53 protein-coding genes, 1 tRNA gene and 1 pseudogene (1 of these 55 cut by a window edge) are annotated in these 56464 nt (G+C 63.7%); 39 read left to right on the top strand and 16 right to left on the bottom strand.

Features of this window, described 5'->3' with window-relative positions; genetic code table 11:
- Positions 1 to 1456: the 5' portion of an acetate--CoA ligase gene (acs, locus tag NKI39_RS20805; RefSeq protein ID WP_352817506.1), read on the bottom strand. Its footprint begins 500 nt before the window's first position; only the first 1456 of its 1956 coding nucleotides appear in the window; its start codon is at positions 1454 to 1456; its stop codon lies off the left edge, out of view.
- 306 nt (positions 1457 to 1762) lie between these two features.
- Here acs and NKI39_RS20800 point away from each other — a divergent pair, with 306 nt between their 5' ends.
- The gene (locus tag NKI39_RS20800; protein ID WP_023678111.1) at positions 1763 to 2035 is read left to right on the top strand and encodes an usg protein; all 273 of its coding nucleotides are present in this window, start codon (positions 1763 to 1765) and stop codon (positions 2033 to 2035) included.
- A 45-nt stretch (positions 2036 to 2080) separates the two neighbouring features.
- Here the strand turns inward: NKI39_RS20800 and NKI39_RS20795 are convergent, their stop codons facing one another.
- Both NKI39_RS20795 and NKI39_RS20790 read right to left on the bottom strand, forming a co-directional pair.
- On the bottom strand, positions 2081 to 3115 hold the full coding sequence (locus NKI39_RS20795; protein WP_352683663.1) for an aldo/keto reductase: 1035 nt from the start codon (positions 3113 to 3115) through the stop codon (positions 2081 to 2083).
- Between the two features lie 55 nt (positions 3116 to 3170).
- The gene (locus tag NKI39_RS20790; RefSeq protein WP_352471291.1) at positions 3171 to 4352 is read right to left on the bottom strand and encodes an MFS transporter; all 1182 of its coding nucleotides are present in this window, start codon (positions 4350 to 4352) and stop codon (positions 3171 to 3173) included.
- Between the two features lie 137 nt (positions 4353 to 4489).
- Between NKI39_RS20790 and NKI39_RS20785 the strand changes: the two genes are divergently transcribed.
- Positions 4490 to 5398 carry a LysR family transcriptional regulator gene (locus NKI39_RS20785; RefSeq protein WP_352767523.1) on the top strand — a complete coding sequence of 303 codons (909 nt, stop codon included), beginning with the start codon at positions 4490 to 4492 and terminating at the stop codon, positions 5396 to 5398.
- A 60-nt stretch (positions 5399 to 5458) separates the two neighbouring features.
- Here the strand turns inward: NKI39_RS20785 and NKI39_RS20780 are convergent, their stop codons facing one another.
- Together NKI39_RS20780 and NKI39_RS20775 are read right to left on the bottom strand one after the other, a co-directional pair.
- Positions 5459 to 6508: an aldo/keto reductase gene (locus NKI39_RS20780; protein WP_352834054.1), complete on the bottom strand. Its 1050-nt coding sequence runs from the start codon at positions 6506 to 6508 to the stop codon at positions 5459 to 5461.
- A gap of 109 nt (positions 6509 to 6617) precedes the next feature.
- Entirely contained in the window at positions 6618 to 7280 is a 663-nt protein-coding gene (locus tag NKI39_RS20775; protein WP_352834051.1) for a YggS family pyridoxal phosphate-dependent enzyme, read from the bottom strand.
- A gap of 146 nt (positions 7281 to 7426) precedes the next feature.
- Between NKI39_RS20775 and leuS the strand changes: the two genes are divergently transcribed.
- Together leuS and NKI39_RS20765 are read left to right on the top strand one after the other, a co-directional pair.
- Positions 7427 to 10051: a leucine--tRNA ligase gene (gene leuS / locus NKI39_RS20770; RefSeq protein ID WP_352834048.1), complete on the top strand. Its 2625-nt coding sequence runs from the start codon at positions 7427 to 7429 to the stop codon at positions 10049 to 10051.
- On the top strand, positions 10038 to 10619 hold the full coding sequence (locus NKI39_RS20765) for an LPS assembly lipoprotein LptE (protein ID WP_352613270.1): 582 nt from the start codon (positions 10038 to 10040) through the stop codon (positions 10617 to 10619). Before leuS ends, NKI39_RS20765 begins: the two co-directional genes overlap by 14 nt.
- Positions 10620 to 10690: 71 nt before the next feature.
- Here the strand turns inward: NKI39_RS20765 and fsa are convergent, their stop codons facing one another.
- Positions 10691 to 11344 (bottom strand): fructose-6-phosphate aldolase, encoded by a 654-nt coding sequence (gene fsa / locus NKI39_RS20760; protein WP_023678103.1) that lies wholly within the window; start codon positions 11342 to 11344, stop codon positions 10691 to 10693.
- 90 nt (positions 11345 to 11434) lie between these two features.
- On the opposite strand from fsa, the gene NKI39_RS20755 reads away from it, so the two are divergent.
- On the top strand, positions 11435 to 13618 hold the full coding sequence (locus NKI39_RS20755; RefSeq protein WP_352834045.1) for a primosomal protein N': 2184 nt from the start codon (positions 11435 to 11437) through the stop codon (positions 13616 to 13618).
- A gap of 9 nt (positions 13619 to 13627) precedes the next feature.
- Here NKI39_RS20755 and NKI39_RS20750 read toward each other — a convergent pair whose 3' ends face one another.
- Both NKI39_RS20750 and NKI39_RS20745 read right to left on the bottom strand, forming a co-directional pair.
- On the bottom strand, positions 13628 to 14083 hold the full coding sequence (locus NKI39_RS20750) for a type II toxin-antitoxin system VapC family toxin (protein ID WP_352834042.1): 456 nt from the start codon (positions 14081 to 14083) through the stop codon (positions 13628 to 13630).
- Positions 14080 to 14325: a type II toxin-antitoxin system Phd/YefM family antitoxin gene (locus tag NKI39_RS20745; protein WP_352834039.1), complete on the bottom strand. Its 246-nt coding sequence runs from the start codon at positions 14323 to 14325 to the stop codon at positions 14080 to 14082. Before NKI39_RS20745 ends, NKI39_RS20750 begins: the two co-directional genes overlap by 4 nt.
- A gap of 211 nt (positions 14326 to 14536) precedes the next feature.
- Between NKI39_RS20745 and NKI39_RS20740 the strand changes: the two genes are divergently transcribed.
- From NKI39_RS20740 to lepB, 7 genes are all read left to right on the top strand, one after another.
- Positions 14537 to 14932, top strand: a complete 396-nt coding sequence (locus NKI39_RS20740) for an AGROH133_08824 family phage infection protein (RefSeq protein WP_352500793.1) — start codon at positions 14537 to 14539, stop codon at positions 14930 to 14932.
- A gap of 246 nt (positions 14933 to 15178) precedes the next feature.
- On the top strand, positions 15179 to 15739 hold the full coding sequence (locus NKI39_RS20735) for a F0F1 ATP synthase subunit delta (RefSeq protein ID WP_352504886.1): 561 nt from the start codon (positions 15179 to 15181) through the stop codon (positions 15737 to 15739).
- Positions 15739 to 17268 (top strand): F0F1 ATP synthase subunit alpha, encoded by a 1530-nt coding sequence (gene atpA / locus NKI39_RS20730; RefSeq protein ID WP_352471281.1) that lies wholly within the window; start codon positions 15739 to 15741, stop codon positions 17266 to 17268. The genes NKI39_RS20735 and atpA overlap by 1 nt, the downstream gene beginning before the upstream one ends.
- Positions 17269 to 17296: 28 nt before the next feature.
- Positions 17297 to 18181 (top strand): F0F1 ATP synthase subunit gamma, encoded by an 885-nt coding sequence (locus NKI39_RS20725; RefSeq protein WP_352471280.1) that lies wholly within the window; start codon positions 17297 to 17299, stop codon positions 18179 to 18181.
- Between the two features lie 67 nt (positions 18182 to 18248).
- Positions 18249 to 19814 carry a F0F1 ATP synthase subunit beta gene (atpD, locus tag NKI39_RS20720; protein ID WP_352834035.1) on the top strand — a complete coding sequence of 522 codons (1566 nt, stop codon included), beginning with the start codon at positions 18249 to 18251 and terminating at the stop codon, positions 19812 to 19814.
- 118 nt (positions 19815 to 19932) lie between these two features.
- Positions 19933 to 20340, top strand: coding sequence for a F0F1 ATP synthase subunit epsilon (locus NKI39_RS20715; RefSeq protein ID WP_352489184.1), 408 nt, complete (start codon positions 19933 to 19935; stop codon positions 20338 to 20340).
- A 90-nt stretch (positions 20341 to 20430) separates the two neighbouring features.
- Positions 20431 to 21411, top strand: coding sequence for a signal peptidase I (gene lepB / locus NKI39_RS20710; RefSeq protein ID WP_502896518.1), 981 nt, complete (start codon positions 20431 to 20433; stop codon positions 21409 to 21411).
- 1 nt (position 21412) lies between these two features.
- On the opposite strand, the gene uxuA is transcribed toward lepB, so the two are convergent.
- Complete coding sequence (gene uxuA, locus NKI39_RS20705; RefSeq protein ID WP_352834032.1) at positions 21413 to 22591, bottom strand: mannonate dehydratase; 1179 nt, start codon at positions 22589 to 22591, stop codon at positions 21413 to 21415.
- On the bottom strand, positions 22588 to 24090 hold the full coding sequence (locus NKI39_RS20700) for a mannitol dehydrogenase family protein (RefSeq protein ID WP_352834030.1): 1503 nt from the start codon (positions 24088 to 24090) through the stop codon (positions 22588 to 22590). Before NKI39_RS20700 ends, uxuA begins: the two co-directional genes overlap by 4 nt.
- Positions 24091 to 24265: 175 nt before the next feature.
- Between NKI39_RS20700 and uxaC the strand changes: the two genes are divergently transcribed.
- The 9 genes from uxaC (at position 24266) to recQ (ending at position 33603) form a co-directional block, all read left to right on the top strand.
- Entirely contained in the window at positions 24266 to 25675 is a 1410-nt protein-coding gene (gene uxaC / locus NKI39_RS20695; RefSeq protein ID WP_352834029.1) for a glucuronate isomerase, read from the top strand.
- A gap of 37 nt (positions 25676 to 25712) precedes the next feature.
- Positions 25713 to 26690, top strand: coding sequence for a TRAP transporter substrate-binding protein (locus NKI39_RS20690; RefSeq protein WP_352834027.1), 978 nt, complete (start codon positions 25713 to 25715; stop codon positions 26688 to 26690).
- A gap of 103 nt (positions 26691 to 26793) precedes the next feature.
- Positions 26794 to 27321 (top strand): TRAP transporter small permease, encoded by a 528-nt coding sequence (locus NKI39_RS20685; protein WP_023719697.1) that lies wholly within the window; start codon positions 26794 to 26796, stop codon positions 27319 to 27321.
- Between the two features lie 4 nt (positions 27322 to 27325).
- Positions 27326 to 28606, top strand: coding sequence for a TRAP transporter large permease (locus NKI39_RS20680; protein ID WP_292656436.1), 1281 nt, complete (start codon positions 27326 to 27328; stop codon positions 28604 to 28606).
- A gap of 9 nt (positions 28607 to 28615) precedes the next feature.
- Entirely contained in the window at positions 28616 to 29392 is a 777-nt protein-coding gene (locus NKI39_RS20675; RefSeq protein WP_352621452.1) for a FadR/GntR family transcriptional regulator, read from the top strand.
- Positions 29393 to 29420: 28 nt separating this feature from the next.
- Positions 29421 to 30278 (top strand): 5-dehydro-4-deoxy-D-glucuronate isomerase, encoded by an 858-nt coding sequence (kduI, locus tag NKI39_RS20670; RefSeq protein WP_352834024.1) that lies wholly within the window; start codon positions 29421 to 29423, stop codon positions 30276 to 30278.
- Positions 30275 to 31042 carry a 2-dehydro-3-deoxy-D-gluconate 5-dehydrogenase KduD gene (gene kduD / locus NKI39_RS20665; RefSeq protein ID WP_352834021.1) on the top strand — a complete coding sequence of 256 codons (768 nt, stop codon included), beginning with the start codon at positions 30275 to 30277 and terminating at the stop codon, positions 31040 to 31042. The genes kduI and kduD overlap by 4 nt, the downstream gene beginning before the upstream one ends.
- A 23-nt stretch (positions 31043 to 31065) precedes the next feature.
- Positions 31066 to 31404: a cupin domain-containing protein gene (locus NKI39_RS20660; RefSeq protein ID WP_352540932.1), complete on the top strand. Its 339-nt coding sequence runs from the start codon at positions 31066 to 31068 to the stop codon at positions 31402 to 31404.
- 363 nt (positions 31405 to 31767) lie between these two features.
- Positions 31768 to 33603, top strand: a complete 1836-nt coding sequence (recQ, locus tag NKI39_RS20655) for a DNA helicase RecQ (protein WP_352834018.1) — start codon at positions 31768 to 31770, stop codon at positions 33601 to 33603.
- A 21-nt stretch (positions 33604 to 33624) separates the two neighbouring features.
- Here the strand turns inward: recQ and NKI39_RS20650 are convergent, their stop codons facing one another.
- Positions 33625 to 33843 (bottom strand): hypothetical protein, encoded by a 219-nt coding sequence (locus tag NKI39_RS20650; protein WP_245274746.1) that lies wholly within the window; start codon positions 33841 to 33843, stop codon positions 33625 to 33627.
- Between the two features lie 210 nt (positions 33844 to 34053).
- Positions 34054 to 34971, bottom strand: coding sequence for an alpha/beta fold hydrolase (locus NKI39_RS20645; protein WP_352834015.1), 918 nt, complete (start codon positions 34969 to 34971; stop codon positions 34054 to 34056).
- Between the two features lie 721 nt (positions 34972 to 35692).
- Between NKI39_RS20645 and NKI39_RS20640 the strand changes: the two genes are divergently transcribed.
- Both NKI39_RS20640 and NKI39_RS20635 read left to right on the top strand, forming a co-directional pair.
- Positions 35693 to 36289: a TetR/AcrR family transcriptional regulator gene (locus NKI39_RS20640; protein WP_352834012.1), complete on the top strand. Its 597-nt coding sequence runs from the start codon at positions 35693 to 35695 to the stop codon at positions 36287 to 36289.
- Positions 36290 to 36366: 77 nt separating this feature from the next.
- Entirely contained in the window at positions 36367 to 36942 is a 576-nt protein-coding gene (locus tag NKI39_RS20635; RefSeq protein WP_352834009.1) for a DUF308 domain-containing protein, read from the top strand.
- A gap of 74 nt (positions 36943 to 37016) precedes the next feature.
- Here NKI39_RS20635 and NKI39_RS20630 read toward each other — a convergent pair.
- Positions 37017 to 37106, bottom strand: a tRNA-Ser gene (locus NKI39_RS20630).
- Between the two features lie 337 nt (positions 37107 to 37443).
- Here NKI39_RS20630 and NKI39_RS20625 point away from each other — a divergent pair.
- The 3 genes from NKI39_RS20625 (at position 37444) to NKI39_RS20615 (ending at position 39226) form a co-directional block, all read left to right on the top strand.
- Positions 37444 to 38151, top strand: coding sequence for a 50S ribosomal protein L21 (locus NKI39_RS20625; RefSeq protein ID WP_352834007.1), 708 nt, complete (start codon positions 37444 to 37446; stop codon positions 38149 to 38151).
- Positions 38152 to 38249: 98 nt separating this feature from the next.
- Entirely contained in the window at positions 38250 to 38519 is a 270-nt protein-coding gene (rpmA, locus tag NKI39_RS20620) for a 50S ribosomal protein L27 (protein ID WP_023678077.1), read from the top strand.
- Between the two features lie 119 nt (positions 38520 to 38638).
- On the top strand, positions 38639 to 39226 hold the full coding sequence (locus NKI39_RS20615; RefSeq protein WP_352834005.1) for a GNAT family N-acetyltransferase: 588 nt from the start codon (positions 38639 to 38641) through the stop codon (positions 39224 to 39226).
- A gap of 10 nt (positions 39227 to 39236) precedes the next feature.
- Here NKI39_RS20615 and NKI39_RS20610 read toward each other — a convergent pair whose 3' ends face one another.
- Positions 39237 to 40106, bottom strand: coding sequence for an endonuclease/exonuclease/phosphatase family protein (locus NKI39_RS20610; protein WP_352834002.1), 870 nt, complete (start codon positions 40104 to 40106; stop codon positions 39237 to 39239).
- Between the two features lie 171 nt (positions 40107 to 40277).
- Here NKI39_RS20610 and obgE point away from each other — a divergent pair, with 171 nt between their 5' ends.
- The 5 genes from obgE (at position 40278) to NKI39_RS20585 (ending at position 46060) form a co-directional block, all read left to right on the top strand.
- Entirely contained in the window at positions 40278 to 41309 is a 1032-nt protein-coding gene (gene obgE, locus NKI39_RS20605; protein ID WP_352450880.1) for a GTPase ObgE, read from the top strand.
- A 2-nt stretch (positions 41310 to 41311) separates the two neighbouring features.
- Positions 41312 to 42466, top strand: coding sequence for a glutamate 5-kinase (gene proB, locus NKI39_RS20600; RefSeq protein WP_352834000.1), 1155 nt, complete (start codon positions 41312 to 41314; stop codon positions 42464 to 42466).
- 13 nt (positions 42467 to 42479) lie between these two features.
- Positions 42480 to 43766 carry a glutamate-5-semialdehyde dehydrogenase gene (locus NKI39_RS20595; protein ID WP_023678072.1) on the top strand — a complete coding sequence of 429 codons (1287 nt, stop codon included), beginning with the start codon at positions 42480 to 42482 and terminating at the stop codon, positions 43764 to 43766.
- Between the two features lie 163 nt (positions 43767 to 43929).
- Complete coding sequence (locus tag NKI39_RS20590) at positions 43930 to 44517, top strand: nicotinate-nucleotide adenylyltransferase (protein ID WP_031212055.1); 588 nt, start codon at positions 43930 to 43932, stop codon at positions 44515 to 44517.
- A 253-nt stretch (positions 44518 to 44770) separates the two neighbouring features.
- Positions 44771 to 46060: an MFS transporter gene (locus NKI39_RS20585; RefSeq protein ID WP_352833997.1), complete on the top strand. Its 1290-nt coding sequence runs from the start codon at positions 44771 to 44773 to the stop codon at positions 46058 to 46060.
- A gap of 29 nt (positions 46061 to 46089) precedes the next feature.
- Here the strand turns inward: NKI39_RS20585 and NKI39_RS20580 are convergent, their stop codons facing one another.
- A complete protein-coding gene (locus tag NKI39_RS20580) occupies positions 46090 to 46947 on the bottom strand; it encodes a mechanosensitive ion channel family protein (RefSeq protein ID WP_352471253.1) in 858 nt (285 codons plus the stop codon).
- Between the two features lie 239 nt (positions 46948 to 47186).
- On the opposite strand from NKI39_RS20580, the gene rsfS reads away from it, so the two are divergent.
- From rsfS to NKI39_RS20540, 8 genes and pseudogenes are all read left to right on the top strand, one after another.
- Complete coding sequence (rsfS, locus tag NKI39_RS20575; RefSeq protein WP_023678068.1) at positions 47187 to 47564, top strand: ribosome silencing factor; 378 nt, start codon at positions 47187 to 47189, stop codon at positions 47562 to 47564.
- Positions 47565 to 47625: 61 nt separating this feature from the next.
- Complete coding sequence (gene rlmH / locus NKI39_RS20570; protein WP_352833994.1) at positions 47626 to 48108, top strand: 23S rRNA (pseudouridine(1915)-N(3))-methyltransferase RlmH; 483 nt, start codon at positions 47626 to 47628, stop codon at positions 48106 to 48108.
- Positions 48109 to 48259: 151 nt separating this feature from the next.
- On the top strand, positions 48260 to 49603 hold the full coding sequence (locus NKI39_RS20565; protein ID WP_352817575.1) for a murein hydrolase activator EnvC family protein: 1344 nt from the start codon (positions 48260 to 48262) through the stop codon (positions 49601 to 49603).
- The gene (locus NKI39_RS20560) at positions 49604 to 50929 is read left to right on the top strand and encodes a S41 family peptidase (RefSeq protein WP_023678065.1); all 1326 of its coding nucleotides are present in this window, start codon (positions 49604 to 49606) and stop codon (positions 50927 to 50929) included.
- A gap of 203 nt (positions 50930 to 51132) precedes the next feature.
- Positions 51133 to 52329: a divergent polysaccharide deacetylase family protein gene (locus NKI39_RS20555; protein WP_352833992.1), complete on the top strand. Its 1197-nt coding sequence runs from the start codon at positions 51133 to 51135 to the stop codon at positions 52327 to 52329.
- A gap of 1 nt (position 52330) precedes the next feature.
- A complete protein-coding gene (locus NKI39_RS20550) occupies positions 52331 to 52852 on the top strand; it encodes an RNA pyrophosphohydrolase (RefSeq protein ID WP_352833990.1) in 522 nt (173 codons plus the stop codon).
- A 29-nt stretch (positions 52853 to 52881) separates the two neighbouring features.
- On the top strand, positions 52882 to 54033 hold the full coding sequence (gene alr / locus NKI39_RS20545; RefSeq protein WP_352833988.1) for an alanine racemase: 1152 nt from the start codon (positions 52882 to 52884) through the stop codon (positions 54031 to 54033).
- Between the two features lie 117 nt (positions 54034 to 54150).
- Positions 54151 to 55428 (top strand): annotated as a pseudogene (locus NKI39_RS20540) (D-amino acid dehydrogenase); the annotation flags it as partial.
- Between the two features lie 37 nt (positions 55429 to 55465).
- Here NKI39_RS20540 and NKI39_RS20535 read toward each other — a convergent pair.
- Positions 55466 to 56347 (bottom strand): LysR family transcriptional regulator, encoded by an 882-nt coding sequence (locus tag NKI39_RS20535; protein ID WP_352613322.1) that lies wholly within the window; start codon positions 56345 to 56347, stop codon positions 55466 to 55468.
- Positions 56348 to 56464: the final 117 nt, after the last annotated feature.

Genomic DNA, 56464 nt, shown 5'->3' with positions numbered 1-56464 from the left:
CGAAGCGGTCGTGATCGCCATAGACGGTGCGCATCTGGCCCGGCCATGAGTCGGCAATGCAAAGGTTGCCGCTGGCTTCGCCTTCCAGTACCTTGCCGTCGGCGTCGACCAGCTGCGGCTTGACGCCAAAGAAGGGCCGCGTCGCCGAACCCGCCTTGAGGTGGGTGGCGCCCGGAACCGGCGTGATCATGATGCCGCCGGTCTCGGTCTGCCACCAGGTGTCGACGATCGGCACCTTGCCGTTGCCGACGACGTTGAAATACCACTCCCAGGCTTCCGGATTGATCGGCTCGCCGACGGTGCCGAGCACGCGCAGCGACTTGCGCGACGTTTTGGTGACATGGGCATCGCCGGCGCCCATCAGCGCGCGCAGCGCCGTCGGCGCCGTGTAGAAGATGTTGACCTTGTGCTTGTCGATCACGTCCCAGAAACGCGACTGCGACGGGTAGTTCGGCACGCCTTCGAACATCAGCGTGGTGGCGCCGTTGGCGAGCGGCCCGTAGACGATATAGCTGTGGCCGGTGACCCAGCCGACATCGGCGGTGCACCAGTAGATATCGCCCTCATGATAGTCGAAGACATATTGGTGGGTCATCGAGACATAGACGAGATAGCCGGCGGTGGTATGCAGCACGCCCTTCGGCTTGCCGGTCGAGCCGGATGTGTAGAGGATGAACAGCGGGTCCTCGGCGTTCATCTTCTCGGGCTTGCATTCGGCCTTAACCGTGGCGACCTCGTCATGGTACCAGACGTCGCGCCCGGCGGCCCAGCCGGTTTTGCCGCCGGTGCGGCGCACGACCAAGACCTTTTCGACTTTCGTTCCGGCCTTGGCGGCGATCTCGATCGCCTTGTCGGTGTTCTCCTTCAGCGGGATAGTCTTGCCGCCGCGCAGGCCTTCGTCGGCGGTGATGACGAAGGTCGACTTGCAGTCGTCGATGCGTCCGGCCAGCGCATCCGGCGAAAAGCCGCCGAAGACAACCGAATGAATGGCGCCGATGCGCGTGCAGGCGAGCATCGCATAAGCGGCCTCCGGGATCATCGGCATGTAGATGGTGACGCGGTCGCCCTTCTTGACGCCGTGCTTCTTCATCACATTGGCGAGGCGGCAGACATGTGCGTGAAGTTCGTTATAGGTGATCTTCCTGTCGTCGTAGGGATTGTCGCCTTCCCAGATGATGGCGGTCTGTTCGCCGCGCTTCTTCAGATGCCGGTCGATGCAGTTCCACGAAACGTTTGTCTGGCCATCCTCGAACCATTTGATCGAAACCTTGCCGTCGAAGGACGTGTTCTTGACCTTGCTGTAGGGCTTGAACCAGTCGATGCGCTTGCCGTGCTTGCCCCAGAACTTGTCCGGGTTGTTGACGCTGTCGGCGTACCATTTCAGGTAGGCGTCATTGTCAATCAGCGCGTTCTTCTTCCACGCCGGCTGGACGCGATGGACATGAACATCGGACATTTCTTCGCCTTCCTCCCCAAAACCAAACCGCCGGCTTGACCGCCTGCAGGATCGCGGCGATGCGGCCGCGAATTCGCGCGCATTATTAACAGTTCGGCGGTGACGGCAACATTAGACGTTGGATTCGCGCGGCGGGATGCCGCAGGTGCCTTGCCCGGCGGTGTCAGCACTCTCGTGAGGCGGCTGCTAAGCGCATGTTTTTGCGGGAGGAATCTGATTTGATCGTAGAAATATCAATAGACGAATAAGCAAATGGGGTGCACAATTTCAGGCTGGGAGGAAGGAGAATCAACCAGGGGACCGGCAATGCGCGACCATTCAGAAATGGACCTGATGCTCAAGGGCTATGGCTTGACCACGGCCAAGATTCTTTATCACTTCCCAGATCATCCGCATCTGCTGCAGAGCTTCATCTGGCAGGATTACGACATCGCCCCGAAATTTCCCGTGCTGATCCGCTTCATCGAGTTCTGGAAGGCCAAGCTCGAAGGCCCGCTGCATTCGGTCAGCTACACGCACCAGAAGCTGATCGCGCCGAACGAATGGCGCAAGGTCGACGGCGAGTTCGTTCTGCATTAGCCGGGCGGGCGGCAGTCTGGGAGCCGCCGCCCAGCTTTTGGAGCGTCAGACTGCGGGCGGGTTCAGCCGGGCAAAACCCTCCTGCCGGCGATAGGGAAAATACGGATAGGGTGCGGTGACCTCACTTGCCGTGTCGAGCTTCTTCATCTGCTCGGCTGTCAAGGACCAGCCGACGGCGCCGAGATTCTGGCGCAACTGCTCCTCATTGCGCGCGCCAATGATGACGGAGGCGACGGTCGGCCGCTGCAGCAGCCAATTGATGGCGATCTGCGGTATGGTCTTGCCGGTTTCCTCGGCGACAACATCAAGCGCGTCGACGACCCGATAGAGATGCTCATCCTCGACGGGCGGTCCGAAGCTTGCCGTGTCGTGCAGCCGGCTTTTCTCAGGCAGCTTCTGGCCACGGCGGATCTTGCCGGTCAGGCGGCCCCAGCCGAGTGGGCTCCACACCAGCGCACCGACGCCCTGGTCGAGGCCGAGCGGCATCAACTCCCATTCATAATCGCGTCCGACCAGCGAGTAATAGACTTGATGGGCGACGTATCGGGGATAGCCATGTCTATCCGCCAGGCCGAGCGACTTCATCACTTGCCAGCCGGAAAAATTGGAGACGCCGACATAACGCAGCTTGCCGGCGCGCACGAGACTGTCCAACGTCGACAGCACCTCCTCGATCGGTGTTGCGGCGTCGAAGGCGTGCAGTTGCAGCAGGTCGATGTAATCGGTGCCAAGACGCTTCAGCGCGTCTTCGACGGCCTTGATCAGGCGTGAACGTGACGAGCCGGCATCGTTGGGACCGTCGCCCATCGGCAGCGAGGTCTTGGTCGAGATCAGCACGGCGTCGCGGCGGCCCTTGATGGCAGCGCCGAGCACTTGTTCGGAAGCGCCATTCGAATAGACATCGGCGGTGTCGAACAGGTTGACGCCGGCCTCAAGGCAGATGTCGACCAGCCGCCGTGCTTCCGCCGCATCGCTGTTGCCCCAGGCACCGAACAGCGGGCCTGAACCGCCGAAGGTTCCAGCGCCGAACGAGAGCACCGGAACCTTCAGGCCTGATGCGCCAAGATTTCGATAATCCATGGGTTTGCTCCTTGTGGAAGGATGGCTGTTTCAAAGATTGGCTCAGGTTTGCGTTCTATGACCGCGCGATTTCCGGTGTAGCGAGGACAGGATCTCGGTCGAGACGCAGCGCAAACGCCGCTACGGCAAGCGCTGAAAGTGGCAACAGCGCCGCGACCCAGGTGACGGCACCGAGGCCGGGACCATGGGCGATGACCACGCCGCCGAGCCAGGCGCCGGCCGCATTGCCGAGGTTGAAGGCGGCGATGTTGAAGGATGAAGCTAGGCTCTGGCCGGCGCCTTGCGCCTTCTGCAACACCCATAACTGTAGCGGCGCGACGGTGGCGAAGGCGGCGGCGCCGAGCAGGCCGACATAGATAACGGCCATGACCTGGCTGTGCAGGGCGAAGGTCATGGTGCCGAGCACCAGCGCCAGCACGACGAGACTGCCGAGAACGGACGGTACCAGCCAGCGATCGGCGAACTTGCCGCCGGCGAGGTTGCCGGCGATGAGGCCGCCGCCGAAGACCAGCAGGATCGGCGACACCGCTGTCTCGTCAAAACCGGTGATCTCGGTCAGCAACGGGGCGATGTAGGTGAAGACGGCGAAGACGCCGGCATAGCCAAGCACGGTGGTGGCAAAGCCAAGCAGGACCGGCGCGCGGCCGAGCAAGGCGAGATCGGCGCGCAAATTGCTCTTCTCAGGCTCTGTTCGGCTGCGCGGCACCAGCAGCAGAATGATGGTAAAGGCGGCGATGCCGACCAGGGTCACCGCCCAGAAGGTCGCGCGCCAGCCGAAGGCTTGGCCGAGCCATGTGCCGAAGGGCACGCCGAGGATGTTGGCGATGGTCAGGCCGGTGAACATCAGGGCGATCGCCGAGGCTTTCTTGTTGGGCGCCACCAGTCCGGTCGCCACGACCGAGCCGACGCCGAAGAAGGTACCGTGGGCGAAGGCGGTCAGTACGCGCGCACCCATCAGCGTCCAGTAGTCTGGGGCAAGCGCACAAGCGAGGTTGCCCAGCGTGAAGATCGCCATCAGCGCCAGAAGCACGGTCTTGCGCGGCCAACGGCCGGTCGCGATCGTCAGCAGCGGCGCGCCGATGACGACGCCCAGCGCATAGCCAGAAATCAGCTGGCCGGAAGCTGAGATCGAGACGCCGAGATCGGTGCTGACGTCGAGCAGCAGGCCCATGATGACGAATTCGGTGACGCCGATGCCAAAGGCACCGGCGGCAAGAGCGTAAAGAGCAAGGGGCATGGCGGTTCCCACTTCGATGACGACCAGTTTTGACGACGGGCGCCGTGTCCTCCCACGCCCCGATCCGGAAGATCGTGCCGCGATGTGCTGTGAACCAGCCTTGCATCGGGCACATCGTCTGTGAAATAGATTCACCAATGGCCAGGCCCGACATCAATCGCTCCGGCGAGATCGAAGTGTTCGTCCGCGTCGTCGAGGCGGGCAGCTTTTCAGCCGCTGCCCGCGCGTTGCGGATGACGCCGTCGGCGGTGAGCAAGCTGATCGCGCGGCTGGAGGCGCGGCTTGGTGCGCGGCTGGTCAGCCGTTCGACGCGCAAGCTGCAACTGACGCCGGAGGGGGCGGCGTTCTTCGACAGCGGCGTGCGCGTCCTTGCCGACATGGCGGCGGCCGAGCGCGAGGCAGCGGCGGGTGCCGCGCCGCGTGGCCGGCTGCGGATCAACAGCTACGTGCCTTTCGGGCAGCATCGGCTGATCCCGCTTTTGCCGCGTTTCCTAGAGCGCTACCCCGAAATCTCGGTCGATCTGGTGTTGACCGACGATGTCATCGACCTGATGGAGGAGCGCGCTGACGTCGCCATCCGCGCCGGGCCGCTCGGCGAATCACGGCTGGTGGCGCGCAAGCTCGGGCAGAGCCGGGTGGTCGTCGTTGCGGCGCCATCGTATCTCGAAGCGCGTGGCACGCCCAAGACGCCCGCCGACCTCGATCGTCACAACCGGATGGGATTCCGTTTCGTTCGTCACCTCGAGGGCTGGCCTTTTATCGACGCGGCCGGCAAACCGATCACCCTGTCGATCATCGGAAATACGCTGGTCAGCGACGGCGAGGCGATGCGGCTGATGGCGCTCTCGGGGGCGGGCATCGCCCGGCTGGCACGCTGGCATGTGGAGGCCGACATTGCCGCCGGCCGGCTGCTGCCGCTGCTGGAAGAGTTCAATCCCGGCGACGAGGAACTCACCCACGCCGTCTATGTCGGCCAAGGCAAGTATCTGCCGGCGCGGGTGCGGGCGTTTTTGGACTTTTTGGTCGAGACTGTCCGGCTGACTTGAGCCCAAAAAAAGATAGGGAGCCTGCCGGCTCCCGAAGCATCAAATCGAAGGTAAATTGAACTACTTTTTCGGCACAAAGGGCGCCGGCCGCCGGCCGGCCGCCTGACGCTCCAGCATCCAGCCCGGGTATTCGGCGGGCAGGGCACTGACTTCGTCGAGGCGAACAAGATCATCGGCATCGAGCTGCAACTCGGTGGCTGCAAGGTTCTGTTCCAGCTGCTCCATGCGGCTGGCGCCGATGATGACGCTCATCACGAATGGCTTGGCCAGGACATAGCCGAGCGCCACCGTGGCGACGCTGACGCCGTGCTTGACGGCGATCTCGCGCATGACAGCGACCGCTGCCCAGGCACGGTCCTCATTGACCGGCGGGAAATTGAAGCTGGCGCGACGGCCCTCGCCATTGCCGGGGGCGCCCGGTCCGTATTTGCCGGAGAGCAGGCCGCCAGCCATCGGCGACCAGACCATCAGCCCGAGTTTCTCCTCGTTGAGCAGCGGCACGATTTCGCGCTCGAGATCGCGGCCGGCGATCGAATAATACGACTGCACGGTCTCGAAGCGGGCAAAGCCTTTGCGCTCCGCAATACCCAGCGCCTTGGCGATGCGCCAGGCCTGCCAGTTCGAGACGCCGACATAGCGGACCTTGCCGGCGGCAACCAGGTCGTCGAGCGCCCGCAGCGTTTCGTCGATCTGCGTCACCGTGTCGGTGCCGTGCAGCTGGTAGAGATCGATGTGATCGAGCTGTAGCCGCTCGAGGCTGCTCTCGACCGAATCCATGATGTGGCCGCGCGAGGAACCGCGCTGGTTCGGGCCGCCGCCCATGGCGCCATGAACCTTGGTGGCGATGATCACGTCCTGACGGTTGACGCCAAGGTTCCTGAGCGACTGGCCGAGAAGCCGTTCCGAGGCGCCGAAGGAATAGACATCCGCCGTGTCGAAGAAATTGACGCCGGCGGCGAGGGAGCGGGCAACGATCTCGTCGACGCCCTTCTGGTCGAGGCTGGCGATCAGGCCCCATTGGGCATTGTCGCCGGCCGCGCCGAACGTCATCGTGCCGAGGCAAAGTTCGGAGACGAACATCCCCGTATTTCCAAGTTGATTGTAACGCATGGTGGCTCCAGACGGGTTGAGAATAACTCGACCCATATAGGAACGAAACGTTCCGTTTCTATATGCTGGCTTAGTCAATGTCAGCCTGTGGCCTAAGGTCGGCTGCGCCTCATCTGGCGCCGAAAATCGCCGATCCAACCCTGACACTGGTCGCGCCGAAGGCGATCGCGGTTTCGTAGTCGCCGGACATGCCCATGGAGAGCTTGTCGACGCCGGCCTCGAGCCCAAGCTTTTCCAGCAGCGCGAAATGCGGACCGGGGTTCTCGTCGGCCGGCGGAATGCACATCAGCCCTTCGATGGCGAGGGCGTGAACCGAGCGGCAGCGGGCGACGAAGGCGACAGCCTCGCGTGGCTCGATGCCGGCCTTTTGCGGCTCGGAGCCGGTGTTGACCTGGACATAGAGCCTTGGCGTCCTGCCCTGCCTGGCGATTTCCTTGGCCAGCTCTGCGGCGATCTTTTCACGGTCGATGGTTTCGATGACGTCGAACAATGCCACCGCTTCCTTGGCCTTGTTCGATTGCAGCGGACCGATCAGATGCAGCTCGACGTCGGGAAACGCCGTCCGCAGTGCCGGCCATTTGGCTTGTGCTTCCTGGACGCGGTTTTCGCCGAAGACGCGCTGGCCGGCCTCGATGACGGGGCGGATATCGGCGGCGTCGAAGGTTTTCGAGACCGCGACCAGCGTCACCGCTCCGGCCTCACGGCCTGCCTCGCGCTCGGCGGCAGCGATCCTTGCCTTGACCGTGAAAAGCTGTTCGGCGGCGCTCGCCATGCCTATATCCTGCCTGTGTTTGGCTTTTCGCCGGATCGCCGCAGTTGACGGGTCCGGCAATCCATGGTGAACACCGCGACGACATTTCCTGAGCCGCCCGGGCATTGTCCGGCGGCTCGCGCATGCTTTTAAGTGAAAAACACCCGATGGCAACCGAACGATACAATCCGCGCGCGTCAGAGCCCAAATGGCAGAAGGCCTGGGACGCCAAGAAGCTGTTCGAAGCCGACAATGACGACCCGCGCCCGAAATACTACGTGCTGGAGATGTTCCCCTATCCGTCCGGGCGCATCCATATCGGCCATACCCGCAACTATACGATGGGCGATGTGGTGGCGCGCTACAAGCGGGCCAAGGGTTTCAATGTGCTGCACCCGATGGGCTGGGACGCCTTTGGCATGCCAGCCGAAAACGCGGCGATGCAGAACAAGGTCCATCCCAAGGACTGGACCTATCAGAACATCGCCGCCATGCGCGAGCAGCTCAAGGTCATGGGCCTGTCGCTCGATTGGGCGCGCGAGTTCGCCACCTGCGATGTCGACTACTATCACCGCCAGCAGATGCTGTTCCTCGATTTCGTCGAGAAGGGGCTGGTGACGCGCAAATCCTCCAAGGTCAACTGGGATCCGGAGGACATGACGGTGCTTGCCAACGAGCAGGTCATCGACGGACGCGGCTGGCGCTCAGGCGCGCTGGTGGAACAGCGCGAGCTGACGCAGTGGTTCTTCAAGATCACCGATTATGCGCAGGATCTGCTGGATTCGCTCGATCAGCTCGACGACTGGCCGGAAAAAGTGAAGCTGATGCAGGCGAACTGGATCGGCCGTTCAGAAGGGCTGCTGATCCGCTGGCCGCTGGTCAAGCCAATCGCCGGCGAGCATGAGCTCGAAGTCTATACGACCAGGCCCGACACCATCTTCGGCGCGTCCTTCATGGCGATTGCGGCCGACCATCCGCTGGCCAAAAAGGCCGCCGAGGACAATCCGGCGGTGGCAAAGTTCATCGACGAAGTCCGCCATATGGGCACTTCGGCGGCGGCCTTGGAGACGGCCGAGAAGAAGGGTTTCGATACCGGCACTCGCGTCGTCCATCCGTTCGACGAGAGGTGGACGCTACCCGTCTACGTCGCCAATTTCGTGCTGATGGACTATGGCACCGGCGCCATCTTCGGCTGCCCGGCACATGACCAGCGCGACCTCGACTTCGCCAACAGATACGGCCTTCCGGTCATTCCGGTGGTGATGCCGGAAGGCGAGAATCAAGGAAGCTTCCAGGTCATCGACGAGGCTTACGTCGATGATGGCGCGATGATCAATTCGCGCTTCCTCGACGGCATGAAGCCGGATCAGGCATTCGACGAGGTGGCGAAGCTGCTGGAACAAAGGACCATCGGCAACCGGCCGATGGCCGAGCGCAAGGTGAATTTCCGCCTGCGCGACTGGGGCATTTCGCGCCAGCGCTATTGGGGCTGCCCGATCCCGATGATCCATTGCGAGGATTGCGGCGTGGTGCCGGTGCCGAAAGCCGACCTGCCGGTCAAGCTGCCGGACGACATCGAGTTCGACCGGCCGGGCAATCCGCTCGATCGCCATCCGACATGGCGGCACGTCAAATGCCCGCGTTGCGGCAAGGATGCGCGGCGCGAAACCGACACGATGGACACATTTGTCGATTCTTCGTGGTATTTCGCGCGCTTCACCGCGCCGTGGGCAAACGATCCGACCGATCCCGAGGCCGCGACTGAATGGCTGCCGGTCGACCAGTATATTGGCGGTATTGAGCATGCGATCCTGCATTTGCTCTATTCGCGCTTTTTCACCCGCGCCATGCGCGAGACCGGCCATGTCGATCTCGCCGAGCCGTTCAGGGGCCTGTTCACGCAAGGCATGGTGGTACACGAGACCTATCGGGTTGGCGGCGCCTCGAACGGCCGCTGGCTTGCGCCAAGCGAGGTCAGGCTGGAAGACGCCGACGGCAAGCGCCGCGCCTTCGAAATCGCCACCGGCGAAGAGGCGGTGATCGGTCCGCTCGAAAAAATGTCGAAGTCGAAGAAGAATACGGTGAGTCCGGAAGAGATCACCGACGGCTACGGCGCCGATACGGCGCGCTGGTTCATGCTGTCGGACTCGCCGCCCGAGCGCGATGTCGAATGGACCGACGAGGGTGCGGCCGGCGCGCATCGCTTCATCCAGCGCATCTGGCGCCTGGTGTCGACGGCTGCCGAATCGCTCGCCGGAGTCCGGCCAGAGGCGGCGAAGGACGGCGAGGCCGGGACAGTGTCCAAGGCCGCGCACAAGATCCTGAAGTTGGTCGGCGAGGATATCGAAAAGCTCGCCTTCAACCGCGCCATCGCCCGCATCTATGAGCTCGCCAATGCCTTGACCGTACCGCTCAACGAGGCGGCAGAGGGCAAGGCCGGTCCGGCCCTGCAAGCGGCCTGCCGTGAGGCCGTCGAGATCCTGGTGCACCTGATCGCGCCGGTCATGCCGCATCTGGCCGAGGAGTGCTGGCAGACGCTCGGCGGCACCGACCTTGTCGCCGAACGGCCCTGGCCGGACTACGATGCCTCGCTTGTCGTCGACGCCGAGATCGTGCTGCCGGTCCAGGTCAACGGCAAGAAGCGCGGTGATTTGACAATTGCCCGCGACGCGGACCAAGGTGCGGTCGAAAAAGCGGTTCTGGCTCTCGAGTTCGTGCAGAAAGCGCTCGAAGGTAAGGCGCCGCGCAAGGTGATCATCGTGCCGCAGAGGATCGTCAATGTCGTTGCCTGATCCGAAAAAAGCGGAGCTGACGCTGCGCCGTGTCGTGCTTTACGGGCTGCTCGCCTCGGTGGCGCTGGTTTCCGCCTGCACGGTGCGGCCGCTCTATTCGAGCGCGCCGCTGATCGCCGGCTCGCAGGTCGGCGCCGCTGCCGAGCTGGCATCGATCTCGGTCAAGCCGGTCAAGACCCGCTACGCCCAGCAGGTCCGCAACAATTTGATCTTCGCGCTCGGCCAGGGCGCCGGCGAGCCGGCTTCGCCGGTCTATTCGCTTGATCTCGGCGTCTCCGAACTCGTCGAATCGGCGGCAATCGAGCAGGTCACGACCGACGAGGACGAGCCGACCGCCGGCACTGTGACGCTGACTGCCAACTATGTGCTCAGCGATGCCAAGACGGGCACGGTCATAGCGAGGGGCAAGCGCTCGATTCCGTCGTCATACGACAGGCCGCGCCAGGAATTCGCGTCATACCGGGCCCAGATCGACGCCGAGAACCGTGCGGCGCGCGAGCTGGCAGATGTGCTGCGGCTGTCGATTGCCCAGGATCTGATCAAGCACGGCAGGCCGGCGGCAAGCTAGGTCTTTCCAGAGTGCGCAATCTGCAAAAAAAGGCCGATTGCTCGGCCTTTTTTGTTCGTAGGACAGTCGCTTCAGCCGATCTTCTGCCCGGTCTTTGCCCAGTCGGCGAGGAACAGTTCCAGGCCCTTGTCGGTCAGCGGGTGCTTGACCAGCGCCTTGAGCGTCGCCGGCGGCGCGGTGATGACATCGGCACCGATCAGCGCCGCCTGCTTGACATGGTTCACGGTACGCACCGAAGCGGTCAGGATTTCAGTCTGGAAGTCATAATTGTCGTAGATGGTGCGGATATCGGCAATCAGCTCCATGCCGTCCCAGCCGCTGTCGTCGATGCGGCCGACGAAGGGCGAGATGAAGGAGGCGCCGGCCTTGGCGGCGAGCAGCGCCTGGGTGGCCGAGAAGCACAGCGTGACGTTGACCATGCGGCCGTCCGACCGGATGTCCTTGCAGGCTCTCAGGCCGTCGAGCGTCAGCGGCACCTTGATGCAGACATTGTCGGCGATCCTGGCCAGGATCTTGGCCTCCGCCATCATGTCCTTGTATTCGGTGGCGACGACTTCGGCCGAGACTGGGCCCTTGACGATCTCGCAGATCTCTCTTGTGACGTCGGCGATCTTGCCGCCGGATTTCAGGATCAGCGACGGATTGGTGGTTACGCCGTCGAGCAGCCCCAAATCGTTCAGCTCGCGGATTTCCTTGACATCGGCGGTGTCGACAAAAAATTTCATGGCGGTCTCCTGAAGATTTTTCATGTGCACGTCATGCACATTTGGGGTCGGACTTTGATCTAGACCAAAGTCGGGGCAAGGTCACGCCTCATGATCGAAGATTCGCCCTTTGTCGCGGCCGCACCGGTGCTGGTGCCGATGCCCGCCGAGCGCCCCTACACCTATGCCGTGCCGGCTGGCATGCGCGTCGTGCCGGGCTCGATCGTGCGCGTTCCGCTTGGGCCCCGCCAGGTCGCCGGCATCGTCTGGGACGGCGCCGTCGAAAAGGTCGACGCGAAGAAATTGCGGCCGATCGAGCAGGTTTTCGACTGCCCGCCGATCGACCGCGCGATGCGGCGTTTTGTCGATTGGGTGGCGCAGTACACGCTGTCGCCGCCCGGCATGGTGGCGCGCATGCTGCTCAGGGCGCCGGAGGCGTTCGATCCGGAGCCGTGGATCGAAGGGCTGCAGCGCACCTTCGCCAAGCCCGACCGGATGACGGAGGCGAGGATGCGCGTGCTGGAGACAGCCGAAGGCGGACTTGCCTGGACACGATCCGGCCTGGCGCATGCGGCAGGCGTGTCGTCGACGGTGGTGGACGGGCTGCGGGCGCAGGGCGTATTCCAGACGGTGATGATCCCGCCGCGGCCGGTGGTCGCAGCACCCGATCCCGGCTACGCCGTGCCTTCACTGATGCCGGACCAGAGCGAAGCAGCCGAGATGCTGCGCACCAACGTCGCGACCGGCACATTCGGCGTCACCCTGCTCGATGGTGTAACCGGATCCGGCAAGACGGAGGTCTATTTCGAGGCGGTTGCGGCCGCGCTCGATCGCGGCAAGCAGGTGCTGATCCTGCTGCCGGAAATTGCGCTGACCCACGCTTTTCTCGAACGCTTCCAGGAGCGGTTCGGTGCCAAGCCGGCGGAATGGCACTCGGATCTGCCGCCAAGGATGCGCGAAAAGGTCTGGCGGCAGGTAGCGGAAGGCGGCGTGCGGGTCGTCGCCGGCGCGCGCTCGGCGCTGTTCCTGCCGTTCAGGGAGCTTGGATTGATCGTAGTCGACGAAGAGCACGATCCCGCCTACAAGCAGGAGGATCGCGTCTTTTACAACGCGCGCGACATGGCCGTGGTGCGCAGCCATATCGGCGGCTTTCCGGTCGTGCTCGCCTCGGCGACACCGTCGGTCGAAAGCCGGGTCAATGCCAGCCAGGGCCGCTACAGCAGGGCGGTGCTTTCGGCGCGCTTTGCCGAGGCGGCACTTCCCGATCTCAAGACGATCGACATGCGCCGCGCGCCGCCTGCACGCGGCGGCTTCCTGTCGCCTGTACTGCTCGGCCATATACGGCAGACGCTGGAAAGAAAGGAACAGTCGCTGCTGTTCCTCAACCGGCGCGGTTATGCGCCGCTGACGCTCTGCCGGGTCTGCGGCCATCGCTTCGGCTGTCCGGTCTGCTCGGCCTGGCTGGTCGAGCACCGCTTTCGCGGCCAGCTCGTCTGCCACCACTGCGGGCACAATGAACGCCGGCCCGAAGCCTGTCCGGAATGCGGCACGCTCGATCATCTGGTCGCCTGCGGGCCGGGCGTCGAGCGCATCGCCGAGGAGGTCGTCGCGCATTTCCCCGATGCCCGCACCATCGTACTGTCGTCCGACCTGATGGGCGGCGTGCGGCGGCTGCGGCTCGAGCTTGAAGCCATCGCCAATGGCGAGGCCGACATCGTCATCGGCACGCAACTCGTCGCCAAGGGCCATAATTTCCCCAACATGACGCTGGTCGGTGTGGTCGATGCCGATCTCGGCCTTGCCAATGGCGACCCGCGCGCCGCCGAGCGCACCTTCCAACTGCTCAGCCAGGTGACCGGCCGCGCCGGTCGCACCGGCAAGAAAAGCCTCGGCCTGCTGCAGACCTTCCAACCCGACCACCCGGTGATGCGCGCGATCGTCTCAGGCGATGCCGAGGCCTTCTACGAGCGCGAGATCGCCGAGCGTGAGCGGGCGGGGCTGCCGCCCTTCGGCAGGCTCGCCGGCGTCATCGTCAGCGCGGCGACACGGGCCGAAGCCGAAGGGCACGCCCGTGGCCTGCGTCGCGCCGCGCCGCAAGCCGCCGACCTATTCGTGCTCGGCCCGGCCGAGGCGCCGCTGTCATTGATCGGCGGCCGCCATCGCTTTCGCCTGCTGATCCAGGGCGAGCGGCGCGCCGACATGCAAGGGTTCATTCGCACCATGCTGGCCGAGGGACCGAAGATAAGGGGCTCGGTGCGAGTCCAGGTCGACATCGACCCGCAGAGCTTTTTGTAAGCTGTCGAATTACCCTTTCGAGGCGCGTTCGGTGAATGGGTTCAGGTAAGGCACGTCGAGAATCGCAAAATGCCGGGTGTTGGCCGTCAAAACTGACAGGCCGTGCAAACGGGCAGTAGCTGCGATCAGAACGTCCGCCAGACCCGGATTGGCGCCTCTGGCGATCGTGGCGTCTTCCAGTTTTCCGGCTTCTCGCGCGATTGCTAAATCGATGGGAAGGATTCGCTGGTTGAACTCTAGAAGCAACCTTTCGAACCACTCATTGATGCGCTCTGCCTTCATATGCCCGCCCGCCCGCTTCAGTTTCGCGATTCCTCGTTCCACCTCCAAGATGACGATCGACGAGAGCTGCCAAGAGCCGCGTTCTCCTTGGTCGGCAACCCAGTTCTGCACGTGTGACGGAAACAAAGGCCGACCGGGTGCAAATGCCGAGAGAAAAGACGTCTCAAGCAGATAGCCGGTCAAAACTCCACTTCCCGCGACGGCGATTCGTTTCGCTCAAGCTCAATGCCGCCTGGATACTGAAGCAGGAAATCCACGAAGTCTTTTTGGCTGTTCTGCGGATAAAGTTTCCGTCCCTCACCGATTGGCACCACCATGACTGCGGGCTTGCCGTGCTTGGTGATAACCGTGGGCTCACCGTTCTCGGCAGCCTTCACAAGTGCGGAAAGGCTGGCCTTTGCCTCTCGTAGTTGCATCGTCTTCATGCCCGGAACCCTTGTGGTCTCATGTAGTCACAATATGGGAATTGTGCACAAAAAACAGCGCGTTGTGTAACGTCCTGTTAGCCCGGTCGAGACAACGGTCGGGCTCGCGTTGGGCTGACGCGCCGTAAATTGCGACGGCCCATCTGGCGCATGTCTCTTGCTTCGCTAGAATGCCCGAAAATTTTGAATATCCATTTACGAGGGGACAAGGATGGAATTTGCGTTTCCATGGCCGATGAGCCAGGGCGAGTGGCTGGCATGGTCAAGCGCCGTCGTGACCTTGCTTTTCGGGCTGCTGCTGTTCCTGGCGCCAGGGCTGGCCTTCCGGATTCTCAGGCTGCAGGTCAAGCCCGAGAAGGCGGCGGCGATCGCCGAAGGTCGCGGCAGGATGTCGGGCTTCTATCTCGGTGTCAGCCTGTGCTGCATCCTCTTGGCGCAGCCGCTGCTCTATATGGCGCTCGGCTTCTCCTGGCTGTTCACCGCCTTCGGCCGGCTGCTATCGATGATGTCGGACGGCGCCAACACGCCGTTCAACTGGGCTTCCATCGTCGTCGAGCTGGTGCTGGCGGCGCTGCCGCTTGCCTTCGCCTTCGGCTTTTTGCCCTGAATCAGGGATCAATCCGGGGTTGGTTGCTGAACTCGCCCGGCGGATGCGACAATAGTGCCTGAAAACCATGCCGGACGACGCATTGCGGTCTGAAAATGCCTGTGCTAGACGGCAATCGACTTTCGACCGGGGATAGCGGAAGCCGCGCCTCCGTGCTTGGAAAAATGCAGTAAGGTCAAAGATTTAGCCAGCGTTTTTGCTCGCGCCAACAATCTGCGGCCTGTCAGACAAGAGAAAAGACGGTCCGTGGCCCAATCGTCATCGCCAATCTCAGGTGTCGCAGAACGCTATGCGGGTTCGCTGTTCGAACTCGCGCTGCAGGCCAATTCGGTCGCCGGCGTCGAGGCCGACCTCAACAGGTTCGAAACGATGCTCGAAGGCAGCGCTGACCTTTCGCGGCTGATCAGGAGCCCTGTCTTCTCCAGCGAGGACCAGGCCAAGGCGATCGCCGCGATCGCCGACAGAGCAGGGATTACCGGCCTCACCGGCAATTTCCTGCGCGTCGTTGCCCAGAATCGCCGGCTGTTCGCCGTGCCCGGCATGATCAAGGCGTTCCGCCAGATCGCCGCCGAACACCGCGGCGAGACCGCTGCCGAGGTCACCTCGGCGCATGCGCTGACGCCTGCCCAGGAAACCGAGCTGAAAGCAGCGCTGAAAAGCGTCGCCGGCAAGGACGTGGCGATCACGGTCACCGTCGATCCGTCGCTGCTCGGCGGACTGGTGGTCAAGATCGGCTCGCGCCAGATCGATACGTCGCTCAAAACCAAACTCAATTCGCTCAAGCTTGCACTGAAAGAGGTCGGCTGATGGACATCCGCGCCGCGGAAATTTCCGCAATTCTGAAAGACCAGATCAAGAATTTCGGCAAGGAGGCCGAGGTCTCCGAAGTCGGCCAGGTGCTGTCCGTCGGTGACGGTATCGCCCGCGTCTACGGCCTCGACAATGTCCAGGCCGGCGAGATGGTCGAGTTCCCCGGCGGCATCCGCGGCATGGCGCTCAACCTCGAAGCCGACAATGTCGGCGTCGTCATCTTCGGCGCCGACCGCGACATCAAGGAAGGCGACACCGTCAAGCGCACCGGCGCCATCGTCGATGCGCCCGTCGGCATGGGCCTGCTCGGCCGCGTCGTCGACGCGCTCGGCAACCCGATCGACGGCAAAGGCCCGATCCAGGCCACCGAACGCAAGCGCGTCGACGTCAAGGCGCCCGGCATCATCCCGCGCAAATCGGTGAACGAGCCGATGTCGACTGGCCTCAAGGCCATCGACGCGCTGATCCCGGTCGGCCGCGGCCAGCGCGAGCTGGTCATCGGCGACCGCCAGACCGGCAAGACCGCGATCATCCTCGACACCATGCTCAACCAGAAATCGGTGCACGACAACGGCCCTGAGAAGGAAAAGCTGTACTGCGTCTATGTCGCCGTCGGCCAGAAGCGCTCGACGGTGGCGCAGTTCGTCAAGGTCCTGGAAGAGCGCGGCGCGCTCGACTATTCGATCATCATCGCCGCGACCGCCTCCGATCCGGCGCCGATGCAGTTCCTGGCGCCGTTCACCGCCTGCACCATGGGCGAATATTTCCGCGACAACGGCATGCACGCGCTGATCAGCTACGACGACCTGTCGAAGCAGGCCGTCGCCTATCGCCAGATGTCGCTGCTGCTGCGCCGTCCGCCGGGCCGCGAGGCCTATCCCGGCGACGTCTTCTACCTGCACTCGCGCCTGCTCGAGCGCGCCGCCAAGCTTAATGACGAAAATGGCGGTGGGTCTCTGACTGCGCTGCCGATCATCGAAACGCAGGCCAACGACGTGTCGGCCTATATCCCGACCAACGTCATCTCGATCACCGACGGCCAGATCTTCCTGGAAACCAATCTGTTCTTCCAGGGCGTGCGCCCGGCGGTCAATGTCGGCCTTTCGGTGTCGCGCGTCGGCTCCTCGGCGCAGATCAAGGCGATGAAGCAGGTTGCCGGATCGATCAAGGGCGAGCTCGCGCAGTACCGCGAAATGGCTGCTTTCGCGCAGTTCGGCTCCGACCTCGATGCCGCCACGCAACGCCTGCTCAACCGCGGCTCGCGCCTGACCGAGCTGTTGAAGCAGCCGCAATTCTCGCCGCTCAAGGTCGAGGAGCAGGTCGCGGTGATCTTCGCCGGCGTCAACGGCTATCTCGACAAGCTGACGATCAACCAGGTCGGCAAGTTCGAGCATGGCCTGTTGTCGCATATGCGCTCGGCCGGCAAGGACGTGCTCGACGGCATCCGCAAGGAGAAGGCGCTGTCCGACGATCTGCGCGCCAGGCTGAAGGCAGAAATCGACGCCTTCGCCAAGACCTTTGCTTGAGCAGGACGGACGGGATCAGGTTTGAAGCATGCCTTCGTTAAAAGACCTTCGTAACCGTATCGCCTCGGTCAAGGCGACGCAGAAGATCACCAAGGCGATGCAGATGGTCGCCGCGGCGAAGCTGCGTCGCGCGCAGGAAGCGGCGGAAGCGGCGCGTCCCTATTCGGAGCGCATGGGCGCGGTGCTGGCCAATATCACCCAGGCGATCGGCGGCGGCGGCGATGCCCCGGCGCTGATGACCGGCACCGGCAAGGACGACGTGCATCTGCTTGTTGTCTGCACGGCCGAACGCGGCCTGTGCGGCGGCTTCAATTCGCAGATCGCCCGTTTTGCCCGCGACCACATCCGCAAGCTTCTGGCCGACGGCAAGCAGGTCAAGATCATCTGCGTCGGCAAGAAGGGGTTTGACATATTGCGCCGCGACTACGGCGCGCTGATCATCGAGCGTGTCGACCTGCGCGAGGTCAAGACGCTGGGCTTCGTCAATGCCGATGCCATCGCCAAGAAGGTGATCCACCTGTTCAACGAAGGCGGCTTCGATATCTGCACGCTGTTCTATTCGCAGTTCAAGTCGGTGATCAGCCAGATCCCGACGGCGCAGCAAATTATCCCGGCGGGCGCGCCTGCGGCTGGCGCGGAAGTGAGGGATGGCGGCAGCGCCGTCTACGAATACGAGCCGGAGCCGGGCGAGATCCTCTCCGATCTCATCCCGCGCAACATTTCCGTGCAGGTTTTTCGCGCGCTGCTCGAGAATGCTGCCGGCGAGATGGGCGCCAAGATGAGCGCCATGGACAATGCGACGCGCAACGCCGGCGACATGATCAACAAATTGTCGATCACCTACAACCGCCAGCGGCAGGCGCAGATCACCAAGGAATTGATCGAAATCATTTCGGGCGCCGAGGCGCTCTAGGCACGCTCACAAGGAGGTCATCGACCTCAAGCGTGTGAGAAACAAAGAGACGAAAAGGGTAAGGACGATGGCGAAAGCAGCGACCCCGAAGACGGCAGCCCCGAAGACCGCGGCACCAGCGAAGGCTCCGGCAGCAGCAAAGGCCGCTCCGGCCAAGAAAGCGGCAGCAACCAAGGTCGCCGCTGTGAATGCGCCGGCCGCCACCATCAAGAAAACCGGCCTGGCAGGCAAGGTTCGCCAGGTCATCGGCGCCGTTGTCGACGTCCAGTTCGGCGAACATCTACCGGCGATCCTGAACGCGCTTGAGACGATCAACGTCGGCAATCGCCTGGTGCTAGAGGTGGCCCAGCATCTGGGCGAAAACACCGTGCGCTGCATCGCCATGGACTCGACCGAAGGTTTGGTCCGTGGCCAGGACGTCTATGATACCGGCGCTCCGATCACCGTGCCGGTCGGCCCGGGCATGCTCGGCCGCATCATCAACGTCATCGGCGAGCCGGTCGACGAGGCAGGCCCGGTCGACGGCATCGAGATGCGCTCGATCCATCAGCCGGCGCCGACCTATGTCGAGCAGTCGACGGAAGCGCAGATCCTGGTCACCGGCATCAAGGTGCTCGACCTGCTGGCCCCCTATGCCCGCGGCGGCAAGATCGGCCTGTTCGGCGGCGCCGGCGTCGGCAAGACGGTGCTGATCCAGGAACTGATCAACAACGTCGCCAAGGCGCATGGCGGCTTCTCGGTGTTCGCCGGCGTCGGCGAGCGCACCCGCGAAGGCAACGACCTCTATCACGAGTTCATCGAGTCCGGCGTCAACAAGAAGGGCGGCGGCGAAGGCTCCAAGGCCGCGCTCGTCTATGGCCAGATGAACGAGCCGCCGGGCGCCCGCGCCCGCGTCGGCCTGACCGGGCTGACGGTTGCCGAATATTTCCGCGATCAGGGCCAGGACGTGCTGTTCTTCGTAGACAACATCTTCCGTTTCACGCAGGCGGGCTCGGAAGTGTCGGCGCTGCTCGGCCGCATTCCTTCGGCCGTGGGCTACCAGCCGACGCTGGCTACCGACATGGGGGCGCTGCAGGAGCGTATCACCACGACGACCAAGGGTTCGATCACCTCGGTGCAGGCGATCTATGTGCCGGCCGACGACCTGACCGACCCTGCACCGGCGACCTCGTTCGCCCACCTCGACGCGACGACCGTGCTCAACCGTGCGATTTCGGAAAAGGGCATCTATCCGGCGGTCGATCCGCTCGATTCGACCTCGCGCATGCTCGACCCGATGGTTGTCGGCGAAGAGCATTACCAGGTCGCCCGCCAGGTGCAGTCGATCCTTCAGCGCTACAAGTCGCTGCAGGACATCATCGCCATCCTGGGCATGGACGAGCTGTCGGAAGAGGATAAGCAGACCGTGGCCCGCGCCCGCAAGATCGAGCGCTTCCTGTCGCAGCCCTTCTTCGTCGCCGAAGTGTTCACCGGCGCACCGGGCAAGCTGGTCGACCTCGCCGACACCATCAAGGGCTTCAAGGGCCTTTGCAACGGCGACTACGACCATCTGCCAGAAGCCGCCTTCTACATGGTCGGCGGCATCGAGGAAGCGGTCGAGAAGGCACAGCGCCTGGCCGCTGAAGCGGCCTGATGGTGAATGGTCAATAGTGAATTGTGAATGGGGAGTAGCGGATAGGAAATCGGGGCTGAGTGAAGGTCATTCTTTCTGACCGTTCACCATTCACCATTCACCAGTCGCTAGATTGATCATGCCTGAAGCTTTCAAATTCGAACTGGTCTCGCCGGAGCGCCTCTTGGTTTCCGAGCAGGTCGAATCCGTCGTCATCCCGGGCGCCGAAGGCGAGATGACTGTCATGGCGCATCACGCACCGGTCATGACCACAATCAAGCCGGGCGTCGTTACGCTGAAGACCGCGCAAGGCAAGGAAGAGCGCTATGTGGTGTTCGGCGGCTTTGCCGACATCGTTCCGGCCGGCTGCACGCTGCTCGCCGAATCGGCTGTGGCCGTCGGCGACATCGACCGCGCCGACCTTGCCCGCCGCATCCAGGAGGCGAGGGAAGACGCCGCCGACGCCAAGGACGACCAGACCCGCAGCAAGGCCGAGCAGTTCCTCAACCAGCTCACCACGCTCGAAGGCGCCATCCTGCCGGCTTGAGGTTCGCTCAAATGACTAACTGAAAAAGCGGGCTTGCCCCGCTTTTTTGTTTGGTGGACAGTCTGGCTGCCTTGGCGTGGGGGGTGGCCGATGACAAAACAAGCAGTGCAACAAGAAACTATCTCGCGATCCAGATGGTCGACGGCCCTGGTGTCGGCCTTTGGCGGCCCGTTTGGCGGGTTCCTCTGGATCGGCAGCGGCAAACTGGCGGTCGCTAGCCTGGTGGTGATCAGCGCCGTCGTTTTCGCGCTTGTTTACATTGGCTTTCCGGTATTGCCTGGCGTCGATCTTGCTTGGTGGGCCAATTTTTCAGGGATCGGTTTGATGGCCCTGTGGGCAGCGATCGTTGTTCCCTTCGCGCACCGGTTCAAGCCGGACAGATGGTACGCGCGTGGGCTTTCGGTGCTGGTGCTCGTCTTTCTGACTTCGTATCCGGCTGCATTCGCAATACGCGCGTTCCTGCTCCAGCCTTTTTCGATTCCCTCCAGCAGCATGGTGCCGACGTTGCAGGGAGGCGACTATCTCTTCGTCTCCAAAATGGCATACGGCTACAGCCGCTACAGCGTGCCGTTCAACTTGCTTCCCGTTGATGGACGTATATTCGGCGCGGAACCCAAAAGGGGAGATCTGGTTGTCTTCAAGTTCCCGCCCGATCCGAGCGTGGACTACATCCAGCGGATCGTCGGCCTTCCCGGCGAGAAGATCCAGATCATCGGCGGGGTGCTTCACATCAACGATGTCGCAGTGGGACTCGACGATATCGGCACTTTTTCGTCCGACGAGTTCTCGAAAGCCAAACTTCAACGCGAAACTCTGCCGGGGGGCGTCACCACCCATTCCGTCCTCAACCTTACCGACAACTCGATCGGCGACAATACGCGTGTGTTTGAGGTGCCCGAAGGCCACTACTTCGTGCTTGGTGACAATCGCGACAATGCCTCCGACAGCCGGTTCAGTGTCGGGTTTGTTCCCTATGAAAATCTGGTCGGCAAGGCCGTGCGGCTGTTCTGGAATTCCAAAGGTACCGATTATTCGTCTCGACAGACGCTGAACGGCCAGGCGAGCAAGTAGCTCAAACTGTCAGTGCCTCTACTGCGCGCATGACGCCGCGCAGTTCGGCGAGGCCCTTCAGGCGGCCGATGCAGGAATAGCCGGGGTTCACCTTCTTGCCGATGTCGTCGACGATCGCGTGGCCATGGTCCGGACGCATCGGCACCTGCCAGTCCGCCCTGCCTGCCGCCTTGCGCCGCCGCTCTTCGCCAATCAGCGCCGACACGACCGCCACCATGTCGGTGTCGCCGTCGAGGTGCTCGGCTTCGTGGAAGGAGCCGTCTGGCTCCTTGGTGACGTTGCGCAGATGGGCGAAATGGATGTTTTCGGCGAAGGCCTTGGCCATTGCGGGCAGATCGTTCTGCGCGCCCGCGCCGTAGGAGCCGGTGCACAGCGTCAGCCCGTTAGCCGGCGAAGCGACCGCGTCGAGCAGCGCGCGGGCATCATTGGCGTTGGAAACGATGCGCGGCAGGCCGAACAGCGAAAAGGGCGGATCGTCGGGGTGGATCGCCATCCTGACGCCGGCCTCTTCGGCCACCGGCACGATCTCGCGCAGGAAGGCAAACAGGGTTTCGCGCAGGCCTTCGGTGGAGACGTCCTTGTAGAGGTCGAGGGCGCGGCGGAAGCTTGCGCGATCGAAGATGAATTCGCGCGCCGGCACCCAGCCGATCAGGTTGCGCTCCAGCCTTGCCTTGTCGCTGTCGCTCATCCCTTGCAGCCGCGCACGCGCGGCCTCGATACGGACCGGTGGGTGATCGGCCTCCGCCCCTTCTCGCTCAAGGATGAAGACGTCATAGGCGCAGAGCTCGACGACATCGAAGCGCAGCGCGGTGCCGCCATGCGGCATGGGATAATCGAGGTCGGTGCGCGTCCAGTCGGTGATCGCCATGAAATTATAGCAGACGGTATTGATCCCGGCGGCGGCGACGGAGCGGACCGACGCCTTGTAATTGTCGATCAGGGTGCGCCAGTTGCCGCTGCGGGTCTTGATGTCCTCATGGACGACGATGCTCTCGACCACATCCCAGGTCAGGCCTGCTGCCTCGATGTCGGCCTTGCGCCTGGCGATCTCGTCCGCCGGCCAGGCGCGGCCGTCATTGAGGTGATGCAGCGCGCTGACGATGCCGACGGCGCCGGCTTGACGGACATGGGCAAGCGTCACCGGATCGTCCGGCCCGAACCAGCGCCAGGTCTGTCTCATGGCTTCTCACTCCCTATGCCAAGCGCCGCGAAGGCAGCGGCAGGTCCGCCCCGCCGCAGGCGCTCGAGATGGGCTGCCGTCAGATCGATCAGTGTCATGCGGTGGGAATGGTCCTTGGCGAAGCCGGCGAGATCGAATATCGCTGTCACCGTTTCATCAGCCGGCCGGCTGCCGAGCGCCGTAAGCCGAGCGTCGATCGGGTCGGTAAAATGGGCTTCCGGCAAGGTTTTGCCGCGCGCCTCGCAAGCGGTGATCCAAGCCGCCACCACCAGCATGAGATGCGCGGGCAGGTCACCGGCGCCCAGCCGATCGAGGGCAGAGGCGACGATGCGCTGCGGCAGCTTCTGGCTGCCGTCATTGGCGATCTGCGCCGTGCGATGGGCGAGCGCGGTGTTCGAATAGCGTTCGGCGAGCTGGGCCGTGTAGCCGGCCGTATCGAGCCCGGCGTCCTGCGGCAGCGTCGGGATGGCCTCGGCCCATAGTCCGTCGACGAATTGCCGGATCGCCGGATCGGCAAAGGCGCGGTCGACCGTGTCGTAGCCGCTGAGCAGGCCGAGATAGGCGATTGCCGAATGCGAACCGTTGAGCAGCCGCAGCTTCATGTCCTCGAAGGGCCCGACGTCGCCGACCATGGTGACGCCGAACTTTTCCCAGGCCGGCCTGCCAGCCGGGAAATCGTCTTCGACCACCCATTGGCAGAACGGCTCGGTCATCACCGGCCAGGCATCCTCGACGCCGAGCTCGACGGCGATACGCGCCCGGTCGGCGTCGGTAGTCGCCGGCACGATGCGGTCGACCATGCTCGACGGAAACGCGACGCCGTCGGCGATGTGGGCGGCGAGCCTGGCATCGCCTGAAGTGGCGAGCCTGGCATCGCGCAGTGCGGCGAATTCGACCAGCAGGCGGTGCAGCGTGGCGCCATTGGCCGGAAGGTTGTCGCAGCAGAGCACGGTGAAAGGCTGGATGCCTGCGGCACGGCGGCGCGACAGCGCCTCGGTCAGGAAACCATGCGCCGTCCGTGGCATTTGCGGGTTGGCCAGATCATGGACGATGTCGGGGTGGGTATTGTCGAGGCCGCCGCCGGCTGCCCTCAAATAGGCCTTTTCGGTGATCGTCAGCGTGACGATGCGGGTGCGCTGATCGGTCAGGGCGGCGAGCACCGCAGCCGGATCTTCCGGTGCCACCAGCAGCGACAGGATCGAGCCGACGACGCGCAGCTCTTCGCCGATGCTGCTCCTGATCGCCAGCGTGTAGAGGCCATCCTGCGGCGCCAGTGCGTCGCGCGTGTCAGGACTGCGCAAGGACACGCCGACAATGCCCCAGTCCGCCTCGCCCGCCGCCAGGCAGTCGTCGACATAGGCCGCCTGGTGGGCGCGATGGAAGGCACCGACGCCGAGATGGACGATGCCCGGTGCAATAGCGCCGCGGGCGTAGCGCGGGACCGCGACCGAAGCCGGCAGTGCCTTCAGCGTGCTGTTGGAAAGGCGTCTATTGGTCATTGCGCCACGTGTCTGATCGAGATTGTTGGGTCACTGCTGGCAGGCGGCGTAACACCCGATGCCGTCACGCACAATGGGCAATGGCCGACGAAAAGTCATCATACAACAACCCAGTTTTTGTATGTTGACATTATTTCTTTCCAACCCTACCGATGTTCGGATTGGGAGGATTCACGTGGCCGCATTGACGGATCCGGACTTGCTGTTTGCCGCCGAGGCGCGCCCGCGTTCGTTGGCCCGCGATCTCTATGCCGCGGTCAAAGACCTTCCGATCGTCAGCCCGCACGGCCACACCGATCCGCGCTGGTATGCGCTCAACGAGGCGTTTCCCGATCCGGCGCAGTTGCTGATCGTGCCGGACCACTACATTTTCCGCATGCTGTTCAGCCAGGGCGTTCGGCTTGAGGAGCTTGGTGTGCCGACGCTTGACGGCTCGCCGGTTGAAACCGACGGCAGAACGATCTGGCGGTGCTTCGCCGAGCATTATTACCTGTTCCGCGGCACGCCGACCCGGCTGTGGTTCGACCATGTGCTTGCCCATCTGTTCAGCATCGACGAGCCGCTGACGGCCGCAACCGCCGACCGCCATTACGATATGATCTCGACCTTGCTGCAGTGGGAGAATTTTCGCCCGCGAGCGCTGTTCGAGCGCTTCAATATTGAAGTCATCGCAACGACCGAAGGCGCGCTCGACGATCTCAGATGGCACCAGATGATCCGCGACAGCGGCTGGGACGGCCGCGTCGTCACCGCCTATCGGCCGGATGCGATCGTCGATCCCGACTTCGAAGGGTTCTCGGCCAATCTCGACCGGCTTGGCGAGATCACCGGCTGCGACACCGGCAATTGGGCCGGCTATCTCGATGCGCATCGCCAGCGGCGCGCCTTCTTCAAGAGCTTTGGCGCGACTTCCTCCGATCACGGCCATTCGACGGCCGAAACCGCCAATCTCTCGGATGCCGCCGCGCAGAAGCTGTTCAACCGCATCCGCCGGGGCTCGGACGACGAGCGCGAGCGAAAGCTGTTCCGCGCCCAGATGCTGACCGAGATGGCCAAGATGAGCCGCGACGACGGGCTGGTCCTGCAGATCCATCCCGGCTCCTGGCGCAATCATTCGCCGGCTATCTTTCGGAAGTTCGGCAGGGACAAAGGCTTCGATATTCCGACGCGAACCGACTATGTGACGGCGCTGAAGCCGCTGCTCGACTGCGTCGGGCTGGAGCGCGACCTCACCATCATCCTCTTCACCCTCGACGAGACCAGCTATGCGCGCGAGCTGGCGCCGCTCGCCGGCGTCTACCCGGCATTGAAGCTCGGGCCGGCCTGGTGGTTCCACGACAGCCCCGAAGGCATGCGCAGGTTCCGTGAGATGACCACCGAAACCGCCGGTTTCTACAACACCGTCGGTTTCAACGACGATACCCGCGCCTTTCCATCCATACCGGCCCGCCATGATGTGGCGCGCCGGGTCGATTGCGCTTTTCTGGCGCGTCTCGTCGCCGAGCATCGGCTCGGCGAGGACGAGGCGCACGAGCTGGCGCAGGAACTTGCCTATACGCTCGCGAAAAAGGCGTACCGGCTCTAACGGCGCTTGCCGCCATCGTTCAAACGGGAGGAAACCAATGCTGCATTTTTCGAGACTGGCGGGGGCTACGCTAGTTGCCGCCGCACTGCTGGCCGGAACGGCAAGCGCTCAGACGGTTCTGCGCTCGTCCGACACCCACCCGGACGGCTATCCGACGGTCGAGGCGGTCAAATATTTCGGCGAGCTGGTGAAAGAGCGCACGGCCGGCCGCTATGTGGTCGAGATCTATCCTTCCGCGCAACTTGGCGAGGAAAAGGACACGATCGAGCAGGTGCGCACCGGCGTGATCGATCTCAACCGCGTCTCGATGGCGCCGTTCAACGGGCTCATCCCGGAGACCACCGTGCCCTCGCTGCCCTACATCTTCCGTTCGGAAGAGCATATGCACAAGGTCATGGACGGGGCGATCGGCGACCAGATCGCGGCGGCGTTCGACCAGGTCGGGCTGGTGTTGCTCGCCTTTTACGACGGCGGCTCGCGCTCCTTCTACAATTCGAAGAAGCCGATCAACACCGTAGCCGACATGGCCGGGATGAAGTTCCGCGTCATCCAGTCCGACATCTTCGTCGACATGGTGGCGGCACTTGGCGCCAACGCGACGCCGATGCCGTATGGCGAAGTGTATTCGGCGATCGAGACCGGGGTGATCGACGGCGCGGAGAACAATTTTCCGAGCTACGACACCGCCAAGCACGCGGAAGTCGCCAAATACTATTCGCTCGACGAGCACACGATGGTGCCGGAAGCCTTCGTCATGGCGAAGTCGAGCTGGGACAAGCTGACGCCGGAAGACCAGGCGATCTTCAAGGCGGCCGCCAAGGAGAGCGTCGCCAAGCAGCGCGAGCTGTGGACCGCCAAGGTCAAGGAATCGCGCGCCAAGGTCGAGGCGGCCGGTTCGCAGATCACGACGCCGGACAAGCAGCCCTTCATCGACGCGATGGGGCCGGTCTACGAGAAGCACGTCAAGGACGACAAGCTGAAGGCCATGGTCGAAGCCATCAAGGCCGTGCAGTGATCAAGCGGCGGCGCGGACATTCCGTGCCGCCATCCTCCTGGGGAGAAAACCGGTGACTTCCAGCCCAAGACCAACACCGCTTCTGTCCGGCGTCGCGCAAGTGATGTCGCGCGTCAGCACGGCGGCGCTGTCGATCGCCGGCATCGGGCTGGTGCTGATGACCGCCTTCGTCGCCTGGCAGGTATTCGGCCGTTATGTTCTGAACCGTTCGCCGAGCTGGACCGAGCCGGGCTCGGTGATGCTGATGAGCTGGTTCATTTTCCTCGGCGCTGCCGTCGGCGTGCGCGAGAACTATCACCTCGGCTTTGACGTCCTGCTCTACGTGCTGCCGAAAGGCGGCAAGCGCTGGCTGCGGATGATTTCGGACCTCGTCGCGCTCGCCTTCGGCATCGGCATGATCTGGTACGGCAGTCAGCTGGTCGCATTGACCTGGGGCTCTGTCTTGCCGTCGCTCGGCATATCGGGGGGCTGGGACTACGTCCCGCTTGTGGCGGGAGGCGCGCTCATCGTGCTCTTCACGCTGGAGCGCATTGTGCTTCGCCTCTCCGGCGCGCCGATCGACGATGCCCTCGATGAACTGCCGCCGGCCGAAGTCGCGGCCGAACTCGACACCGCCAACGTGAAGGTCTGACGCCATGGAACTGTGGATTCTCTTCGGCGTCTTCACCCTGCTGATGCTTATCGGCACGCCGATCGCTTTCTGCCTCGGCGTCGCAAGCCTCGCCACCGTCCTCTATATGGGCCTGCCGCCGCTGATCGTGTTCCAGCGCCTGAATTCCGGCATGAGCGTCTTTTCACTGCTGGCCATTCCGTTTTTCATCTACGCCGGCGACTTGATGGTGCGCGGCGGCATCGCCAGCAAGATCGTTGCCTTCGCCGGCTCGCTCGTCGGCCATTTGCGCGGCGGCCTCGGGCAGGTCAACATTGCAACCGCTACACTGTTCGGCGGCATTTCCGGCTCAGCGGTGGCGGAGGCAGCGGCGGTAGGCGGCCTGATGATCCCGCAGATGAAGGCGCGTGGATATGGAGCGGACTACGCCGTCAACGTCACGTCGATGGCGGCACTGATCGCGCTGCTGCTGCCGCCGTCGCACAACATGATCATCTACTCGATCTCGGCAGGCGGAAAGATCTCCATCGCCGATCTGTTCACGGCCGGCATCATCCCGGGCCTGCTGCTGGCCCTGTCGCTGATGGTCACCGCCTATATCGTGGCGCGCTCCCGCGGCTATCCGACCGAGGCGTTTCCGGGCTTCACCGCGGTCGCGCATCTTTTCGCCGTCGCCGTGCCCGGCCTGCTGTTGATCGCGATCATCTTCGGCGGCGTGCGATCGGGCGTCTTCACCGCCACCGAGAGTTCCTGTATCGCCGTCATCTATGCGCTGCTCGTGACCGTCTTCGTTTACCGGCAGATGACCTGGGAAGGGTTCGTTCATGCTACCCATGGCGCCGTGCGCACCACGGCCATGGTGCTGCTCATCATCGGCATGGCGGCGGCGTTCTCGTGGCTGATGGCCTTCCTGAAAGTGCCGGCAGCGTTGATAGCCTCCATGAACGCGATCTCGGACGATCCGCTGGTTGTGCTTCTCCTGCTCAACCTCTTGATGCTGTTCCTCGGCACGTTCATGGACATGGGGCCGACGATCATCATTTGCACGCCGATCTTCCTGCCCGTGGCGCAGGCCTACGGCGTCGATCCGGTGCATTTCGGCGTCATCATGATCCTCAATTTCGGCATCGGACTGAACACGCCGCCGGTGGGCGCGGTGCAGTTCGTGGCGTGTGCAGTGGGCAAGATATCCGTCTGGGAATCGATGCGCTCGATCTGGCCGTTCTATGCGGCAGGCCTCGTGGTGCTGGCGCTCGTCACCTACATTCCGGCCATTTCGCTATGGCTGCCGAGTGTCTTCAAATAGGGGTGCGACATGGCTTCGGATACCGCAGTCGGGCTCCGCGTCGAACGAAGACCGAAGCTTTCGGAAACCGTTGTCGCTGCGATCCGCAAGCAGTTGCAGGCGGGCGAGATCCAGCCCGGGCAAAAGCTGCCGACCGAGGGTCAGCTGACTGAAACCTTCGGGGTCAGCCGCACCGTGATACGCGAGGCGCTGGCCAAGCTTGCCGCGGACGGCCTGGTCGAACCGCGCCAAGGCGCCGGCGTCTTCGTCACCGAGCATATCTCGACAGCGTTCGGTGCTCTGGCAGCGGAGATGGGCAGCAAGGATTCGATCGCCCTCAACGTGCTCGAAGTCAGGTTGGCGATCGAGATCGAATCCGCCGGGCTCGCCGCCATCCGGCGCAACGCCGCGCAGGAAGCGGCAATCCAGGAAGCCTTCTTCGAGTTCGAACGGCTGCTCCTCAACAGCGAGCCGACTGGACCGGCCGACCTTGCCTTCCACCGCGCAATCGCCAGCGCCACCAACAATCCGTTCTATGTCGAGATGCTCGACGTGCTCGGCCGGCGCGCCATTCCTTGCGATGTGACCTCGCCCTGGTCGACCGAGTTCGCACAGTCCGACGCCTACCAGCGCGGCCTGCAGCGCGAACACCTGATGATCCTCAACGCCATCTCGGCAGGCGATGCCGAAGCGGCGCGGGAGGCGATGCGCGCGCATCTCGGTGCCAGCCAGCAGCGCTATCGCGAGCGCCTGCACGCGCGCCAGGTTTTTTATGCCGACTCGGTCAAGGCCGCGGCAACTGAATAAGCAATTGAGGCAGCGCCATGGGACAGCAATGAATCACACTGACAAGCATACGGATTTCACCTCTCGCTTCGCCATCGATCCTGTTTCTGCCGCAGCCATGGGAACGGACGAGCTGCGGCACAATTTCCTGATCGAGGACTTGTTCCAGCCCGGCCGCATCGGCCTGACCTACACCCATTACGACCGCATGATCGTCGGCGGCGCCATGCCCGCTGGTACACCGCTGCCGCTGCAGGCGATCAAGCCGACCGGGACCAAGAATTTTCTCGACCGCCGTGAGATGATCATCGTCAACATCGCCGGTGCAGGCGTCGTCAAAGCCGGCGGCCAATCCTACGAGCTGCAGGCACGCGACATGCTCTATCTCGGCATGGGCACCGATGAGGTGTCGTTCGCTGCGACCAATCTGGCTGAGCCGGCTAAGTTCTACCTGCTCAGCGCGCCGGCGCATCAGAGCCATCCCAACCGGCTGATCCGCATCGGCGATGCCAAGCGGCTCGATCTCGGCAGCCAGGCAACCTCCAACGAGCGCTCGATCTTCCAGTTCATCCATGCCGATGGGGTAAAGACCTGTCAGCTTGTCGTCGGCATGACGCAGCTTGCCTCCGGTTCGGTCTGGAACACCATGCCATGCCATGTGCATGACCGGCGCATGGAAGCCTATCTTTATTTCGATCTGCCGGAGGCGGCGCGGGTGTTTCATTTCATGGGCGAGCCGGACGAAACGCGCCATCTCGTCATGCGCAACGAGGAGGCGGTGCTGTCGCCGGGATGGTCGATCCATTCGGGCGCCGGCACCTCCAACTACGCCTTCATCTGGGCGATGGCCGGCGATAATGTCGACTATACCGATGTCGACCTGGTGGCGATGGAGGAGCTCAAGTGAGCGATCTCTCGGCCTTCAGCCTTGCCGGCAAGCGCATCCTCGTCACCGGCGCCAATACCGGCATCGGCCAAGGCATCGCCGTGCCGATCGCGCGCGCAGGCGGCGCGGTCGTCGGCGTCGGCCGGTCGGCGATGGACGAGACGGCGGAGAAGATTGCGGCTGTCGGCGGCCGCTTCGAGGCGGTCCGCTGCGATCTTGGTGATGATGCAGCTGCCCAGGCGATGCTTGACCGCGTCTGGGACGGCACCGGACCACTCGATGGCCTGGTCAACAATGCGGGCATCATCCGGCGTGCCGATGCGGTTGACCTCACCGAAGCCGACTGGGATGACGTCATGGGCGTCAATCTGAAGACGGTGTTCTTTCTCAGCCAGAGTTTTGCCAGGCGCGTGCTTGCCGAATCTGGACGGCGTGGCAAGATCGTCAACATCGCTTCGGTGCTGAGCTTTCAGGGCGGCATTCGCGTCGCCTCCTACACCGCCTCCAAACACGGCGTGCTCGGCATCACCCGCCTGCTGGCATGTGAATGGGCGGCAAAGGGCATCAACGTCAACGGCATTGCGCCGGGCTATATCGAGACCAACAACACCGAGGCGCTGCGCACCGATCCCGACCGCAGCGCTTCGATCCTGGCGCGCATTCCGGCCGGCCGCTGGGGCGCGCCGGAAGACATCGGCGACGCAGCCGTCTTCCTGCTGGCGCCGGCGTCCAACTACATGCACGGCGCGGTGGTGCCGGTGGACGGCGGCTGGCTGGCACGATGAACAGCGACGATGAGAGTCTGACGATGACCGGAACCAAAATCTTCTCGCATGCCGGCGAGGGTGCGTGGACGCCGACGCCCGACGGCAACCGCCGGCGCGTGCTCCTGCACACCGACGAACTGATGATGGTCGAGTTCGGTTTCGACAAGGGCGGCGTCGGCGCGCTGCACTCGCACCCGCATGTCCAGGCAAGCTACGTCGCCGAAGGCCGCTTCGAAGTCACCATCGACGGCAGGACCGAAATCCTGGAGACGGGAAGCAGTTTCATCGTTCCGTCCAATCTGGTCCATGGTGTCAGGGCGTTGGAGGCGGGACGACTGGTCGACAGCTTCACGCCGCACCGCGCCGATTTCCTCGACTGAGCTGCGGGCCCGAAGTTCAGGCAGCCGGCTCTCGGAACGAAAAAACCCGCGCCTCCGGAGAGACGCGGGCGTGTTGCCTGGGCGCTTGTGGCGCCGCGGTACTCAAAACATCACCGCAGAACCTGAACCTGCCGAATGATGGTGAAGATAGGATTAACCGCTCCGAGGCGTTGCGATATTCACAGCCAAAGCGAATAGGGGCTGGAACGACGGTCTGATATCGGCCAATGAGAGAGAAGTTCGCCTCAGGCGGTGCCGCGGACAGGACCAGAGGGGTCGATAAATGTTCGAATCTGCTGTCCAGGCAATCACCTGGCGATTCGCCGGCGAATTTCGGCAGGTCGTATCCCCGAAAGTTCTGTAATGCAGGTTGCAGCGAGCATCCCGGCAGAGGATTCCAAGCGGCGCGTCCTGAAAGATGTATTCGGCTTCGATGATTTTCGTCTCGGCCAGGCGGCCGTGATGGAGGCGCTGCTGGCCGGGCATCATGTGCTGGCTGTCATGCCGACCGGCGCCGGCAAATCGCTCTGCTACCAGGTCCCGGCGCTGGTCCTGGGCGGGCTCACCATTGTCGTTTCGCCGCTGGTGGCCCTGATGCAGGATCAAGTCGCCGCATTGCGCCTTGCCGGCGTGGCGGCCGATACGATCAATTCCTCGCTCGACCGCGATGCCAATGTCGCTGCATGGCGCCGTGTCGCGGCAGGCCAGACGCGCCTGCTCTATCTTGCACCGGAGCGGCTCATGACCGTGCGAATGCTCGAGGCGTTGACCAAGCTCGATGTCCGGCTGATCGCCATCGACGAGGCACATTGCATCTCCCAATGGGGACCAGCGTTCCGGCGCGAATACGAAGAATTGTCGAGACTACGTGATATCTTCCCGAAAGTGCCGATCATTGCGTTGACGGCGACGGCGGACGAAACGACGCGCACCGACATTGCCGCGCAACTGTTCGACGGGCGCGTCGATACCGTGGTGCTCGGCTTCGACCGGCCGAACATCAAGCTAGGCATTGAGCCCAAGCAGGACAGCAAGCGCCAATTACTAAACTTCGTGCAGCGCCATGCGGGCCGCAGCGGGATCGTCTATTGCCTGTCACGCAAAAAGACCGAAGAGATGGCGGCGTTCCTCGAGCGGAACGGCGTACGCGCGCTCGCCTATCACGCCGGCATGAGCAAGGACGCGCGTGAAGCGAATCAAAACGCTTTCATGACCTTGTCCGGCGTGGTGATGGTGGCGACCATCGCCTTCGGCATGGGGATCGACAAGCCGGACGTCGCCTATGTCTTCCACACCGACCTGCCGGGCAGCTTGGAGGCCTATTATCAGGAAATCGGGCGCGCGGGCCGCGACGGGCGGGCGGCCGAGGCACATATGCTGTTCGGTCTCGGCGATATCCGCATGCGCCGGCTTTTCATCGAAGACGAGGACGCGCCGGCTGAGCACAAAAGGCGCGCGCATGGCCGGCTCGAAACGCTGATCGGTTATTGCGAGACGACGCAGTGCCGGCGCCAGATCCTGCTTGGCTATTTCGGCGAAAGTGCTTCGCCTTGCGGCAATTGCGACAACTGCCTCGACCAGGCGCCGCATGCGGATGGCGAGGCGGAGGCGCGGATCATCCTGGCGGCGATCGCACAGACCGGCGAGCGCTTCGGCGTCGCCCATGTCGTCGATGTCCTGCTCGGCCATGAAACCGAGAAGGTCCTGGACAGGAACCACCACAGGCTTGCCAGCTTCGGCACCGGTGTGGCGCATAAAAAGAGTTTCTTGCTGTCGCTGCTCCGCCAACTCGTCGCGGGCGGGTTCCTGACATTGGACTCAGCCGGCCATGGCGGCCTCGCCATTGCCGAGAAGGGCCGTGCGCTGGCTCGGGGCGAGGCTTCGTTCCGGTATCGCGTGGACGCGCGCCAGTCATCGCGAGGCAAGATACGTCCTGAAGATACCGCAGCGGGCACGGAAGGTCTGGATTCGGCGCTGCTGGCCGCGCTCAAGGCTGTACGGCTGCGTCTTGCCCGGGAACGCCAGGTGCCGGCCTTCGTGATCTTTTCGGATCGTACACTGATCGATATGGCCGAACGCTGCCCGCGTGATCTGGACGCCTTCGCCGCGGTCAACGGCGTCGGCGCCGCCAAGCTCAAGGATTTCGGCGAGATATTCCTCGGCGCGATCGCTGCGCATCAATCCGGGGTGGCGGGCTGAAGACCCACTTCAGTGACGCAATCAGCACCGGCTTCGTCTCGCCGCCGCAATCGCAGCCTCCTGCTGCCGCAAGCGCTCGATCTTCGCACTCTGGCGGGCAGCCACGGTCGAAGCGACACGCTGCCCTCCCAACAGCCAGCCCGGAATGTTGGTGTGGACGACTTTGCCACGAGCGATGGCTGTCGCCGACATTTCGTCGGCGACAGCGCCCATCGCCACGTTGAGCTCGACGCAACTCATCTTGTCGTATTTCGCAGCATCAAAGGATGCCGGCAAAGGCGATGCGCAACTTCCGACAAACATGAGGCTGCATATCAGAGGCGTGGCCGTGGAGATCGCCTTCATTCCCTTATCAAGCACATTGATGCCGGACGGGCGGATTTCCGGAGGGTTCTCGATCTCAGGCGGCGAAGCGCTCCCGAGGTTCCGCGTAACTGAAGCATGTGACCTCTACAATACTCTGTGCTGACCGACCTGTTTGTCTTCAAAGAATTCCGAGAGAGTCGCTGCCGTCTTGTCGGGGTGCTCTTCCGGGAAAAAGTGCCCGCCTTGGACAGCGCATCCTGCCACTCTGTCGGCCCATTTCCTCCAGATGGCCAGCGGCCCGCCTTCTTGCGCATACCAGTTCTCCAGGGCGCCTTCGCCACTCCATAGCGCCAGTAGCGGACAGTCGATGCGACGACCGTTTGCGCGGTCCAACGCGTCATGTTCACGATCGATCGTCGCAGCGGCGCGATACTCTTCGCAGATGGCATGAATATGCGCGGGATCGCGAAGCGCATCAACATAGGCGTTCCTGACCTCTTTGTGGACCATTTTCGCTGACGATCCCCACTGCGTTATTGCATCGTCGACGACAGCATCGGGAGCCGCTCCGATCAGACGCTCCGGCAGGGGCTCCGGCTGGGCAAGAAGGCTCCAGGGCCAGAAGCCAAGCGCCAGTCTGGCATCCGCCCGATCCCATGTTGCGGCGGTGGGGATGATGTCGAGGACGGCGATTTTGAGCACTTTGTCGGAATGGTCCAGCGCCAGGCGATAGGCAACCCGCCCGCCACGATCATGCCCGGCAACCATGAACCGCTCAAACCCCACTTGCTTCATGGCCTGAACCATGTCGCCGGCCATGGCGCGCTTGGCGTATGGGCTATGATCGGCAGAGGAAAACGGGCATCCGCTTTGCCCATAGCCTCGAAGGTCGGCGGCGACGACCGTGAAGCGGGGCGCCAAGGCTGCGGCGATATCCCTCCACATCAGATGCGTTTCTGGAAAACCGTGAAGAAGCAGCAGCGGCGGACCGGTGCCTCCGACCCTTGCGAAAATCGTCGTATCGTCCAGTCGTAGGCTGGTGGCTCTGAAACCTGCAAACACCGTCAGCTTCCTCCGCGCCCTTAGGAAAGCTCCGTAAGGGCGCTAACGGCCGCCTGAGGCGAAAACCCCGGCCGCGATGGCCAGGGTTCAAGCCGGCCAGTTGCTAGAATCGAAACCAGACCCAAACGCGCCTGCGGAAGCACCGCCTGCGCCGATAGCCGTTTCGCCAGTAAACGCGACAGACCCTTCTCCAGGCGCGCCGGCGGCGCCGGCGCGGCATGTGCCACCGGCGATGATAGACTGGTTGCAACTCTGCTTGAGTTTCGTCGTCGTCGAAGGTCTCGACATCCGGCGCCTCGAGTTCATCGAGAATGCCCCTTCTGGCAGTTGGAACGCCGGCCACCGCATTGATTGGCCGAACCGTGCTTGCAAGGGCCGCGGCCCCGGCAATGCCAAACATTCCTGTCAAAAATAGTCGCCGATCCATGGAAACCTCCCAGTCTTCAACCAGCGATAGAACAAGCTGACGATGGGGAGATAGCGCAGTCGGTGCAAACGCCTAGTGCCGCACGGCGACTAGCGGTGGTCCGGTCGGCCGGAGGGTGTTGTCTCGTCCTCGAAGTGGGATGGCTACCTCGATCGACAAGCACCCGGAGTTTTCTGAATTGGAGGGCCGAAAACAATGAAGATCGAATGACGTCTACGCCATAGCCACGCAATTTCACGCTACTCGCGTTGCAAGGAGGCTTGACTGCCATCCTACCAGAAGGTAGGTAAAAGCATGAGCAACTTGTCTACCACCTCTGACGACATCCTGGCTTGTGCGCGTTCGCTGATCGTGGCTGGCGGCTACAACGGTTTCAGTTATGCCGACGTTGCTGATGTGGTCGGGATCCGTAAGGCGAGCATCCATCACCATTTCCCAAGCAAGGTCGATCTGGTTCGGACGCTGGTTGCGCGGTATCGCGAAGAAACTGAAGCGGGGATTGCAAATGTCGAACTTCACGAATCCGATCCGCTCGAACAGTTGCGGATCTATGCCGGGTATTGGGAAGCCTGCATCGCGAACGCCAGCGCCCCGTTTTGTATCTGCGCGCTGTTGGCAAGCGAGCTCCCCGTGCTGCCCGAGGAAGTTAGCCTTGAGGTCCGGGCGCATTTCCGCTCGCTGTCGGCTTGGCTGACATCCGTGATGGAGCGCGGTGCGCGGCACGGCCAATTTCGACTGATGAGTACCCCTCGTGCCGAGGCTGAAGCGTTCATGGCGACCGTTCACGGCGCGATGCTTTCAGCACGGGCCTATGGCGATCCGAAGATATTCGCCGTCGTGACCGGCCCGCTCCTGGAGCGGCTCCGCGCTTCCCCCCGGATACCAGCCTAGATCTCAACTAACCATACTAGCGATCACTCCGCGACGTTCGTCGAGAGCCCCTACCTACTAGTCGAAAGGACGATCCAATGACGGTTCACAGTGGCGATCTCTCCCGCGCCAGCCAGGAACAATGGCTCAAGCTCTATTACTTCGCTCGGACGACGTTCTCGGCTGTCTGGGTGGCGGCTGCCTTTACGGTGGGACAGCATTCCGGGGTGGTCGCGGCGGTTTTGCTCGTGGCTTATCCTGCATGGGATGCCCTGGCCAATTTTGTCGACGCATCGCGCAGCGGAGGATTGGGACAGAATCGCACCCAGGCCATCAACGTCGTGGTCAGTGTGGCGACAACGTTCGCGGTCGTTGTTGCGCAGAAGATGAGCATGAACTGGGTGCTGGGCGTGTTCGGCCTATGGGCGATCCTGTCCGGCCTGCTTCAACTCGGTACCGCTGTCCGCCGTTGGAAGAGCTCTGGTGCGCAGTGGGCGATGGTCCTGAGCGGAGGGCAGTCAGCACTGGCAGGCACGTTTTTCATCGCACAGGCGCGGATGCCGATGCCGCCATCGATCACCAACGTGGCCGGCTATGCCGCAGTAGGCGCCCTCTACTTCCTGGTTTCGGCGGTGTGGCTGAGCGTGAGCCAATTGCGGCGGAAGGCTGCATAGCGTGCCGTCTTAAGCCATTACCGGCGCGATGAGAGATGCTGTTACCTATGGGTCCGGAATGGACAATTCCGAAGTGGCGGAGAGGGAGGGATTCGAACCCCCGATGGGCTTGCACCCATGCCGCATTTCGAGTGCGGTGCATTCGACCACTCTGCCACCTCTCCGCGGTCATGGTCCGCCGTTGCCGGCGCGGCGCACTAGATAACGGCTGGACAGGCAGGTTACAAGGGCCAATCTGCCCCGGCGCCGCAGCTTCTGTCCGTGCTTCTTCGAGGCTCCGGTGGTCACTGCTCGATATTTGCAAGGTCTGGGCTCAACCCATTCGCAGCTTGCCCGCGGCGCTTGCCTTGACTCAAGCCGAACCTTCGGTTAGGGACAGCGCGCAATCGGCGTGGAGGGATCTTCCGCGCCGCTTGTTTTTTGAACCCGCAGACTGACAAAAAGACGGCCGAACCGCCTGAAGCGGTTCATCAAGGCCGACCGAACAGCGAAAGGCAAAAAATGTTCGCAGTCATCAAAACGGGCGGCAAGCAGTATCGCGTTGCCGCCAACGATCTCCTGAAGATCGAAAAACTCGAAGCCAATGTCGGCGACATCGTCGAGATCGGTAACGTGCTCGCGCATGGCGAAGGCGAGAACGTCACATTCGGTGCGCCGTTCGTCGATGGTGCGATGGTCACCGCCGAAGTCGTCGAGCAGGGCAAGAACCGTACCGTCATCGCCTTCAAGAAGCGCCGCCGGCAGAATTCGCGCCGCAAGATCGGCCATCGCCAGCTTTTGACCACCGTCAGGATCGCCGAGATCCTGCTGGGTGGCGCCAAGCCGGCGAAGAAGGCCGCCGCCAAGACCGAAGCGAAGGCTGAAGTTGCAGCCAAGACCGAGGCGAAGGCTGAAGCCGCGCCGAAGGCAGCAGTGAAGGCAGAGGCTGCGCCGAAGAAGGAAGCCAAGGCCGAGACGACCGAGGACAAGGCTGCCGAAGCCGCCGCACCGTTGTTCAAGGCGCCGAAGGGCGAGCCGGACGACCTGACCGTGATCAAGGGCATCGGCCCGGTCGCCGCCGGCCAGCTCAACGAACAGGGCATCACCACCTTTGCCCAGATCGCCAAGCTGTCCGACAAGGACGTCGCCAAGATCGACGAGCACATGCCGTTCAGCGCCGACCAGATCAAGGACTGGCGTGAGCAGGCCAAGGAATTGGCGAAGAAGTAGAACGAACCGACGCAATCGTCGCCGGATCGGACTTGAAACGGAACGCGAACGCGTTCATAAGATCGTTTAGGCGCCTCGCGGCGCATCGGAGTAGTTAGATGGCACACAAGAAAGCTGGCGGATCGTCGCGCAATGGTCGCGACTCCCATTCCAAGCGGCTCGGCGTGAAGAAGTTCGGCGGCGAAGCCGTGATTCCGGGCAACATCATCATTCGTCAGCGTGGCACGACGTGGCATCCCGGCACCAATGTCGGCATTGGCACGGACCACACGCTGTTTGCGCTCGAAGCTGGCGCAGTCACCTTCAACAAAAAAGCCAATGGCCGAACCTACGTATCGGTGAACCCGATGACGAAGGCAGCGGAGTAGCCGGTTCCGCACGAGAACACCGGCACCCATCTCGGGACCGGTGTCTGGCCAAGCCAGGAAATGGATCAGGGGAGATGGGTTTCCATCTCCCCTTTTTCTTGTGCCTGGAGGACTTTGATATGGTTGCCGAAGCGGAAGACTCAGACGACGAAAGTTACACGATAGATTGCCCGGTGCTCGCGACCGAGCGGCTGGTCATGCGTGCCCCGCGTGAAAGCGACATCGAGCAATTGGTGGCGCTCGCCGACAACCGCCATGTCGCGGAAATGCTGGCTCGCATGCCGCATCCCTATGGCGAGGCCGAGGCACGCGCTTTCCTGGCCATGACGGCATCGCGCCGGGCCGGAATCGCCTATGCGCTGACGCTGGCCGGCACCGAGACCTTCGTCGGCTGTGCCGGGCTCAACACCACGGATCGTGGGCTGGAGCTCGGCTACTGGATCGGCGAGCCGCACTGGAAACGCGGCTACGCGACGGAAGCAGCGCACGCACTGGTCGACCTTGCCTTCCAGAGAACCACGATCCAGGTGCTGCACGCCTCGACGCGGGTTATCAATCCGGCCTCGCGCCGGGTCATCCACAAATGCGGCTTCCAGTATGCCGGCCAGGGCATGCTGAACTCGATCGTTGCCGGTCAGGTGCCGGTCGAACGCTACCGCCTCGATCGCAAGACCTGGACCAGCCTGCGGAACTGGGTGCATTTTTGATGGGTGCGGCTCACGTCATCTCGAGCCAGACCGGCAAGTGATCCGAACCGGCCGCTTGCCGGTCGACCCACAGGCGCTTCAGCGACTTGGCAAGCGAGGCGCTGGTGAAGATGTAGTCGATGCGCTTGTAGCGGCTGGTATCGTCCGGCCGCTTGGGGTCGACCCAGGTGACGAGATCGGCGCCGCCAGCGCCGAGGCGGGTGGCAGCATCGATGGCGAGGTCGGCGGTCACCGGCATGCCGAATTCATGGTCAGCCTGACCGGCGAGTTCGACATGTTCCGGCGATCCGGCCAGCATGTTGAAGTCGCCCATGACGACGAAGGCTTCGGGACAAGGCAGGTCCGGCAAGCCGATCTCGGCGACGCCGGAGAGCCCGCCGCCCTCGAGCGGGTAGTTCAACAGGCGCTGGCGCAGAAAGCGGATCTGGCTCAGCCGTTCAACCGGGCTGCGATGGTCGAGATGGGTGGAATAGAAGCGGATCGGACCAAGCGGCGTTTCGATCAGCGCCTCCAGCGCGCCGCGCTGGAAGTTCATCGCTTCGACACTGCGGCTGCGCGGCAAAAGGAGATTGCGCGACAGATGGATCGGCGTCCTCGACAGCACCATGTTGCCGAGCTGGAAGGTGGTCGTGATGGCGCGGCCGTTCTCCAGGCGCGAGCCGGCGTCGGCTTCGAAATTGCTGCCGTAGACGGCAAAATAGTCGGGCAGCGCCTCGCCGAGGTCGGCCACCATGTCGCGGCCGCCATTCTTCGGGTTGGCGCGGGTGACCTCCTGCAGCGCGATCACGTCGGCGCCGCGCACGGCATCGGCGATACGGCCGACATCGTAGCGGGCGTCGAGACCGACGCCGTAGTGGATATTGTAAGTTACCAGTTTCATTCCGACATCTCGCGCTTGGAAAGCCGAAGATCGATTTTCGGCAAGGGTCAACCAAATGCTACGCGTCCAGAGCTACGCGCGACGTTACAGTAGCAAAAACGGCCCTCGCCCTTCGTCCCGCCTTGCTTTAGAGCAATCCCGCAAAGCCAATAACAGAAACCATACAATCCGATGAAATTTCTCGATCAAGCCAAGGTCTACATCCGCTCCGGCGACGGCGGCGCCGGTTCGGTGTCGTTCCGGCGCGAAAAGTTCATCGAGTTCGGCGGCCCCGACGGCGGCGACGGTGGCCGCGGCGGCGATGTCTGGGTCGAGGCGGTCGATGGGCTGAATACGCTGATCGACTATCGCTATCAGCAGCATTTCAAGGCCAAGACCGGCACGCACGGCATGGGCCGCAACATGACTGGCGCCAAGGGTGCCGACGTGACGCTGAAAGTGCCGGCCGGAACGCAGGTCTTTGCCGAGGACAATGAGACGCTGATCTGCGATCTCACGGTCGTCGGCCAGCGCTTTCTTTTGGCCAAGGGCGGCAATGGCGGCTTCGGCAACCAGCACTTCAAGACCTCGACCAACCAGGCGCCGCGCCGCGCCAATCCCGGACTGCCGGGCGAAGAGCTCAACATCTGGCTCAGGCTGAAGCTGATCGCCGATGCCGGCCTCGTCGGGCTGCCCAACGCCGGCAAGTCGACCTTCCTGGCGGCGGTCACCGCGGCCAAGCCGAAGATCGCCGACTATCCCTTCACCACGCTGCATCCCGGCCTTGGCGTGGCCCGCATCGACGGTCGCGAATTCGTCATTGCCGATATCCCGGGCCTGATCGAAGGCGCGCATGAAGGTGTCGGCATCGGCGACCGCTTCCTTGGCCATGTCGAGCGCACGCGTGTCCTTCTGCATCTTGTCTCGGCGCAGGAAGAAAATCCGGCCAATGCCTACAAGACCGTGCGTGCCGAGCTCGAAGCCTACGGCAATGGGCTGACCGACAAGGTCGAAATCGTCGCGCTTTCCCAGGTCGACATACTCGATGCCGACGCACGCAAGAAAAAGACCGCCTCGCTGAAACGTGCCGCCGGCCGCGCGCCGATGCTGCTTTCGGCGGTCACCGGCGAAGGCGTCGAGGCGGTGTTGCGCGCGCTGATCGCTGTGGTGGCCGATGCACGCGAGGCGGTCGCTGCGCCGGTCGAGACGCGCTGGAACACATAGCCATGGCCGCGCAATCGCTGAAAAATTATCGGCGCATTGCCGTCAAGATCGGCTCGGCGCTGCTTGTCGACCGCACGACGGGCCTGAAGCGCGACTGGCTGGCCTCGCTTGCCGACGACATCGCCATGCTGGCCAGTGGCGGCGCCGAAATTCTCGTCGTGTCTTCCGGGGCGATTGCACTTGGCCGCACCATCCTCGGTCTCGGCAAGCGGGCGCTGAAGCTCGAGGAGAGCCAGGCGGCGGCCGCCGTCGGGCAGATCGCATTGGCCGGCGCCTGGTCGGATGCGCTCGGCAAGAATGGCTTGAAATCGGGCCAGATCCTGCTGACGCTCGGCGACACCGAAGAGCGTCGCCGCTATCTCAACGCACGGGCGACGATCTCGACACTGCTCAAAATGAAGGCGGTGCCGGTCATCAACGAGAACGATACGGTGGCCACCTCCGAAATCCGCTATGGCGACAACGACCGCCTGGCGGCGCGCGTCGCCACCATGATGGGCGCCGATCTTTTGGTGCTGCTTTCCGACATTGACGGGCTCTACACGGCGCCGCCGGCGCGCGACCCGCAAGCCCGGTTCATTCCGGTCGTCGACCGCATCACCCCTGACATCGAGGCGATGGCGGGTGCCGCTGCTTCGGAATTGTCGCGCGGCGGCATGCGCACCAAGCTCGACGCCGGCAAGATCGCGACCGCCGCCGGCACCGCCATGATCATCACATCAGGCACGCGGCTGTCGCCGTTGCTGGCAATCGAGCGCGGCGAGCGCGCCACCTTCTTCCGGCCGAGCGCCAATCCGGTCAAGGGCTACAAGACCTGGATCGCCGGGCAGCTCGAACCGGCCGGCCGGCTGACCGTCGATGCCGGCGCCATCGGCGCGCTGCTCTCGGGCAAGTCGCTGCTGCCGGCCGGCGTCAAACTGGTCAGCGGCAATTTTGCGCGTGGCGACACGGTGGCGATCCTGTCGCCCGAGGGCCGCGAGATCGCGCGCGGGCTGGTTGCCTATGATGCCGCCGATGCCGTAAGGATCGCTGGCCTGAAGACGACCGAGATCGAAACGGTGCTCGGCTACGAGGCGCGTTCGGCGATGATCCACCGCGACGATCTTGTGGTGAGCCATGCCGGTGGCGAGCAAGTAGTCGGTGACCAGGTTACATAGCGGAGGATGAGCCATGCTGACGCTGCATGAAAAATCCCGGGATGATACCGTGGCGCTGATGGCCGATATCGGCCGCCGCGCGCGTGCCGCGGCCCGCCCGCTGGCCATAGCTGCGGCCGAGCGCAAGCACGCGGCGCTGTTCGGCATGGCTCAGGCGATCCTTCGGCATGAGCAGGACATCCTCGACGCCAATGCCATCGACATCAGAAATGGCAGGGAGGCTGGCCTATCGGCAGCGTCGATGGATCGGCTGAAGCTCGATCCCGCCCGCATCCGCGCCATGGCAGACGGTATCAGCGAGATCGCCGGGTTACGCGATCCGGTCGGCGATGTCATTGCCGCATGGGACCGGCCGAACGGGTTGCATATCGAACGGGTGCGCACGCCGCTCGGCGTCGTCGGCGTCATCTATGAGAGCCGGCCTAACGTGACCGCCGATGCCGGCGCGCTCTGCCTCAAGGCGGGCAATCCGGTGATCCTGCGCGGCGGCTCGGATTCGGCGAATTCTTCCGCCGCTATCCATGCCTGCCTGGTCGAGGGGCTGAAGGCAGCCGGGCTGCCGGAGGATGCCATACAATTGGTGCCGACCACCGATCGCGCCGCCGTCGGCGAAATGCTGAAAGGACTTTCCGGCAATCTCGAGGTCATCATTCCGCGCGGCGGCCGCAGCCTGGTCGAGCGTGTGCAGAACGAGGCACGGGTGCCGGTCTTCGCGCATCTCGAGGGCATCTGCCATCTCTATATCGACCGATCGGCTGATCTCGACATGGCGGTCAAGATCGCGGTCAATGCCAAGATGCGGCGCACCGGGGTGTGCGGTGCTGCCGAGACGCTGCTGGTCGACCGTGCCGCCGCCGGCACGCACCTGGTGCCGATCCTCGAGGCCTTGCGGGCGGCAGGCTGCGAGATCCATGCCGATGCCGAGGCGCTGAGGCTTTATGCCGATGCCCAGCCCGCGACCGATGCAGACTGGGTGACCGAGTATCTCGATGCCATCATTGCGGTGAAGCTGGTCGACGGCATTGGCGGCGCCATCGAGCATATCGAGACGTTTTCCTCGCATCACACCGAGGCGATCATCGCCGAGGACGCCACAGCGGTCGACCGGTTCTTCAACGAGGTCGATTCGGCGATCCTTCTGCACAACGCCTCGACCCAGTTTGCCGATGGCGGCGAGTTCGGCATGGGCGCCGAGATCGGCATCGCCACCGGCAAGATGCATGCACGCGGGCCGGTCGGCGTCGAGCAACTGACCTCGTTCAAATACCGCGTACGCGGGTCGGGACAGGTGAGGCCTTGAGCGCCGGTCTTACCCTCCCCCTTGTGGGGAGGGTGGCGAGCATCGCGAGCCGGGTGGGGGTGCGACGCTGAACTCTGCAACACCCCCACCCCGCTCCGCTTCGCGGATCGACCCTCCCCACAAGGGGGAGGGTAAGGAATCCGTATCCTCCCACTATCTGCACATGCCGCATGCCGGGAAAGGCGTGGCGGTCGGGCTGTTCGGCGGTTCGTTCAACCCGCCGCATGCCGGCCATGCGCTGGTCGCCGAGATCGCACTCAGACGCCTTGCGCTCGATCAGCTGTGGTGGATGGTGACGCCCGGCAATCCGCTCAAGAATGCCGGAGACCTGGCGCCGCTGGCCGAGCGGCTGCAGCTATCCGAAAAGATCGCCAAGAACCCGAAGATCAAGGTCACCGCATTCGAGGCGGCCCACCGCGTCCGCTTCACCGCCGACACGCTGGCGCTGGTCAAGGCGCGTAACCCGGGCGTCGATTTTGTCTGGATCATGGGCGCCGACTCGCTTCGCGACTTCCACCGCTGGCAGCGCTGGCGCCGCATCGTCATGACGTTCCCGATCGCGGTGGTCGACCGGCCAGGTGCGACGCTGTCGTTCCTGTCGTCGGTGGTCGCCAAGACCTTCGACTATGCTCGCGTCGACGAGGGCGACGCACCGCGGCTCGCCCGCATGACGGCGCCGGCCTGGACCTTCATCCACGGCCCGCGTTCGTCGCTGTCGTCGAGCGCGATCCGCAAGGTGGCAAAGGGATAGGAGTCTCCTTCTCCCCCCTGTGGGACAAGGTGGCCGAGCGAAGCTCGGTCGGATGAGGGGTGCTGGAATGATCGCTAGCTTGAAGAACTAAGCACTTAAAATCCGTCGGTCTTTTTACGCTGCATTTCTTCCAGCACCCCTCATCCGTCTCGGCGCTGCGCGCCGATCCACCTTCTCCCACAAGGGGAGAAGGCAAGTCCGGTGATGTCGCTTTTGCCGCTGCCTTGACCTGCTTGATGGGCGATCCTCGGTCATGACGATTCTCGAGCGCGACCAGGACAAGAGCGGCCTAAGGCAGCCGGCGCCGTCGATCGCCATTGCCAGCATCCTTTTGTCGATGGCGCTGATCGCCGTCGGCAATGGGCTGATGTTCGCCTATATCCCAGTCCGGCTCGGCGCCGAGGGCTTCGATCCGACATGGGCGGGGCTGATCGTCACCGGCCTTTCGGCTGGCGGCCTTGCCGGTTGCATCCTGACCGGGCCGCTGGTGCGGCGTGTCGGCCATGCCCGCGTGTTCATGGTGCTGTCGGCACTGATCGTGCTGTCCAACGCCGCGGTCGGCGCCGGGCCGCACCCCTTGCCATGGATCGCTGCACGGGCACTCTACGGCTTTGCCATATGCGGCCTGTTCATCGTCGCGCAGAGCTGGCTGAACGATGTCGTCGCCAACGCCATCCGCGGCCGGGTCATGGCCATCTTCTACGTTGCCTATGTCGCCGGGCTCGGCGTCGGTTATTCGACGCTGGCGTTGATCGATATCCGCGCGGCCGATGCGCCGCTGATCGGCATTGCCTTTACCGCGCTGTCGATCCTTCCCGTCGGGCTGACGCGGCTCGCGCAGCCGCCGGCGCCGCAAGCGGCGTCCGTGGCGCTCGGCCGCGCCTGGCGGATCTCCCCGGTCGGCGTTGCCGGCATGCTTGCCGTCGGCGGCCTGTCGATGACGATCTCGGGTTTTGCGCCGATCCATGCCACGACCAAGGGCTACAGCCAGGCCGACGTCGCCTTGCTGCTTTCGGCAATGCCGGTCGGCACGCTGATCCTGCAGATTCCGCTCGGCTGGATTTCCGACCGCACCGACCGGCGCTTTGTGCTGATCGCGGCGTCGGCGCTTGCCGCCGCGGCGGGCCTGTTTGCCCTCGGTTTCGACGGCGGCGCGCTGGCGGCTCTGCTTGTCATCTATGTGGTCTGGGACGGCGCCTCGGAATCGATCTACTCGCTGGCCAGCGCCCATGCCGGTGACCGCGCCGGCAAGGACGACATGGTGGCGCTGTCGAGCTCGCTTTTGTTTGCCTGGTCGCTTTCCGGCTTCGTCGTACCCGGCATTGTGACCGGACTTTCCGCCGTCTACGGCACGCAGGCCTTCATCTATGTGGCAATCGTCATTGCCGCCGCCTACTGCCTGTTCGTTCTCTGGCGCGTCGTCATGGTGCGGCCGGTGCCCGCCACCGAGACCGGCAGTTTCGCGCCAATGACGGCGCAGGCGCCGTTGCCTGTCGATCTCGCCTTCGCGCCTGAAGATCAGCGCGGGCGCGGAGAGCTTTGAGGGGCATCCTGCCAGCTGGCTGCAACGCTCTATTGCTGCGTGGCTGAGGCCTCCGGCTGCGGCGCTTGCGGCGCCGGCGCCGGAATTGAAAGACCTTCGGCATCGAACGCCTGCTTGACCCCTTTGGTGAGGTCGATCTGGGCGGCGAAGAAATCGGCAGCCGCCGTCCAGTAGCGCAAGCTGATGGCGACGGTGCTGTCGCCGACGGTCGCGACAAAGGCGATCGGCGCAGGCTGCCGCCTGACGCGCCGGTCGGCGGCGGCAACGCCAAGCATGGTCTTCTGCGCAAAATCGATGTCGTTCCAGGAGCCGATGCTGAGCGTGATGTCGCCGCGCCGCACACCGTTGCGGGTGAAGTTGCGGACCGGCTGGTTCCACAGGGTCGAGTTGGGTGCAAGCACGTAGACGCCTTCGACCGTCCTCAGCGTTGTGGCAAACAGCCCGATCTCCTCGACGGTGCCGGATATCGCGCCGACTTCGACATATTCGCCGATGCGGAACGGCCGCAGCGCCAGGAGCATGATGCCGGCGGCAATGTTCTGCAGCGTGCCTTGCAGCGCCAGGCCGATGGCCAGGCCGGCGGCACCGATAGCGGCAATGATCGAAGCCGTCTGCACGCCGAACTGGCCGAGAACCATGATCACGACCAGTCCCAGGATGGCGTAGCGGACGACCTGCGAGAAGAAATGGCGGAGCGTTTCGTCGAAGCCGCTGATATGGCCGAGGCCGGCATAGATCGAACGCTCGGCGAGGCCGGCGACGATGTAGCCGATGACCAGCAGGATGACGGCGCCGACCGCCGAAAGCGAGTAGGAGACGATCAGCGTGCTGAGTTGCGCCAGGCCGGATTGCACGGTGAGGAGGGCGTTCTGGGGATCGATCGGCATGTCGGGATTCCGGTTCGTGGATGAGCCGATAACCGCTGCGGGGCGAGGCGGTTCCGATTTTCTGGCCCGAAAAGCCGGATATTCGGCCGCTGCCGGGTGCCTGCTTGCGAGCGGTGTCTTGAAACTGCAACCTAACTCTGCCTATCTAAGCAGTGTCACCTGATTTCAGAGGTGATTTGGTTGTTCTTGCTGCGAAAGGAAATACACTGAGAACAGCACTGCGGAAGAAGGCCGACATCGTGCCTTCGCCGGCCGGGATCAGCGTAAACGACGCCGTGTCCCGCGCCATCAAGACAGTCCTTGCCAGTCTGGAAGACTCCAAGGCCGAAAATATCGTCTCAATCGACATTCAGGGGAAATCGAGCCTCGGCGACTACATGGTCGTCGCGTCTGGCCGATCGCACCGTCATGTCTCGGCTGTTGCCGATCATCTCCTTAAGGCGCTCAAGGATGCCGGGCTCGGCACTGCGCGCGTCGAGGGGCTGGCTGGCGCCGACTGGGTCCTGATCGATTCGGGCGACATCATCGTCCATGTCTTCCGTCCCGAGGTCCGCGACTTCTACAATCTCGAAAAGATGTGGCAGGCGCCTGATCTCGAGGAGGAGACCCTCCACTGAGCCGTACTCGTCTTGATGCATGTCGTCGTCCGACATGCATCAGCGGCTCTTCGAGGCAGGGATGAAGATTACGGTTCATGCCGTGGGCCGAATGAAAGCCGGCCCCGAGAAGCAGTTGGCCGACCGCTATTTCGAGCGTTTTGCCAGGAGCGGTCCTGCCGTAGGCCTCGAATTCGCTGGGATCGTCGAGATTGCGGAAGGTCGCGCGCAGACGGCCGATGAGCGCCGGCGCGAGGAAGGCCAGAAGCTGCAGACGCACTTGCAACCGGGCACGGCGCTGATGCTGCTGGATGAGCGCGGCAAGAACCTTTCCTCCGAGGATTTCGCCGGCCGCATAGGTTCGCTGCGCGATGGCGGGCGCAAGGCGCTGGTGATCGCCATTGGCGGCGCCGACGGCCATGACCAGTCACTGCGCGACCTGGCTGATCTGACGGTGTCGCTCGGCGCGCTTACCTGGCCGCATCAGCTGGTCCGCGTGATGCTGGGCGAGCAGCTTTACCGGGCGGCCACGATCCTTTCCGGTCACCCCTACCATCGTTCATGAAGTCGGCTCCGTCGGCGAATTGATGCCAGCCGCCCGGATTTTTGCCCCAATGCTCATCGACAGTTTGGGCTCATGGGGTTTGCGGATGGCGGCCGGGGCTCGAACATGGTTGATGGTTCGTTAACGAAGCCGCGCATAGAGTTAGGCTTCAATGTCTGAAGACTGGAAATCACGAACGGGCTCCTGGCGCGTGCGCTACGGCATCGCCGTGGCGACGATCGCGCTTTCGCTCGGCGTCGCGCGGGCCGAGAACACGCTCGACCTGGCGCCCGACCCGGACCAGAGCCGCGCCGAATACGAAAAAGTATCGAAAGAGATCACGCTGTCGTCCGAGCGGCTGGCCAAGCTCGCAGCCGACATAGCGGCGGTCAAGAAGGACCACGCCTCGATCACCGCGGCGCTGATCCAGTCGGCGATGACCGAGCAGAAGCTCGGCCAGGACATCGAGGACATCGGCGGCAAGCTGGAAGGGCTGAAGGCGCAGGGGCAGAAGATCCGCGCCTCACTGGCCGCCAGACGCGACGTTCTGGCCGAAGTCCTCGGCGCGCTGCAGCGCATGGGGCTCAATCCGCCGCCGGCGATCCTGGTCAAGCCGGAGGACGCATTGTCGTCGGTGCGCAGCGCCATCCTGCTCGGTGCCGTGGTGCCGGAACTGCGCCAGCAGACCGACATGTTGCTGGCCGACCTCAAGGAGCAGTCGCGGGTGACGGCCTCGATCGAGGCCGAGCGGGCGCGGCTGACGGCAGCTGTCGGCGAGCAGGCGGCGGAAAAAAAGCGGCTCGGCATGCTGCTCGAAGCGAAGCAGAAGCTCGCCGCCGATACGCAAACCGCGCTGGCCGTCGAAAAGCAGCGGTCCGCGACGCTGGCGGCCAAGGCCGGCAGCCTGAAAGAACTGATCGCCTCGCTCGAGGCCGACAGAGCCCGCAAGGCGGCGGATGCGGCCAAGGCAGCCGAGCAAAAGACGGCCGACGCCGACAAGGGCCCGGTATCGGCTGCGGCGCCGACGGAATTGGCCTCGCTGCCGGTGCCGGAGAGCAACAGGCTCACCGCTGCCGCGCCGTTTTCCGCGCTTCAAGGGCAGATCGCGCTGCCGGTCACCGGCAGGATCAAGCGGCGCTTCGGGGCCGACGACGGTAACGGCGCGATGATGCTCGGTGACATGGTTGCGACACAATCGGGAGCCATCGTCACAGCGCCGGCGGATGGAAATGTGCTTTATGCGGGGCCTTTCCGCTCTTACGGTCAACTCTTGATCCTGAATGCGGGTGACGGCTATCATGTCGTCCTGGCGGGGATGAGCAGAATCAGCGTCGCGTCTGGCCAGTCGGTGCTCGCAGGTGAGCCGGTCGGCGCGATGGGAGAGGCCCGGGTGGCGAGCACCTCGGCATCGAAGAATGGAAATGCCACGCCGGAGCTCTATGTCGAGTTCCGCAAGGATGGAAAACCCGTCGATCCGGCCCCATGGTGGGCGGACCGTTTTTCTGGAAGGACGTGAATGATGCGGAAACTGTCGCTTCTGTTTGCCGGTGCGCTGATGGGTGCATCGGCGATGAGCCTGGTCTATGGCGCGCCCGGCTCGACAGCGAAAGCTGCGGGCTCCGAGACCTATAAGCAACTGGCGATCTTCGGCGATATCTTCGAACGGGTGCGGGCGAATTATGTGACGCCGCCCGACGACAAGTCGCTGGTTGAAAATGCCATCAACGGCATGCTGTCGTCGCTCGACCCGCACTCCTCCTACATGAATGCCGAAGAAGCGCAGGACATGCGCGTGCAGACCAAGGGCGAATTCGGCGGCCTCGGCATCGAGGTCACCATGGAGAACGACCTGGTCAAGGTGATCACGCCGATCGACGATACGCCGGCCGCCAAGGCAGGCGTGCTCGCCGGCGACTATATCGCCAAGATCGACGGCGAGGAGGTCCGCGGCCTGACGCTCAACGACGCCGTCGAGAAGATGCGCGGGCTGGTCAATACGCCGATCAAGCTCACCATCCTGCGCCAGGGCGCCGACAAGCCGATCGAACTGACGGTCGTGCGCGACATCATCAAGGTCAAGGCGGTCAAGTTCCGGGTCGAAAACGACATCGGCTACATGAAGATCACCTCCTTTACCGAAAAAACCTATGACGACCTCGAGAATGCCATCGACACCATCAAGAAGCAGGTGCCGAACGACAAGCTCAAGGGCTACGTGCTCGACCTGCGCCTCAATCCGGGCGGTTTGCTCGACCAGGCGGTGAGCGTGTCGGATGCCTTCCTCGACCGTGGCGAGATCGTCTCGACGCGCGGCCGCGACCCGAAGGACGTCACCCGCTTCGACGCGCGGGCCGGCGACGACATCGGCGGCAAGCCGCTGATCGTGCTCGTCAATGGCGGCTCGGCCAGTGCCTCGGAAATCGTCGCCGGCGCACTGCAGGATCTGCGCCGCGCCACGGTGGTCGGCACGCAATCCTTCGGCAAGGGTTCGGTGCAGACCATCATCCCGCTTGGCGAGAACGGGGCGCTGCGGCTGACGACGGCGCTCTATTACACGCCGTCCGGCAAGTCGATCCAGGGCAAGGGCATCACGCCCGACATCAAGGTCGACCAGCCGCTGCCGGCGGAACTGCAGGGCAGGGACCTGACGCGCGGCGAATCTGACCTCAAGGGCCATATCAAGGGCGCCGACGAAAGCACGACCGGTTCGGGTTCGGCAGCCTATGTGCCGCCGGAACCGAAGGACGATTTGCAGCTCATCTATGCCGAGCAGCTGCTGCGCGGCCAGAAGACGGATCCGGCGTTCCCGCCGAATCCGCAAAAGGCCGTGTTGAACCAGTAAGGGCAGGCAAGCCGGGCCAAACAGGTCTGGCTGCCTGGGCGAAGCGATGCGATGCTGCCGGGGCCGCGAGGCTCCGGCAGTTTGATTCGGGGGCCGCGGCCGGCATGCTGCGCGTCCAGTGAAGCAAGGGGACGCGCCGACATTTTGGATTTTGCGCCTCCGGAGAAGGTTTCACTTCGGGGATGCGCGCCGGGGATGCGGGCTTGGCTGATATCGGCAAGGACATAGAACGACCTCTCGGACAGGCGATCCGGCTGCCGCGCTCAGGCAGCGGGATCAGCGCCGGTACGGTCGCGGCCGCGCTTGTCGTGCTGTCCGTGGTCGGCGTCTCCAGCGCCATCGCCTTGCGAGACAAGCCGTTCCGGAAGCTGCAAGAAGCAGCCGTTTCGACGCCGAAGACGCCGGCGGCGGATACCGCCGCCGCGCCCGCCAAGGCGACACCCGAAATGGCTGCGCCAAGCAACGCAAGCGGGACCAACATAAGCGGGCCGAAGACGGGCGGTCCGCAGATCATCCATGTCCAGACCGAGGGGGGCGACGCTCCACCCGAGGCGGCCATAGTCATTCGCGACCCTTCGACGATCGGCCAGAACCTCAGGATCGCGCATATTCCCGACAAGGCGCTGGTCGAGGCCAGCGAAACCGGTCCGTTGCCGATCCGCGCCGCCGACGGCAGGCGCCCGTTCGATGTCTATGCGCGGCCGTGGTCCGGGGCTCGCGGTGCACGCGTCGCGCTCGTCATCGGCGGGCTTGCCGTGTCGCAGACCGGCACGCAGGCAGCCATCGCCAAGCTGCCGGCGGAAGTGACGCTGGCCTTCGCGCCGCAAGGCAACAGCATCGGCCGCTGGATGCAGGTGGCGCGGCAGAGCGGCCATGAGGTCATCATGCAGGTACCGCTTGAGCCGTTCGACTATCCGAACGTCAATCCCGGCCGTAACACGCTGACCGTGGCTGCAACGCCGGACGAGAATTTGAAGAATTTACGCTGGGCGCTGTCGCGAACGACCAACTACACCGGCGTCATGAACTATATGGGCGCCCGCTTTTCGGCCGACGCGACGGCGATGGGGCCGTTGATGGCCGAGCTTGGCAAGCGTGGTCTGGCCTATGTCGACGACGGTTCGTCGGCGCGCAGCCTGGCACCCGAACTGGCGCTGAAGGACGGCGTGCCGTTCGTCGGCGGCGATACGGCGATCGATGCGGTGCAGGACCGCGGCGCCATATTGAAGAAACTGGATGGGCTGGAAGCGACGGCACGGACGAAAGGATTTGCCGTCGGCATCGGCTCGGCTTTCGACCTGACGGTGGATACCGTGTCTTCCTGGGTGACCGAGGCCAAGAAGCGCGGCATCGAGATCGTGCCGGTTTCGGCGGTGGCCATAGATCCGGAAAAAGGCTGAGATGACAAAGAACAAGCTCGTTGAGCCCGAGACGCTGCCCTACCGGCCCTGCATAGGGGTGATGGTCCTCAATGAGGCCGGCCTGGTCTGGGTCGGCCGTCGCATTGCCGAGCCGGACAGCGAATTCGCTGGAACGACGCAGCTCTGGCAGATGCCGCAGGGCGGCATCGATGATGGCGAGGAGCCGCTGCCCGCGGCGGCGCGTGAACTTTACGAAGAGACCGGCATGCGCTCGGTGTCGCTGCTGGCCGAGGCGCCGCACTGGATCAAATACGACCTGCCGGCGCATCTGGTCGGCGTCGCCTTCAAGGGACGATATCGCGGCCAGACGCAGAAATGGTTTGCCTTCCGTTTCCACGGCGACGAAAGCGAGATCGCGATCAATCCGCCGCCGGGTGGCCACAAGGCCGAGTTCGACCGGTGGGCGTGGCGGCCGATGCTGGAATTGCCGGGCCTGATCGTGCCGTTCAAGCGCAAGGTCTACGAAGACGTGGTGGCGGCGTTCCGGCACCTGGTGGCGTAGCCGCCGGCCTTCCGTTAAAACAGGTCGGCATGAACAACATCTCCAGCAAATCTCTTCCGCCGACCGTCACCCTGAGCGAACCGATCAGCGAAGCCGCGGCAGGGGCGATCCTGACCATCGATCTCGGCGCCGTCCGTGAGAACTACCGGCGGCTGAAGGCGCGGCTGGGCGGCGTCGGCTGTGCTGGAGTGGTCAAGGCCGACGGCTATGGGATTGGCGCGGCGCCGGTGGCGGCGGCGCTGATGGGTGAGGGCTGTAATACTTTCTTTGTTGCGCATTTGGCCGGCGGCATCTTGCTGCGCAAGGCGCTCGGCTCAGATCCGGCCATTTATGTGCTGAACGGCATTCCGCCGGGTGCGGAAACGGAAGCGGTTGTGGCAGGGCTTTGCACCGTACTCAACAGCGCCAGCCAACTCGCGGCATGGCGCGAGATGGCCGGGCGGGTGGGCCGTAAGTTGCCGGCCGCCCTCCAGGTCGACAGCGGCATGTCGCGGCTCGGCATGACGCCATCCGAGGTGAAGGCAGTTGCGCAGGATCCGCAGGCTTTCGACGGTGTCGAACTGACCTTCGTGATGAGCCATCTCGCCTGCGCCGATGAACCCGAGCAGCCGGCCAACGAGCGGCAGCGGCTGGAATTCGAACGGCTGCGCCGGATGCTGCCGGAAGCGCCGGCTTCCCTTGCCAATTCATCAGGCATTTTTCTCGGGCAGCGCTATCACTACGACCTCGTTCGTCCGGGTGCCGCTCTCTATGGTGTCAATCCGACGCCGGCGAAGGACAATCCGATGCTGCCGGTGGTGCGATTGCAGGCCAAGGTCATCCAGACGCGGATATTGGAGGCCGGCGCCGGTGTCGGCTACGGTCACACTTTCCACGCCAAGGCCCCGCTTGCCGCGGCGACGATTTCGCTCGGCTACGGCGATGGCTGGCATCGACGCGCCGCTTCCGCCGCCTGGCTCGAAAATGTGCGGCTGCCCTTCGTCGGCCGGGTTTCGATGGATTCGATCATCCTCGACATTTCCGCATTGCCGCCCGGCAGGCTGAAGGCCGGCGACCTCGTCGAACTCATCGGACCGTCGTCGCAGACGGTGGACCAGGTAGCCGGCCAGGCCGGCACCATCGGCTATGAGGTCTTGACCAGCCTCGGCCACCGTTTCCACCGGCGCTATGTGAATGGCTAGGACGCAAGGTTGTTGTCCTCACGCATGTCTTTTCCCTAAGCATCGGCACTTGGCTGACGCCACAGAATCCGGCAGACATGAGGCGGCGATGATCCCGGTCTCGAATCCCGACGAGATGCCGCCGCGGAGAACCAAACGATGAAGATCTTCGTGCTGGGCGGCGGCGTGATCGGGGTCACCACCGCCTATTTTCTTGCCGAGGCCGGTCATCAGGTGACGGTGATCGATCGCCAGAAAGGCCCGGCGCTGGAAACCAGCTTTGCCAATGCCGGCGAGATCTCGCCCGGCTATGCCTCGCCCTGGGCCGGGCCCGGCGTTCCGCTGAAAGCCATCAAATGGCTTTTGATGAAGCACGGTCCACTGGTGGTGCGACCGGCCCTCGATCCGCATATGTGGATATGGCTGGTCAAGATGCTGCGCAATTGCACGGCTGAACGCTACGCGCTGAACAAGGCGCGCATGGTGCCGCTGGCCGAGTACAGCCGCGACACGCTGAAGGCGCTGCGCGAGGCGACCGGCATCGCCTATGACGAGCGCGCCAAGGGCACGCTGCAGCTCTTCCGAACGCAAAAGCAGCTCGACGGCGTCGGCGGCGATGTCGAGGTGCTGAAGGCCTATGGCGTCCCCTACGAGGTCCTCGACCCCGACGGCTGCATTGCGGCCGAGCCTGGGCTGGCCGGCGTGCGCGAAAAATTCGTCGGTGGCCTGCGGTTGCCCGGCGACGAAACCGGCGACTGCAAGATGTTCACCGACAGGCTTGCCGAGCTTTGCGCAGCACGCGGCGTCACCTTCGAATACGACACGGAGATACGGCGCGTCGTCAAGAAGCGCGATCGCATCACCAACATCAGCACCAGCAAGGGCTGGATGGTCGCCGATGCCTATGTGATGGCGATGGGCAGCTATTCGGCACGGTTCATGCGCATGCTGAAGCGGCCCATCCCGGTCTACCCGGTCAAGGGCTATTCGATCACCCTGCCGATCAAGGACGCCGCCGCTGCACCGGTCTCGACCGTGATGGACGAGAGCTACAAAGTAGCGATCACCCGGCTCGGCGACCGTATCCGGGTCGGCGGCACGGCGGAGATTTCCGGCTTCGACCTGCGGCTGCATGAATCGCGGCGCCGCACGCTCGAACATTCGGTCGGCGACCTGTTTCCGGGCAGCGGCGACATGCGATCGGCGACCTTCTGGTGCGGGCTGCGGCCGATGACACCGGACGGGCCGCCGCTGATCGGCCGCACCGATTTCTCCAATCTCTATCTCAACACTGGCCATGGCACACTCGGCTGGACCATGGCCTGCGGCTCGGCCAAAGTTCTGGCCGACATCATCTCCAGCCGGGTGCCCGACATCGACGTCGGCGATCTCGGGCCCGGACGATACGCCAAGTAAGACGCCCACCAGCTAAGACAGCCAGCGGCCGGCAGGCTCACGCGAACAAACCCCTGTCCCGTTCGACGGCCTTGGTAATGAAGCTCGCGACGACCTGGACGCGGCGCAGCGGCCTGACCGATTCATGATAGACCAGCCAGTAGGCGCGGCGGATGGGTGCGACGATATCGAGAGGCACCAGCTCCGGCATCGAGCGGGCAACGAAGGTGTGCAGGATGCCGATGCCGGCGCCGGAACGCACCGCTTCGGCCTGGCCGAGCGCGGAGGAAATGGCGAAGCTGGTCCGCCAGTCGGGGCTGAATTCGGCCGCGTAGTCGAGCGAGGGACTGACGATCAGGTCCGGCACGTAGCCGATCAGCGTATGCTGGCCTAGCTCGGCGGCGGTTCCGGGCAGGCCATGGGTGTCGGCGTAGGCACGCGACGCGAACAGGCCGAGCGTGTAGTCGACCAGCTTTCCCGCCACCAGGCGGCCTTCCGTCGGCCGTTCGACGGTGATGGCAATGTCAGCCTCGCGCCGGGACAAAGAGAAGGAGCGTGGCACCGGCACCAGCTGGATGGTGAGCTCACGGTGCAGAGCGGTCAGCGCGCCGAGGCGCCTGGCCAGGAAGGCGACGCCAAAGCCGTCCGGCGCGCCGATGCGCACGGTGCCCGAGATGTCGTCGCCTTCGCCTGAAACGGTCGAGCGCGCGGCGATCATGTCGCCCTCCATGCGTTCGGCAATCTCGAGGAAACGCTCGCCCGCCGGCGTCAGCTCGCTGCCGGTGGTAAGCCGGCGAAACAGTTTTGTCCTGAGCGCTGCCTCGAGGGCGGCAATGCGGCGCGAGACGGTCGCGTGATTAAGCTCCAGCCGCCTGGCGGCGCCGAGGATCTGGCCGGCCCGCGCTACGGCAAGGAAGATACGGGCATCATCCCAGTTCATGAGGGTCCTGGCGATAACGATCAAAACCGCGTTCCTTCGCGCCCCCCTCTGTCCTGCCGGACATCTCCCCCTCAAGGGGGTGTTTGGACCGGAGACATCGCGAACAGGTGTGCGAGG

Source organism: Mesorhizobium sp. M0664 (genome assembly GCF_040320565.1).
Taxonomy (GTDB): Bacteria; Pseudomonadota; Alphaproteobacteria; order Rhizobiales; family Rhizobiaceae; genus Mesorhizobium.
The sequence above is the reverse complement of the archived record's forward strand: the minus strand, read 5'-3'. Positions and strand labels throughout refer to the sequence as shown.

Excerpts from the sequence above, each read along its gene's own strand:
- rpmA (WP_023678077.1), top strand. The coding sequence starts at position 38,250 with ATGGCACACAAGAAAGCTGGCGGATCGTCGCGCAATGGTCGCGACTCC.
- NKI39_RS20595 (WP_023678072.1), top strand. The coding sequence starts at position 42,480 with ATGCTGACGCTGCATGAAAAATCCCGGGATGATACCGTGGCGCTGATG.
- NKI39_RS20650 (WP_245274746.1), bottom strand. The coding sequence starts at position 33,843 with ATGAGTTGCGTCGAGCTCAACGTGGCGATGGGCGCTGTCGCCGACGAA.
- NKI39_RS20560 (WP_023678065.1), top strand. The coding sequence starts at position 49,604 with ATGATGCGGAAACTGTCGCTTCTGTTTGCCGGTGCGCTGATGGGTGCA.
- NKI39_RS20580 (WP_352471253.1), bottom strand. The coding sequence starts at position 46,947 with ATGCCGATCGATCCCCAGAACGCCCTCCTCACCGTGCAATCCGGCCTG.
- NKI39_RS20635 (WP_352834009.1), top strand. The coding sequence starts at position 36,367 with ATGACGGTTCACAGTGGCGATCTCTCCCGCGCCAGCCAGGAACAATGG.
- NKI39_RS20755 (WP_352834045.1), top strand. The coding sequence starts at position 11,435 with ATGATCGAAGATTCGCCCTTTGTCGCGGCCGCACCGGTGCTGGTGCCG.
- NKI39_RS20685 (WP_023719697.1), top strand. The coding sequence starts at position 26,794 with ATGTCGCGCGTCAGCACGGCGGCGCTGTCGATCGCCGGCATCGGGCTG.
- NKI39_RS20625 (WP_352834007.1), top strand. The coding sequence starts at position 37,444 with ATGTTCGCAGTCATCAAAACGGGCGGCAAGCAGTATCGCGTTGCCGCC.
- NKI39_RS20675 (WP_352621452.1), top strand. The coding sequence starts at position 28,616 with ATGGCTTCGGATACCGCAGTCGGGCTCCGCGTCGAACGAAGACCGAAG.
- NKI39_RS20680 (WP_292656436.1), top strand. The coding sequence starts at position 27,326 with ATGGAACTGTGGATTCTCTTCGGCGTCTTCACCCTGCTGATGCTTATC.
- proB (WP_352834000.1), top strand. The coding sequence starts at position 41,312 with ATGGCCGCGCAATCGCTGAAAAATTATCGGCGCATTGCCGTCAAGATC.
- NKI39_RS20610 (WP_352834002.1), bottom strand. The coding sequence starts at position 40,106 with ATGAAACTGGTAACTTACAATATCCACTACGGCGTCGGTCTCGACGCC.
- NKI39_RS20660 (WP_352540932.1), top strand. The coding sequence starts at position 31,066 with ATGACCGGAACCAAAATCTTCTCGCATGCCGGCGAGGGTGCGTGGACG.
- NKI39_RS20725 (WP_352471280.1), top strand. The coding sequence starts at position 17,297 with ATGCCTTCGTTAAAAGACCTTCGTAACCGTATCGCCTCGGTCAAGGCG.
- uxuA (WP_352834032.1), bottom strand. The coding sequence starts at position 22,591 with ATGAGACAGACCTGGCGCTGGTTCGGGCCGGACGATCCGGTGACGCTT.
- NKI39_RS20795 (WP_352683663.1), bottom strand. The coding sequence starts at position 3,115 with ATGGATTATCGAAATCTTGGCGCATCAGGCCTGAAGGTTCCGGTGCTC.
- NKI39_RS20780 (WP_352834054.1), bottom strand. The coding sequence starts at position 6,508 with ATGCGTTACAATCAACTTGGAAATACGGGGATGTTCGTCTCCGAACTT.
- NKI39_RS20690 (WP_352834027.1), top strand. The coding sequence starts at position 25,713 with ATGCTGCATTTTTCGAGACTGGCGGGGGCTACGCTAGTTGCCGCCGCA.
- leuS (WP_352834048.1), top strand. The coding sequence starts at position 7,427 with ATGGCAACCGAACGATACAATCCGCGCGCGTCAGAGCCCAAATGGCAG.
- fsa (WP_023678103.1), bottom strand. The coding sequence starts at position 11,344 with ATGAAATTTTTTGTCGACACCGCCGATGTCAAGGAAATCCGCGAGCTG.
- NKI39_RS20585 (WP_352833997.1), top strand. The coding sequence starts at position 44,771 with ATGACGATTCTCGAGCGCGACCAGGACAAGAGCGGCCTAAGGCAGCCG.
- kduI (WP_352834024.1), top strand. The coding sequence starts at position 29,421 with ATGAATCACACTGACAAGCATACGGATTTCACCTCTCGCTTCGCCATC.
- NKI39_RS20535 (WP_352613322.1), bottom strand. The coding sequence starts at position 56,347 with ATGAACTGGGATGATGCCCGTATCTTCCTTGCCGTAGCGCGGGCCGGC.
- rlmH (WP_352833994.1), top strand. The coding sequence starts at position 47,626 with ATGAAGATTACGGTTCATGCCGTGGGCCGAATGAAAGCCGGCCCCGAG.
- NKI39_RS20800 (WP_023678111.1), top strand. The coding sequence starts at position 1,763 with ATGCGCGACCATTCAGAAATGGACCTGATGCTCAAGGGCTATGGCTTG.
- NKI39_RS20775 (WP_352834051.1), bottom strand. The coding sequence starts at position 7,280 with ATGGCGAGCGCCGCCGAACAGCTTTTCACGGTCAAGGCAAGGATCGCT.
- NKI39_RS20640 (WP_352834012.1), top strand. The coding sequence starts at position 35,693 with ATGAGCAACTTGTCTACCACCTCTGACGACATCCTGGCTTGTGCGCGT.
- NKI39_RS20550 (WP_352833990.1), top strand. The coding sequence starts at position 52,331 with ATGACAAAGAACAAGCTCGTTGAGCCCGAGACGCTGCCCTACCGGCCC.
- NKI39_RS20615 (WP_352834005.1), top strand. The coding sequence starts at position 38,639 with ATGGTTGCCGAAGCGGAAGACTCAGACGACGAAAGTTACACGATAGAT.
- NKI39_RS20700 (WP_352834030.1), bottom strand. The coding sequence starts at position 24,090 with ATGACCAATAGACGCCTTTCCAACAGCACGCTGAAGGCACTGCCGGCT.
- recQ (WP_352834018.1), top strand. The coding sequence starts at position 31,768 with ATGCAGGTTGCAGCGAGCATCCCGGCAGAGGATTCCAAGCGGCGCGTC.
- NKI39_RS20765 (WP_352613270.1), top strand. The coding sequence starts at position 10,038 with ATGTCGTTGCCTGATCCGAAAAAAGCGGAGCTGACGCTGCGCCGTGTC.
- NKI39_RS20715 (WP_352489184.1), top strand. The coding sequence starts at position 19,933 with ATGCCTGAAGCTTTCAAATTCGAACTGGTCTCGCCGGAGCGCCTCTTG.
- NKI39_RS20785 (WP_352767523.1), top strand. The coding sequence starts at position 4,490 with ATGGCCAGGCCCGACATCAATCGCTCCGGCGAGATCGAAGTGTTCGTC.
- NKI39_RS20590 (WP_031212055.1), top strand. The coding sequence starts at position 43,930 with ATGCCGCATGCCGGGAAAGGCGTGGCGGTCGGGCTGTTCGGCGGTTCG.
- NKI39_RS20745 (WP_352834039.1), bottom strand. The coding sequence starts at position 14,325 with ATGAAGACGATGCAACTACGAGAGGCAAAGGCCAGCCTTTCCGCACTT.
- NKI39_RS20565 (WP_352817575.1), top strand. The coding sequence starts at position 48,260 with ATGTCTGAAGACTGGAAATCACGAACGGGCTCCTGGCGCGTGCGCTAC.
- NKI39_RS20790 (WP_352471291.1), bottom strand. The coding sequence starts at position 4,352 with ATGCCCCTTGCTCTTTACGCTCTTGCCGCCGGTGCCTTTGGCATCGGC.
- lepB (WP_502896518.1), top strand. The coding sequence starts at position 20,431 with ATGACAAAACAAGCAGTGCAACAAGAAACTATCTCGCGATCCAGATGG.
- NKI39_RS20740 (WP_352500793.1), top strand. The coding sequence starts at position 14,537 with ATGGAATTTGCGTTTCCATGGCCGATGAGCCAGGGCGAGTGGCTGGCA.
- alr (WP_352833988.1), top strand. The coding sequence starts at position 52,882 with ATGAACAACATCTCCAGCAAATCTCTTCCGCCGACCGTCACCCTGAGC.
- atpD (WP_352834035.1), top strand. The coding sequence starts at position 18,249 with ATGGCGAAAGCAGCGACCCCGAAGACGGCAGCCCCGAAGACCGCGGCA.
- obgE (WP_352450880.1), top strand. The coding sequence starts at position 40,278 with ATGAAATTTCTCGATCAAGCCAAGGTCTACATCCGCTCCGGCGACGGC.
- atpA (WP_352471281.1), top strand. The coding sequence starts at position 15,739 with ATGGACATCCGCGCCGCGGAAATTTCCGCAATTCTGAAAGACCAGATC.